This is a genomic window from Qipengyuania sp. Mu-71 (genome assembly GCF_036867055.1).
GTDB lineage: Bacteria > Pseudomonadota > Alphaproteobacteria > Sphingomonadales > Sphingomonadaceae > Qipengyuania > Qipengyuania profunda.
In genome coordinates, this window is the sequence record NZ_JBAJHR010000001.1 from 885,788 (window position 1) to 942,441 (window position 56,654).

Sequence of the window (56,654 nt, forward strand, 5' to 3'; positions counted from 1 at the left end):
GCAGGCCCAGCGCAAAGGGCCAGGCCATGAGGATATGCCAATCGCGGGCTACGGCGAGGCTGTAATAGCCGGGGATCGTCATCCAGTCGGGAAAGCGCGGGACGATCAGCCAGGCCTGCTCCGCGGAAAAGCCCCAATCGCCCCAATACAGGCGGCGGTGCGCGTTGGAGATCGTCAGCCCCGACATGAACAGCACGATCACGCACAGCAGGTTGAGCCAGTGCCACAGTCGCGTGCTGAGCGCGTGGCGCTTCATGCTGGTTGCTCCTCGCGTGCGAGGTAGATCACGTCGCGCGGCTGGGCGAGCAGGTGCTGGCCGCTGTCGACATAGAGCGTCTGCCCGCTGGCCAGATGGCCCTGCGCGAGAAACAGCGTGGCCTCGGCAACCTCGTCCGGCCCGGTCTTGCGGCCCAGCAGGTTCATGCGGTGCGACACTTCGGTCTCGGCCTCACTCTGGTCGTGGCTGGCAAGGATCGCGCCGGGTGCGAGCGCGTAGATACGATCGTCACACTTGGCTGCGCCCATCGATAGCATCGGCACGGTCGATGCGGCCGCGTGCTTGCTCATGGTGTAGCTGAAGAAATCGGGGTTCGGATTGGCCAGCTTCTGGTCGGTGAACTGGATCACGCGCCGCCCCGCTGAGGCGCGGGCACGCGCGAGATAGGCTTGCGCCATGCGCGCCGGGGTGCGGGCGTTGATCTGCATCGACCGAAGGTTCGTCGCTGGATCGAGTTCGGTTACCGCATCGGGCTCGAAGATCGCCGCGCAATTCACGAGGCAGCGCCAATCGGGCAGCTGCGCCGCGAGCGCTTCGACCATCACCACTGCGGCGTCGCCATCCGCCAGGTCGCAGTGCACCGTTTCTGCAGAGGGGAGGGTGCTCGCCAGGGCTTCCGCCTCGTCATGCGATTCGCCGTAGTGGATGACGACGTGCCAGCCATTGTCTGCAAACGCCTTCACGATTGCCGCACCGATCCGCGCCGATCCGCCGGTCACCAAAACTGTCGAACTGGTCATGAATTCTATTGAGCAGTTTTGGCGATGATTGCCTAGCTTTGCCATCGGGGCGCAGTTGCGAGGATGATGCCGTGAAACTCGATCTTGTCGACGTATTTGGTTCTGGTCCGCTGAGCGGCAATCCGCTCGCGGTCGTGCATGGGGCGGAGGGCCTCACCGCCGAACAGATGCTCAAGCTGACGCAATGGCTGGGCTTTTCCGAAACCACCTTCCTGCTGCCGCCGACCGACCCGGACGCGGACTACCGCGTGCGGATTTTCTACCCGGCTGGCGAATTGCCGTTTGCGGGCCATCCGACGCTGGGTAGCTGCCATGCCTGGCTGCGCGCGGGCGGGGTGCCGAAGAATGACGGCGCGATCGTGCAGGAATGCGGGGTTGGCCCGGTCGAAATCCGCCGCGATGGCGAGCGGCTGTCGTTCCGCGCGCCCGATCTGGTGCGCAGCGGACCGCTATCCGACGAGGAACGCGCGCGCGCGATCGAACTGACGGGAGTCGGCGAGGAAATGGTGGTGGAGGCGGTGCATGTCGCCAACGGACCGCAATGGCAGTTGTTGCGGCTGCGCTCGGACGAGGATGTGCTTGCAGCGAAGCCGGTGGCGGAGGCGCCGCAGGGCACCGACATCGGGCTGGCGGGGCCCACGAGCGGCGGCGATATCGCATGGGAATTGCGCGCCTTTTTTGCCGACCAGCAGGGCCGTATGCGCGAGGATCCGGTGACGGGTAGCTTCAATGCGGGTGTGGCGATGCACCTGTTCGCCAGCGGGCTCGAGAAAGGGCGCTATGTCGCTGCTCAAGGCCGCCAGACGGGCGCAGACGGGCGCATCCATTGCTCGCAGGAAAGCGACGGTTCGGTGTGGATCGGCGGGACTTGCATGACCGTTGCCGAAGGCGCTGCCGTGCCCGGGTGGAGCTGAGCTCACCACCGCATGTGACGGATCGCTAGCTGGCGAGTTTTGCGCGGATCTTGTCTCGCATCTCCGGAGAGAGCCGCTCGAGCTCCGCCATTTCCTCGATCTCGTCGCGGGATGCCCGGTGCGCGGGATCGTAGAATTTGGCGAACAGCCGGGCGACACTCCACTCGGAATGCCCGGTTTCGACGCGTTCGAGCACATCGCCGGCCTGCGCCTCGCCTTCCTCGATCACGCGATAGTACCAGCCGCAATTGTGCTGCTTGATGATCCGCGCAACCATGCCCTTACGGCCGAACCGGTGTTCGATCTTCCAGCACGGTTTGCGCGGCTGGCTAACTTCGAGCAGCGCGCTGCCGAGCCGGAAGCGGTCGCCGATATGCACCTGTGTTTCGGTGAGCCCGGTACTCGTCAGGTTTTCGCCGAAGGCCGCGGCGCGCGCGAGCAGATCGTGGCCGCCCAGCCATTCGTTCCATCCCGAGTAATGATCGTGCGGATAGTGGTGCACCGCCATGTCCACGCCGCCATGATGCACGGTGTCGGCGACCATATCGCCTTCGATCCCGAAGCTGCGGATGGCGACCGCGCCGGCAACCGGGCGCTTGTCGATCGCGCTCAGTTCCGCGCCGTTGAAGGGTTGGGGCAGGCCGATGCAAATTTCGGTTATCGCCACCATCACTTATCCTCCTTGCGCAGGGTCAGCGCATACCAGTCGCGCTGGATGCCGTCCGCGCCTTCGCCGCGGTAGCGTTCGGCAGCGATGATGGCCAATCCGGCATCTTGATAGACACGTTCGAGCCAGCCTTCGTCGGGGAGGTTGGTCAGCCGTCCCAGCGGGTCGCGCCCTTCGCCGTCGCCGAGCTTGTAATTGGCAAAGTGCCACCCGCCGGGACGCAAAGCGTGCCGGATCGCTGCGAGGACACCGGGGAGGTCGGCACGTGCAACATGCAGCAGGCAGGCATGTGCCCAGACCGCGTCATAGGCCGCCACTGCGTCAAGCTGATCGAATTGCAGGACGCGCGCGCCGACGTCGAAGCGTTCGTTCGCCTTGCGCACCATGGCCGGAGTGCCATCGGTCGCGTCGAGGGCGAAGCCGCGTTTCATGATGTGCGCGGAATCGCGGCCCCCACCGCAGCCCAGCTCGAGCACACGGGCGCCTGGTTCGAGCCCGTCGAGAAATGCATCGAGGTGGCGGCTTGGCCCCTGGCCGAAGCTCAGCGTGTAACGCGGCGCGTTCGCTTGGTAGTATGCGATCGTCGCCGCATCGGCGGTCATCCCGCGGCGGCCTCGGCCTCGGCTTCAGCGGCCTCGCGGTCGCGCTGGGCGCGGCTTTTCTTTTCGGCTGCGGTCTTCAGCTGGCCGCAGGCGGCATCGATGTCGCGTCCGCGCGGGGTGCGCACCGGGGCGCTGATGCCGTGTTTGAACACGATTTCGGAAAAGCGCTTCACCCGCTCGGGCGTCGAACATTCGTATGGCGCGCCGGGCCACGGGTTGAAGGGGATCAGATTGACCTTGGCGGGCAGGCGGTAATGCTTGATCAGCCGCACCAGTTCATGCGCATGCTCGTCGCTGTCGTTCTTGTCGCGCAGCATGACGTATTCGAAGGTGATCCGCCGCGCATTGCTCGCGCCAGGATAGGCGGCGCAGGCTTCGAGCAGTTCCTCGATCCCGTATTTGCGGTTGATCGGGACGATCTCGTCACGGATCTCCTTGGTCACCGCGTGCAGCGATACCGCGAGGTTTACGCCGATTTCCTGGCCGCAGCGATCCATCATCGGCACGACGCCGCTGGTCGACAGCGTAATCCGGCGCTTCGACAGCGCAAGACCGGCGCCATCCATCACCAGTTGCATCGCAGCCTTGACGTTGTCGAAATTATAGAGCGGTTCGCCCATGCCCATCAGCACGATATTGGTCAGCAGGCGCCCGTCCGAGCGGTATTCGCTGCTGTCTTCCTCGGTGTCGAGGCCGGCCATCGAGCCCTTGGGCCATTCGCCCAGCGCATCGCGGGCGAGCATGACCTGGCCGACGATTTCGCCCGGCGTCAGATTGCGCACGAGCCGCATGGTGCCGGTGTGGCAGAAAGTGCAGTTGAGCGTGCAGCCGACCTGGCTGGAAATGCACAGCGTCCCGCGGTCGGCATCGGGGATGAAGACCATCTCGAACTCGTGCCCGTCGGCGGTCCGCAGCAGCCACTTGCGCGTGCCATCGGTCGAATGCTGCGCCTCGACCACATCGGGGCGTTCGACGACGAAGCGTTCGCTCAGCCACGGGCGCATGGTCTTGGCGATATCGGTCATCGCGGCAAAATCGGTCACACCGCGATGATACAGCCAGTGGAACACCTGCTTGGCGCGCAGCTTGGCCTGTTTCTCGTCGAGTCCGGCATCGGCGAACAATTCGCGAATGCGGTCCTTGGGCAGACCGATCAGGTCGACGCGGCCATCCGCACGCGGCGTGATGTCGCGCGCGACGGGAACCGGGTCTACCTGCCCGGGAATGCTCATGAGTGTCGTATCGGCCATGGGAGCGGCGCATATAGTGCCAAATGCCCCGAAAGCAAAGCATGCGGGCAGGCGGGGCCAGGCTCGGGGCGCCGCCGCCTGTCCGGCGCGGCCACCGCGCGAAATATGCCCGCCCGATTTGAGCGTTTTCAGCGCCCGCCGCTTCCAGGTCTCGGTTCGTCGCGCAACATGTGTTCAAAAGGCAACAACTTACTGTTGTCTCAGGTTAATGAAACTGTTTGCCATTTCGCATCGTTCTCTGGGTCCACGCAGCGCAAAAGCTGCGGGTAAAACCAATGGAGTTCGCATATGAAGAAGATCTCAACCCTGCTCGTCGCCGGATCGCTGGCTGCCTTTTCGGCACCTGCAATGGCCCAGGACAGCGGCAGCAATTTCGACGGCTTCCGCCTGCAGGGCGTCGCCGGTTACGATGCGCTCAAGGCTGGCAGCAGCGTCGATGACGATGCCAATGCCGATAACGACCAGTCGATCGACGGCGTGGTCTACGGCGTCCAGGCCGGTTACGATTTCGATCTCGGCGGCGCAGTCGTCGGCCTCGAAGCGGAACTGACCGATTCCAGCGCCAAGACCGAATTCAACAACGGTGATTTCGAAGGCTTCGGCTTCGGTGAAGTCGATGCCGGCCGCGACCTCTTCCTCGGCGCGCGCGTCGGTGCGAAGATGGGCCCGGACCTGCTGGTCTACGCCAAGGGCGGTTACACCAACGCCAAGCTGAACATTCTCGCGAATGACGGCACCACCGAATATGACGAAGACTTCGATCTCGACGGCTGGCGTGCCGGTGCGGGTCTCGAATATGCGATCAACCCGCGCACCTTCATGAATGTCGAATATCGCTATTCGAACTACAGCGAAGGCGAAGTCGATTTTGACGGCGACCTGGCCGACAGCGAGCGTTTCGATGTCGATCTCGACCGTCACCAGATCATGGCAGGCCTCGGCGTTCGCTTCTAAGCGATCGCATCTGACCTGATCGAGGGCCGGGGAGCGTTATGCGCTCTCCGGCCTTTTCGTGTCAGCGCTGCGCGCAGGCGAGCGTGGCGGCATCCATCGCGGTGGCCGCGCCGGCCAGCGAATAGGTGTTGGCAAAGCGGCGTCCGCGCGTATCGGTCGCGCGGATCGTCATGCGGGTGGCGGACCGCATGGCCGCGATGATGGCGGCATCCATCGTGCGGTCTTCGGCCCAGGCATCGCCGCCGCCGCCGCTGAGGCGGAAGCTCTTGCCGCCGATTGCCAGCGTGATGGTCGAGCCTGCGGCAAGCTGGCGCGAGAGACGGAAATGCACTTGCCCGCGCAGATTGCGGCGCGGCCAGGTCCCGACGGTGGCGAATGGTTCGAAATCGCGCTGCAACCGGCTCGGCGCCGCCATGGCGATGGCATAGCACCGTGGTACCGCAGGATCGCGAAAGGCGCCCCAGTCGGAGAATACGCCGAGGCTGTCCTTGGCCGATAGCGGCGCCGCAGCGGCGAGCAGGAGGAGGGCGCCAAGCCTAAGCATAGTCGATCGCCACCACCTCCCATTCCTTCAGCCCGCCCGGCAACCTCACGCTGCGCAGGTCCCCGACTGCCGCGCCCTTGATGGCACGCGCGACCGGCGAGGACCAGCCGATGCGGCCGGCGCTGGCATCCTGTTCGTCATCGCCGACAAGCGTGACGACGCGCTCGACGTCTTCCTCGTCGGCAAGCGTGATCGTGGCGCCGAAGAAGGCGCGCGACTTGTCGGGCTGCGCGTCGGGGTCGATAACCCGCGCCGCCTTCATCCGCCGCGCGAGATGCGCCAGTTCGCGGTCGATCTCGCGCATGCGCTTGCGCCCGTAGAGGTAGTCGCCGTTCTCGCTGCGATCGCCATTGCCCGCCGCCCAGCTGACGATCTCGACGATCGCGGGCCGCTCGGTGCCGAGCAGATGGTCGTAGCGCGCCCGCATCGCGGCATAACCGGCAGGGGTGACGGGATTGGACTTGCCTTGCATGAGGCCGTGGCCCTTAGCGCAAATCAGCGGCGCAGGTAATTCGCAATATCGCGTTCGTAAGGCGCCGAGCGGTCGGGGTGCATGTTGGCATAGCTGACCGCATTCCCGATCACGCGCATCACATAGTAACGCGTCTCGAAATTCGACGGGATTTGTTCGATCCAGGTCACCCAGTCGACCGCGCCGGTGCGCGGATCGCCATTGAGCCGCAGCCATTCATTCACCCGGCCAGGGCCAGCATTATACGCCGCGATGGCCAACGGGTAGGCACCGCCATAGCGATCCATCAGCCGCGCGAAATGCGCATCGCCAAGGCGGATATTGTAGCTCGGGCTCTGGGTCAGGCTGGCGGACATGTAGGTCACGCCGATCTTGCCCGCTTCTTCGCGCGCGGTGCCCGGCATCAGCTGCATCATTCCGCGGGCGCCCGCATGGCTGACGCGGTTGCGGTCGAATTCGCTTTCCTGCCGCGCAATCGCATGGACCATCGTCCAGTTCGCGCCCGGATGCGTTTCGACGGTAGGATAGCCGAGCCGTTCGAATCCGGTGAGGCCATGCTCGCCCGCCACCAGACCGGCGACGACCGCCATTTCCTCGAGCCCCGTTTCGCGCGCCAACTGGCCGACGAGAGCCATTCTGCCCGGCGTATTGGCCTTGTCGGCGATCGCTTCGAAAAAGGCGCGTTCGGTGCGCCAGTCGCGGCGATTGCGCGCGATCGCACGCAGCGCGCCGGTCAGCGGATCGGCTTCGAAGGCCGCGCGCTCGGCGCTATCCGGTGCGGGAACGGGCGCAAATGTCGGCATCGGGCGGCCAAGCTCGCTGAGCGCCAACTGACCATAGTACCAATCGGGATATTGAGCGGCCATTTCCCAATAGCGCTGTGCCCCGGCCTGATCGCCTGCGCGCGCGGCGGCGCGTCCGGCCCAGTAAAAGCCCTTCGAACGGGTCAGCGGCGTCTTGGCCGCGGTGCCATAGCGGTAGAACAGCGGCGCAGCCTGCGTCCCGTCGCCAAGCGACCACAAGGCCTTCGTTCCGCCGAGCCACATGAGGTCGGTATATTTGTCACGCAGCGTATAGGAGCCGTCGGAAATATCGGTGCCCGGCGCGAAGACATCGTCGATCTTGCCCGCAATGCTGGCGGCCTGCGTCGCTCCGGCGCTCTTGGCCACCGCCAGTGCTTCGCTGACGAACTGCGTCCCGTCGAAAGCGGGCGACACGAAGGCCGCGCGGGTCGAAAGCAGGTTCACCGCCTCATAGGGCTGGCCCGAATTGCGGTAATGCCGCGTCAGATTGTAGACATAGCCCGCATCGGTCATCGCACCCGTGGGAACGGGTACGCCAGCCTGCGAAGGCGTGCTGCCTTGCAACAACGCCAGCCGCGCCTGCGCCATCCCGCGATAAGCGGGCGAGACGCGCACGACATGGCGCGAGGCTGCTTCGTAGCTGCCCTGCCACAGCAGCGCATCCATCCGTGCGTCATGGTCTTCGGGCGCGAAGCGGCTGCCGAACAGGCCCTGCATATAAAGTTCTGCCGGGCCGCTCATCGTGCCGCCGCGCCACGCTTCGCGCGCGACTTCGAGCGCCTCGGGGCGGTCGAGCGAGGCCAGCGCAAGCGCGTACCGCGCCCGCCCGCTATTGGTCAGCGGGGGATGCTTGTCGAAAAAGGCGACCAGCGTCTGCGGTGTGGGCGCTTCGCGATCGAGCGCGGCTTCGGCGCGGCGCTGGAGCAATTCCTGCTTCGGAAAATCCGGATAGCTGGTGAGGAAATCCGCGTAGGAGGAGAACGGCAGGTTCTCCTGCTTGGTCAGAAATTCCCATTGTCCGACTGCCTGGTCCATCCGGCCCGGCTGCTGTGCGACCAGGCTGCTGCGCGAGGCATCCTGTGCCTGCGCAAGCGAAGGGAAGGCCAGCGCAGTGCCGACCATAAGTGCGAGTGAGAAAACTGTTTTTCGGCCCATGCTGGACATATTGCCCGGCCCCTCCTTATCAGGCGCTGAATGGATCGTGGCACCTCGTCACGAAAACTGATTTTGTTTCATTCCTCTAACGCAGGACTCAGGTAAATGTTCTCAGGCTCGATTCCAGCTCTGGCGACTCCTTTTCGCGACGGATCGTTCGATGAAGCCGCGTTCCGCAAGCTCGTCGACTGGCAGATCGACAATGGCAGCAAGGGGCTGGTCCCCTGCGGCACCACGGGCGAGGCCTCGACGCTGTCGAATGCCGAACATCACCGGGTGATCGAGGTCTGTATCGAACAGGCGGCGGGCCGCGTGCCAGTGATCGCGGGCTGCGGCTCGAACGATACGCGCAATGCGCTGCTCCACATGCAGTTTTCGAAGAAGGCAGGGGCGGCTGCGGGCCTGTGCGTTGCGCCCTATTACAACCGGCCGAGCCAGACCGGCCTGATCGCGCATTTCAGCTTCCTGGCGGAAAACAGCGATCTGCCGATCGTTCTCTATAATGTCCCCGGCCGCACGGTGACCGATATCGAGGACGAGACGGTGGTCGAACTGGTGCGCAAATATCCTGATCGCATCGTCGCCATCAAGGATGCCAGCGGCGATTTGTCGCGCGTTGCCGATCACCGCATGGGGCTCGACCACGAATTCTGCCAGTTGTCGGGCAATGACGAATTGTGGCTGCCGCATTCGGCCGCGGGCGGATCGGGGTGCATCTCGGTGACCGCCAATGTCGCGCCTGCGCTGTGCGCCGAATTCCACGAGGCCATCGCGGCGAACGATCTGGTCAAGGCGCGCGCGCTCAACGACCGCCTGTTCCCGCTGCATTACGCAATGTTTTCGGACGCCAGCCCGGCACCGGTCAAATATGCGCTGAGCCGGGTGCACGACTGGTTCGAGCCCGATGTCCGCCTGCCGCTGTGCACCGCCAGCGAAGCCAGCCGCAAGGCGGTCGACGAAGCGCTGGAAATCGCCGGGCTGATCTAGATCACTTCGTCTTCGTCGAGCAGGGGCGCGGCGGGGAAGGGGGGATCGCTGACGGCAAGCGCTTCGACGATGCTGTCGGCATGCTCCCCCACATGGTCGAGCGCCTCGACCTCGGCGATGTGGAACAGCGCGTCACCCTGGTTGACGATGGGCAGCGTCGCATGGCCGATGACTACCCCGTCGGTCGGGCTGACAAGGTCTTCGGGATCCTCGCCGAACAGGCCCCCGACCCGCGCGAGCAGCGCGCCCTTGCGCACAACATCGCCCGAGCGGCACACCCGCCGGCTGACACCGCCGCGCGGCGCGCGCACCCAGCTCGAGCGGTTCGAGCGAAGCGGGACCTCGACCTCGTCGAGTCCGTCATCGGCATCGATCATCCCGATGTGGGCGAGCACGCGCAGCACGCCCGCGACCCCGATCTCGATCGAGAAGCGGTCGAAGCGTAGCGCCTCTCCCGCTTCGAGCAGCAGCATGGGCGTCTCGCGATCGGCTGCGAGCGCGCGCATAGAGCCGGGACGCAGCGGGCTTTCGATAATGATCGGCGCGCCGAAGGCCATGGCCAGCTCGGACAGATAGGGACTGCCCGCGGCGATGCGGATCTGCGGCAGGTTGTAGCGGTGGACCGCGGCCGAATGAATATCGATGCCCAGCGCGCAGCGGTCGATCACCTGCGTGAGGAAGCAGTGCGCCAGTTGCGCGGCGAGACTGCCGCGTTCGGCCCCCGGAAAGCTGCGGTTGAGATCGCGCCGGTCGGGGAGGTAACGGCTGTGTGCCACGAAGCCGTAGATGTTGACCGCGGGGGCGAAGATGATCGTGCCTGCGAGCATGCCGGGCGACAGGCGCTCGAGCAGCCGCTGGATCACCGCGGTGCCGATAATCTCATCGCCATGGATCGCGCCGCTGACGAAGATACAGGGACCATGCCGCGCACCATGCACGACCTCCAGCGCAAGCGCCGAGTTCAGCCCGGTGACCTGCTGCGCGACGGGGATCGCCACGGTCGCGCGCGTTCCCGGCGCGATGACGCTGTCGTGGATTGCAAAGGGTTCGATTGCGGGACGGGCATTCATGCGCGGCTTTCGCCATGCGCGCGGCGTGCTTGGCAAGAGAAATCGCTGCGCGCCCTTTCCAAGCGCCGCCTGCTATCCTACATGCGCCCGCCTTATGGCCCGACCCAAGCCCGCCACTTTCGACAAGCAGAAGACCGTCGCCGACAACCGGCGCGTGCGGTACGATTACCATGTCGAGGAGACTTTCGAGGCGGGGCTCGCGCTGCAGGGGACCGAGGTCAAGGCGCTGCGCGCGGGCGAGGCGAGCATCAAGGAAAGCTATGCCGAGATCCGCGACGGGCAGGTCTGGCTGGTCAATGCCAACATCCCCGAATATTCGCATGGCAACCGGCTCAATCACGAGCCACGCCGCCCGCGCAAACTGTTGCTCAATTCGCGCGAGATCGAGAAGCTGTTCGGCGCGGTCGAGCGCAAGGGCATGACGCTGGTCCCGCTGTCGATCTATTTCAACAGCACCGGACGGGCAAAGGTCGAACTCGCGCTGGCCAAGGGCAAGCAAGCGCATGACAAGCGCCAGACGATCAAGGATCGCGACTGGAAGCGCGACAAGGCGCGGCTGCTGCGCGACCGCGGATAAACCAGGTGCGCGACCCTTACATCGGGGCACCGTGCTAACCACATCGCCAGCCATGCCGTATTCGTCGCAAGCTGCTTTCCACCTCCCCTTGCACTCGCCAAGGAGGCAGCGCATGGCAGGGTCGTGGCAATGAGCGAGCGCAAATCTAAGACATTCCTGTCGGACTGGATTCGTCTGCGCATGCCCACGCGCGAGCAGATGGCGCGAAACAAGTATTTGCGCCCCATCGCGCACCGCTTCCTGACGCCCGAATTGTGGCGCTTTACCCGGCGCAGCGTCCCGCGCGGCGTGGCGCTGGGCATCTTCGCGGGCTTTATCGTACCGGTGGGCCAGATCTTCCTGGCCGCCTTCATGGCGCTGCCCGCACGCGCCAATGTGCCGCTGTCGACGCTGGTGACCTTCATCACCAACCCGTTCACTTTTCCGTTCTGGGCACTGGTGGCGAACAAGATCGGCGTCTTCATCCTCAAGGTCGATCTGGCGGCCACGGGCGGCGCAGCACAGGAAGAAATTTCCAGCGGGCGCTGGTCCTGGTTCATCGAAATGTTCGAAGGGGTCGGGGTAACCGTGCTGGTGACCGTGTTCGGCTTCATCGTGCTTGCGATTGTCGGGGCGGCGTTCGGCTATGTTTTTGCCGGCGTTGTCTGGCGCTTCGTCGTTGCGCGCAAGCGCCAGCGCCGTCTGCGCATAATGGAGCGGCGCTTCGACCACCGCGTGGATGAGGATCCCGAGACGTGATGGTGCAGGAGGACAACCCGGTCACCCGGCTGCCTCCGCTGCCGCTCATGCTCGGCGTCGCGGCTGCCGGGATCGTTTCCGTATCGCTGGTATGGCTGGTCGGCCAGCAGACCGTCGTCGCCCTGGCCTATGGCGGTGCGCTGGTAGCGGTGCTGTTGATGCTGCTGCTCGCGGCCCGCCTCAAGACTGCTCCGGTCGAGGGGGATACGCTCCAGCCAGATTGGTCGGTGACCAGCGTCGCGATCGAGAACCGCCGGCGGGCGGTGGTGATCATCGACCGGGCAAACCGGATGGTTTGCGCCAATTCGACTTATGAAAGCTGGTTCGACAGCATCTCCTCGCCTTACGACCTGGCCTTCGATACCAGCTCGCGCGAAGCGGTAATCGCGGGCGCGCGTGACGCCTGGCGCGACGGGTCGGCCAAGGTTGCCGAAGTGCGGCTCGAGGGTCTGGAGGCTCACTACCAATTGCAGATCGATCGCAGCGGACGGGGCGAGGCCTATCTGGTCTGGCGCTTCACCGAATTGCGCGAAGAACGCAGCTATGAAGGCCTGTCCGAGCGCCTTTCGGGCCGCTTTGGCGAGGTGATCTCACGGTCGGGTCTCGAACTCGCACTGGTGGGACCCGATGGCGTTGTCCTTACCACCACCCCTGGACTGGCGGAACGCGCCACCGGTAGCCGGGACAACTCGCTCGGCGGGCTGGAATTCGTGCAATTGCTGCGCTCGGATGATCGCGATCGCATCTTCTTCGCGCGCGAGGGGCAGCAGGGGTCGCCGCAAACGCTGGTGCATGTGCCGCTCGACGCGCCTTCCGCCGACAAACTCAGCGATGCCGACCAGTCGCCTTCGCTGATGCTGCTGGTCGACAGTTCGGTCGGCCTCGGCGGGGGCTGGGAAGGGAGCGGCAAGGCCGCCATTCCGCAGCTTGAAGCGCTGCTCTCGGCGCTGCCGCTGGGTCTGGCGCTGACCGATCGCGACGGGCGCTTCCTGTTCGCCAACAAGGCGTTCCTGCGCGCGGTCGAGCGGGTCGATCGCGGACTGCCGCAATTCCCGTCCGACCTCGTCGTGCGCGAAGACAAGGCCGCGCTGGCCGATACCGTCCGGCGCTTCGCCAAGGGCGCGACCGCGAGCGGCGACATGGCGGTGCGGCTGGCGAACGACAAGGAAGAGCCGGTGTCGATCGGCCTCGCCGGTGTGCGCGGGCTGGGCGATGCGGCGGTGCTGCTGTCGATCTCCGATTCCTCGGAAGAGAAACGCCTCCGCCGCCAGGTCGCGCAGGCGACCAAGATGCAGGCGGTCGGCCAGCTGGCCGGCGGTGTGGCGCATGATTTCAACAACGTGCTGACTGCGATCATCGGCTATTGCGACCTCATGCTCTTGCGGCATACGCCGGGTGACAGCGATTACGATGACATCCAGCAGATCAAGGCCAATTCGAACCGCGCGGCCAGCCTGACGCGGCAATTGCTCGCCTTCAGCCGCCAGCAGACCCTGCGCCCGGTCGTGCTGCAACTGCCCGACGTGGTCAGCGAGGTCAGCCAGCTGCTCAAGCGGTTGATGGGCGAGAAGGTCGAGTTTTCGGTGCGCCACGACCGCGAGCTGGGCTCGGTCCGCGCCGATCCGCAGCAGCTCGAACAGGTCATCATCAACCTTGCGGTCAATGCGCGCGATGCAATGCAGATGAATGCGATCAAGCGCGGCAAGCAGGACTGGAAGGGCAGTCTGACGCTGGCCACGCGCCGGGTATCGGCACGCGATGTGCGCAAGATGGGCATCGATATCATGCCCGCGGACGATTACACCGTGCTGATCGTGCAGGACACCGGCGGCGGCATTCCCGACGAGCATCTCAACAAGATATTCGAACCCTTCTTCACCACCAAGGAGCAGGGCAAGGGCACCGGGCTCGGCCTGTCGACCGTCTATGGTATCGTCAAGCAGTCGAACGGCTTCATCTTCGCCGACAATGTGCAGGGGCCCGACGGAACGCTGATTGGCGCGCGCTTCACCATGTACCTGCCGGTACACAAGGGCGAACTGCCTGCCATCATGCGCCGCGAAGAGCCTGAGGAAACGAATGCGACCGAATGGTCGGCGGGTGGGAAGCTGCTGCTGGTCGAGGACGAGGACATGGTCCGCGCCGTCGCCGAGCGCGCGCTTGCCCGCGCGGGCTATACCGTGACCACCGCCGCCGACGGCGAAGAGGGGCTGGGCGCGATCGCCAACGGCACGACCGAGTTCGACCTGATCGTGTCGGACGTCGTCATGCCGACGATGGACGGGCCCGCGATGGCCCGCGCGATCCGCAAGGTGAAACCGAAGATCCCGATCCTGTTCATGTCGGGCTATGCCGAAGAGCAGCTCCGCAACGAGATCGACATCGAGGACATGCACTTCATCCCCAAGCCGTTCAGCGTCCAGCAGATCAATGCCAAGGTCGCCGAAGTGCTGAGCGAACATCGCAAATAGGCGGGGTTCGCCGCTGGTTTTTTGCCGAGCGGAACATAGCAGGAAAACTTTTTCCTGTTCCCCACTTGTTCTTGCGGAACAAAGCCGATACATACTGCGCCAGTTGAAGAGTCGGTAGCCGACTCTGGCCAAGTGCAGGAGGTAGTGTCATGGCGGCAAGTCTGAAGCTCGTAGAGGACAAAAAAGTGAACGCAGACCGCCAGAAGGCATTGGACGCCGCGCTCGCACAGATCGACCGCGCATTCGGCAAGGGTTCGGCAATGAAGCTGGGCCAGAAGGAAGCCATGCAGGTGGAATCGATTTCCACCGGCTCGCTCGGCCTCGACATCGCGCTGGGCGTGGGCGGCTTGCCCAAGGGCCGCGTGGTCGAGGTTTACGGTCCGGAAAGCTCGGGCAAGACCACGCTGGCGCTGCATGTCATCGCCGAAGCGCAGAAGGCGGGCGGCACCGCCGCCTTCGTCGATGCCGAACACGCGCTTGACCCGGTCTATGCCAAGAAGCTGGGGGTCGACATCGAGGAACTGATCGTTTCGCAGCCCGATACGGGTGAACAGGCGCTCGAAATTACCGATACGCTGGTCCGCTCGAACGCGATCGACGTGCTGGTGGTCGACTCGGTTGCTGCGCTGGTCCCCCGCGCCGAAATCGAAGGCGAGATGGGCGACAGCCATGTCGGTCTGCAGGCCCGCCTGATGAGCCAGTCGCTGCGCAAGCTGACCGGTTCGATCAACCGCTCCAAGTGCATGGTGATCTTCATCAACCAGCTGCGCATGAAGATCGGCGTGATGTACGGTAACCCCGAAACCACCACCGGCGGCAATGCGCTCAAGTTCTACGCCTCGGTGCGGCTCGACATTCGCCGTACGGGCCAGATCAAGGACCGCGACGAGGTGATCGGCAACGCCACTCGCGTCAAAGTGGTCAAGAACAAGGTCGCTCCGCCATTCAAGCAGGTCGAATTCGATATCATGTATGGCGAGGGTATTTCGAAGATCGGCGAGATCCTCGACCTCGGCGTCAAGGCCGGCGTGGTCGAGAAATCGGGCAGCTGGTTCAGCTATGACAGCGTCCGCATCGGCCAGGGCCGCGAGAACGCCAAGACCTTCCTCAAGGAAAATTCCGAGATGTGTGCCAAGTTGGAAGCCGCAATCCGCGGCCGCACCGACGAGGTCGCCGAAGAGATGATGACCGGTCCGGACGCGGACGAGGACTGAATTCTCTTCAAGCGGGAGCGCGTCGGCCCACATCCCCGGGCCCGCGTTACAGCCGGACTGTCCCCCGGCGCTTCCGAAAAACCGGAAAGCCGGTGCGCGCCGCTTCATGGCCGCACCGGCTTTTCCGTTTGTGGCATGGCCGCAGGCCAGTGGCAGCCCTAGGGTGCGGGCGAATCGTCCATTTGGGAGCGCCGCCATGACCATCACCGTCCACCATCTCAACAACAGCCGTTCGCAGCGCATCCTCTGGCTGCTTGAGGAACTGGGCGCGGATTACGAAGTGATCGCCTACCAGCGCGATGCCGAAACCAATCTCGCGCCGCCCGAGCTCGGCGAGGCGCATCCCCTCGGCAAGTCGCCGCTGATCGAAGATGATGGCGTATCCATCGCCGAAAGCGGCGCGATCATCCAATATCTGTGCGAACGCCATGGCGGCGAAAGCTGGCTTCCCGCGCGCGATAGCGAAGCCCATATCAGGCACCTTGAATGGATGCAGTTCGGCGAGAGCAGCTTTTTCGTCCCGGTGATGCTGAAGATCTACGCCGGCCGCCTTGGCGATGCCGCTGCGCCGCTGATGCCGCGCGTCGACGAGCAACTCGCCGCTCATGTTCGCTTCGCCGAGGACAACATCTCACCCGATCTCCATTTCGTCGGCGACGGCTGGACCGCTGCCGATGTGATGATGAGTTTCCCCGCCGAGATCGCGGTGATGCAGGGCTATGGCGAGCAAGCGCCGAAGCTCGCGCGCTTCGTCGAGGCAATCCATGCGCGGCCAGCGTGGCAGCGGGCGCGCGAGCGGGGCGGGCCCTACTTCATGTGGTGAGCAGGTGCGGGGCGGGGCTTGCAATCGCTTGCGCCTCCCCACAGAAGGCACGCGTTGTCGACCCTTGCGGCAGCGGATTGATATGCGGGTAATTCGATGAAGATCGCCGTTTTCGGGCTCGGCTATGTCGGCCTTTCCAATGCCATCATGCTGTCACAGCACAATTGTGTGATCGGTTGCGATATTTCGCCCGAGCGCATCGCCATGCTCGAGGATCGCCAATCGCCGATCCAGGACGAACTGCTCGAGCAATACCTACGCCGCGACGATCTCGACCTCGCCTTCACCACCGATCCTGCCACAGCGATCGAAGGCGCCGAATTCGCGGTGGTTGCCGTGCCCACCAATTACGATGTCGAGACCAACTTCTTCGATACTTCGGCGGTCGATGCGGTGATCGAACAGGTTCTCGCCGCCAACGACCGGGCGGTCGTGGTCGTCAAATCCACGGTCCCGGTGGGCTACGTCGGCCATGCGCGCGAACGCTTCGCCACCGACCGCATCATCTTCAGCCCCGAATTCCTGCGTGAGGGCAAGGCGCTTTACGACAACCTCCATCCCTCGCGGATCATCGTCGGCGAACGGTCCGAGCGGGCGCAGAAATTTGCCGACCTGCTGCTCCAGCCCGTCCTTGAGGACGATGTCACCGTCCTGCTGACCGATGCCGACGAAGCCGAGGCGATCAAGCTGTTCGCCAACACCTATCTCGCCATGCGTGTCGCCTTCTTCAACGAGCTCGACAGTTACGCCTTGTCGCGCGGGCTCGACACGCGCCAGATCATCGAGGGCGTCGGCCTCGATCCGCGCATCGGCGCGCATTACAACAATCCATCTTTCGGCTATGGCGGCTACTGCCTGCCCAAGGACACCAAGCAGCTGCTGGCGAATTATTCCGAAGTCCCGCAGAACCTCATCCGCGCGATTGTCGACGCCAACCGCACCCGCAAGGACTACCTTGCCGACCGCATCATCGACCGCGAGCCGCGCATAGTGGGCATTTACCGCCTGGTGATGAAGGCCGGTTCGGACAATTTCCGCCAGTCCTCGATCCAGGGCATCATGAAACGCGTGAAGGCCAAGGGGATCGACGTGATCGTTTACGAGCCGGTGATGGAGGAAGACAGCTTCTTCGGCAGCCGCGTCGTGAACGATCTCGACGCGTTCAAGGCCGAGGCCGATGTGATCGTCGCCAATCGCCTTGATCCCGACATCGCCGATGTCCGCGACAAGGTCTTCACCCGCGACCTGTTCGGCGCCGACTGATGGGCGAAAGCCGCACCGCGCTGGTCACCGGCTCGGCGGGGTTTATCGGCTATTTCACCTGCCGCCGACTGCTGGCCGACGGATTCCGTGTCATCGGCGTCGATTCGCTGTCGGACTATTACGATCCCGAACTCAAACGGCGGCGACAGGCGGGGTTGCTGCAAAACGCGGGTTTCGTGGCGATCAATGAGCCGATCGAGACGCCGGGCCTGCTGGCGCGTATCTTCGCAGACGAACAGCCCGATATCGTCATCCATCTCGCAGCGCAGGCGGGGGTGCGGCATTCGATCAATCACCCGCGCAGCTATCTCGAAAGCAATCTGGTCGGCACCTTCGAACTGCTCGAAGCCGCGCGCGCGCATCCGCCGCAGCACATGCTGCTGGCCTCGACCTCATCCGCCTATGGCGCGAATACCGAGATGCCGTATCGCGAGACCATGAAGGCGGACCATCAGCTGTCCTTCTACGCCGCGACCAAGAAGGCGACCGAAGCGATTGCGCATTCCTACGCGCATCTGTTCGATCTGCCGGTGACCATGTTCCGCTTTTTCACCGTGTACGGGCCGTGGGGGCGCCCCGACATGGCATTGTTCAAATTCACCAGGACGATGCTCGAGGGCGAGCCGATCGACGTTTACAATCACGGCGAGATGATGCGCGATTTCACCTATGTGGAAGACCTCGTCGAGGCGGTCCGCCGCCTGGTCGACGCGCCCCCGGTCAGGCCCCAAGACCCCGGGGATATAGCCGAGGGGGACAGTCTGTCACCAGTCGCCCCCTGGAGAGTGGTCAACATCGGCAATTCGCAGCCCGTCCAGCTTAGCGACATGATCGGCGCAATCGAGGATGCACTGGGCATCAAGGCCAAGCGCAATCTCATGCCGATGCAGCCGGGGGACGTTCCGGCGACCTGGGCCGATGCCGAACTGCTGCGCACCCTTACCGGCTACGTCCCGCAAACCGATATCCGCGAGGGCGTGCAGCGGTTCGTTGCGTGGTATCGCGACTATTACGGAGTATGACGCGATGACCGATCAATCCGAATGGACCGGCAGGGTCGGCAATGCCTGGGCGGACGAATGGCAGCGGACCGACCGCAGTTTCGGCCCGGTGACCGACCGGCTGCTCGAAGTCGCGCAGGCGAAGGGTTTCGCACAGGCACTGGATGTCGGCTGCGGCGCAGGCGAAGTGTCGCTGGCGCTCGCGACGGGCGATCCGACGGCAAGGGTGATCGGGGTTGATATCAGCGCGGACCTGCTCGAGGCGGCCCGCCAACGCGGAGCGGGACGGCCGAACCTGCGCTTCGAGCTTGGCGATGCGGCTCGGTGGACGGCGGGCGCTGGCGAGCAGGCCGACCTCGTAATCTCGCGTCACGGGGTGATGTTTTTTGGCGACCCCATCGCCGCCTTCGCGCATATCGCGGAGCAGGCTGCGCCGAGTGCGCGGCTCGTCTTTTCCTGCTTCCGCGAGCGTACCCAAAACCCCTGGGTGCGCGAAATCGCCGCGGTCCTCCCGCCAAGCGATGAGCCCGCGCCCGATCCCGATGCCCCCGGGCCCTTTGCTTTCGGGCGTCGGGCCCGCGTCGAGGCTATTCTTATGAAGGCCGGTTGGCAGGGCATCGCCTTTGAACCGATCGATTACCGCATGATCGGCGGCGAAGGCGAGCAGGCGGTCAAGGATGCGTTGTCCTATTTCCTGCGGATCGGGCCAGCGGCGCGTACCATCGGGGCGCTGGGGGAGGCCGAACGCGACGCCGCCATGGCCCGCCTTCGCGCCATGCTAGAACGGCACTGTGTCGATGCCCAGGTCGCACTCCCGGCCGCTGCCTGGATCGTGACGGCCCGCGCACCCGGTTGATCGTCTCTCCTGCACAGTCTGGCCGGCCTTTCGCGCTTGTCGCCCGCGCGCCGATTGCCTAACTGCCCGGTCATGACTTCGACCAACGACATCCGCCGCAGTTTCCTCGACTATTTCGCACGCCATGAGCATGCCGAAGTCGCCAGTGCGCCGCTCGTCCCCTTCAGCGATCCCACGCTGATGTTCGTCAACGCCGGCATGGTGCCGTTCAAGAACTCGTTCACCGGACTCGAAACCCCGCCCGCGCCGCGCGCCACCAGCGCGCAGAAATGCGTGCGCGCCGGGGGCAAGCATAACGATCTCGACAATGTCGGCTACACCGCGCGGCACCACACTTTCTTCGAGATGCTCGGCAATTTCAGCTTCGGCGACTATTTCAAGGAGCAGGCGATCCTGCATGCCTGGACGCTGCTGACCGAGGAATGGGGTCTCGACAAGGACCGGCTGCTGGTCACCGTCTACCATACCGATGACGAGGCCTTCGACCTGTGGAAGAAGCTGACCGGCTTCGCCGACGAGCGCATCATCCGCATCCCCACCAAGGACAATTTCTGGGCCATGGGCTCAGATGGTCCCTGCGGGCCGTGTTCGGAGATCTTCTACGATCACGGCGATCATATCTGGGGCGGCCCTCCGGGATCACCCGAGGAGGACGGCGACCGCTTCGTCGAGATCTGGAATCTCGTGTTCATGCAGTTCACGCAGGAAAACGACCAGATCGTGGGCGACCTGCCCAAGCCGAGCATCGACACGGGCATGGGGATCGAACGTGTCGCCGCGGTGATGCAGGGGGTGCACGACAATTACGACACCGACACTTTCAGGAATCTGATCGCGGCGAGCGAGGGGCTGACCGGAGTGAAGGCCGAAGGCGACAGCACTGCCAGCCACCGGGTCATCGCCGACCATTTGCGCTCGACCAGCTTCCTGATGGCCGATGGCGTCCTGCCTTCGAACGAAGGCCGCGGCTATGTCCTGCGGCGGATCATGCGCCGCGCCATGCGTCATGCACACCTGCTCGGCGCGAGCGAGCCGCTGATGCACCGTCTCGTGCCCGCTCTGGTCACCGAAATGGGCCAGGCCTATCCCGAACTGCAACGCGGGCAGGCGCTGATCCAAGAAGTGCTCGAACGCGAGGAAACGCAGTTCCGCCGCACGCTCGACAAGGGTCTCAAGCTGCTCGACGAGGCAACCGGCACGATGGGCGAGGGCGGGACGCTGGACGGGCAGACCGCATTCAAGCTCTACGACACGTATGGCTTCCCCTACGATCTGACCGAGGATGCGCTGCGCAGCCGCGGCATCACCGTCGACAAGGGCGGATTCGATGCGGCGATGGAGCAGCAGAAGGCGGCTGCCCGTGCGGCGTGGAAGGGTTCGGGCCAGTCGGCCAGCGAAGAGGTCTGGTTCGATATCGCCGATGCGCAGGGATCGACCGAGTTCACTGGCTACAATTCGACCACCGGCGAGGCTGAGGTGGTTGCGATCGTCAAGGACGGCGCGCAGGTCCAGTCGGCCGGGGCCGGTGACGAGGTGGTCGTTCTGACCAACCAGACGCCGTTCTATGGCGAAAGCGGCGGCCAGACCGGGGATGCCGGGCGGATATGGACACCCGAAGGCTTCGAATTCGCAGTCGAGACCACCAACAAGCCGCTGGGCCGGCTGCACACGCATGTCGGCACGATTACCGGCGGTTCGGTCAAGGTGGGCGACGCGGTCCACCTGGAAGTCGATGCCGAACGGCGCGACCGGATCCGGGCGAACCATTCCGCGACGCACCTTGTCCATGCCGCGCTGCGCAATCGCCTCGGCGATCATGTCACGCAGAAGGGTTCGCTGGTGTCCGAAGACCGCTTCCGCTTCGACTTCTCGCATCCCAAGCCGCTCGGCGATGACGATATCGCGGCGATCGAGGTCGAGGTGAACGAGGAAATCCGCGCCAACGAACAGGTCGGCACGCGGCTCATGACACCCGACGATGCGGTGGCTGCGGGCGCCTTGGCGCTGTTCGGCGAGAAGTACGGCGACGAAGTGCGCGTGCTCTCGATGGGCCGCACGGTCGGCGAAGGCCGCAATTATTCGGTCGAGCTATGCGGCGGCACGCATGTGAAGGCGACCGGCGATATCGGCCTGTTCAAGATCGTTTCCGAAAGCGCGGTCAGTTCGGGTGTCCGGCGGATCGAGGCGCTGACAGGCGAAGCAGCGCGCAAATGGCTTGTCGCGCGCGACGAGGCGGTGCGGCTTATCGCGGGCGCGCTCAAGACTTCGCCCGACGAGGCGCCGGCGCGCGTCACCGCACTGGTCGAGGAACGCAAGCGGCTCGAGAAGGAACTTGCCGAAGCCAAACGCGCACTTGCGCTCGGTGGTGGCGGCGCGAGCGAATCCGGTCCCGCCGACGAAGATGTCGGGGGCGTCACATTCTCGGGCCAGGTGGTTGAGGGACTCAATCCGAAGGACCTGCGTCCGCTGCTCGATGAAGCCAAGGGCCGGATCGGGTCGGGCATTGCCGCGATCTGTGCGGTCAATGACGGCAAGGCCGCCTTCGCGGTGGCCGTCACCGACGATCTGACCGAACGTTTCAGCGCAGTCGATCTGGTGCGTGCCGGGGTCGAAGCGCTGGGCGGGAAGGGTGGCGGCGGCCGCCCGGACATGGCCCAGGGGGGCGGTCCGGACGGTGCCAAGGCCGACGAAGCGATCGCCGCGGTGCGCGGCAAACTTTCCGCCGGATAGGTTGCTTAGCTACGGTTGCGCGATTTGCGACCGACTTCGGACTGGCTGCCGCGCGGCAGGTCCTGGCCGCCGGTATCGGCTGGCTTGTTGGCATTCGCGCTAGGCGGTTCGACGGTGCTGACCGGGTCCTGCACGTTCTGCGGTTTGAACTTTTCGCTGTTCGGCGTCGGTTTGGTCGGGTCGGGGTTGCTCATGTCTTTCTCCTTCCCCCGACCAACGGTCGGAGCGCGAAGAAGTTCACGTTTCCCGTAGTTTGTCCGGATCGATCGAGCCGTAGACACGCCTGATGGCGGCTTGCACCTTCGCAATACGGTTCGAATCGCGCAGCGTTTCGCTCGAGGAAGCCACTGCTCTCAACTCGCTATCCAGCTCTTCGAGCCGGGCGGTGGTTTCCGCTTCGGGCTCAGTGGCAAGAGCGCGTGCAACGAGGAAGGCAAGATCGCTGACCGGTCGCATGGCCAGAAAGCTCTCGACCATCGGACCCAGCAATTCGGGCCGTTCGCGCCAGTCGCGGCCTTCGAACAGCGTCTGGACGACATGCTGGCCCGCGCCGAAACATTCGAAGCGGATGCAACCGGCAAAGCCTTGTTCGGCGCGGTCCGCATAGATCGTGCAACGCGCGTCGCCGCCGAGCTTGGGGCAGGGCTGGCCTGCCTCCTTTGCCGCGGCGAAACCCGGCATGTCCTGCGAAGGATAGGCGATGCAGCACAGCGCCGCGCACCGCGCGCAATCCGAACGCGTTTCGAGCGGGGTCGCCATCTAGGCTTCCGCGGTGCTGGTCCGCAGTTTCGGCTTGTAGGTCAGCGCGCCTTCCTGCTCGATCTGGCCGCGGAATTCGTCGCGTTTCTCGTGAATGGAGGCGATCACCGGCCCCATTGCCACGCCGATATCCACCAGCACCGCCTCGGACAATTGCAACGAGCTTTCGAGCGTTTCGGGGACCGCGTGGCTTGCGCCCGCACGGTAAAGCTCGGCGGCGTGCCGGACATCGCGTGCGCGGCACACGATCAGCAGGTCGGGGTGCTCCTTGCGCAGCTTGGATACCAGCCGCTGGACCAGCACCGGTTCGTCCATCGTCAACACCACGGCAAGCGCGTTCTCGATCCCCAGCCGGTCCATCGAATCGCCGCGCGCCGCATCACCGAATGTGGCGCGGAAACCATCGCGCTTTGCGCTTTCGATCAGGTCGGGATCCGCATCGAGCGCAATATAGGGCTTGTCATGCGCGGTGAGCATCTGCGCCACCAGTCGCCCGACGCGGCCGGCGCCAACAATGATCACGCGTGGTTCGTCGGCGGTATCCTCGGGCAGTTCGGGGACCGGTTCGACCCGCCGCGCGATGACGCGGCCCAGACGCGCGAGCAGCGGGGTGACCGTCAGGCCGATCGCAGTGACGATCTGCCAGAACTGCGCGGTGCCCGGCTGGATCAGCAGCGCCGCACTGGCCGCCGCAAGGATGATCAGCGTCGTTTCCGACGGGCTGGCCATCAGGATGCCGGTTTCCGCCGCCGTGCTGCGCCGTGCCCCCATCAGTCGCAGCAGGACTCCGGTAACCAGCGCCTTGAACGGCAGGATCAGCAGGACCGCGGTAAAGATCAGCGCGAAGTTTTCCCAGATCGTCTGCAGGTCGATGCTCATGCCCACGGTGATCAGGAAGATCCCCAGCGCAAGGCCCTTGAACGGCTCCATGATGGCTTCGACTTCGCCGTGATATTCGGTCTCCGCGATCAGCAGCCCGGCGATCAGCGCGCCGACGATTGGCGAGAGGCCGACCGCTGCGGTGGCGAGGCTGGCGCCGATGACCACCAGCAGCGATGCGGCGAGGAACAGTTCGGGGCTCTTGGTGCGCGCGGCCTGGCCGAACAGCCGGGGCAGGGCGAAGCGGCCGAGAATCATCATCGCCGCGATTACCAGCCCGCCCTGCCACAGCGTGGTCAGCATACCTTCCCAGCCTTCGCCGGCGGCATTGGGGGCCATCGCGCCGAGGACGAAGATGATCGGCACGATCATGATGTCTTCGAACAACAGCATCGACAGCGCCGCGCGCCCGACGGGCGAATGCGTACCGGCGATCGGCAGGACGATGGCGGTGGAGGAGAACGCCAACGCGAAGCCGAGCGCGAGCGCGCCGGTCCAGTACTGCCCCATCATCGACAATGCCATGGCCAGCGAGCTGCCGATCACCAGCAGCTCCATCGCGCCCAGCCCGAAGACCAGTTTGCGCATTTGCCACAAGCGGTTGAAGCTGAGTTCCAGACCGATCGTGAAGAGTAGCAGGATAATCCCGAATTCGGCGAAGGGCTCAAGCGCCTCGGGATCGGAGATGGTAATGTGGTTGAGCCAGGGGTGCTCGAACACGAGCCGCCCGAGCCCGAAGGGGCCGACCGCAACCCCGATCAGGATGAACCCGATAATCGGGGTCACGCGAAACCGCGTGAACACGGGGATGACCAGCCCGGCCGCGCCGAGGATCACCAGCGCGTCGGATACTGCCGGACTTGCGAATTCAGCCGATGCCATGCGACCTTCCGTAACCGCGCCGGGTCAGGCTGTCACGACGCGATCCGCGCTAACCCCCACCCGGATGCGCGGGGCCGAGTGGTTCACGGCGCGGACGCGGCTTGCCCGGATGCTTTCCGTCTTCGTCCCACTCGATGCGGTAGAGGTCGAAACGCCGATCGGCGAGGTTGCGCACCGTCCCTTCGGCGCGCGCCCAGCTGAGATCGGCAAGGTTGATATCGCTGATCGTCAGCGTCTCGACATTCTCGCTGGCCTCGGCGGCAATCCCGTCGCGGGCGAAGGGGAAATCGCAAGGCGTCAGGATACAGCTCTGCGCATACTGGATATCCATGTTCGCGACATTGGGCAGATTGCCGACATTGCCGCTGAGCACGACGAAGCACTGGTTCTCGATCGCGCGGGCCTGACCGCAATAGCGTACGCGCAGATAGCCCTGGCGGCTGTCGGTGCAGAACGGCACGAAGATGATCCGCGCGCCTTCGTCGGCGAGGCGCCGCGACAGCTCGGGGAACTCGCTGTCGTAGCAGATCTGCACCCCGATCGGACCGCAGTCGGTCTGGATCACCTCGACCTTGTCGCCGCCCTTGATGTTCCACCAATAACGCTCGTTCGGCGTGGGGTGGATCTTCTCCTGCGCATGCACCGCGCCGTCGCGCAGGCAGACATAGGCGACATTGTGGATGTCGCCGTCCTCCATCCGCGTCGGATGCGAACCGGCGATGATGTTGATGTTGTAGCGCATCGCCATCTCCGAAATGTCGCGGCGCAGACGCGGGGTGTATTCGGACAGGCGCTCGATCGCCTCGACGGGGGAGAGTTCCTTCTCCTCGAAGCTCAACAGCATAAGCGTGAACAGTTCGGGAAAGACGATGAAGTCCGCCTCGTAATCGCTTGCGACATCGACGAAATATTTGATGGCGCGCATGAATTCGTCGTAATCCGCCACCGCGCGCGCCTGGAGCTGGCAGGTCGCGACGCGCACCGCCTCGACCCCGCGCGGCAGCCGCTTCTTCACCGGCTGGTCGCGCTCGACATAAGGGTTGCGCCAGACCATCATCACCGCATTGGCCATCGAGGCTTTATCCTCGGGCAGATAGCCCTGCATGATCCGTTCGGGTTCGAAGCCGTTGGCCAGCTGGAAGCGCAGCACCGGATCGTGCAGCTTCCCCTCGACCACCTTGGCGAGATAGTCCTGCGGATTTTCGACCTTGCGGCGGAAGCGGCGGTAGTTGGGCATCCGCCCGGCAAAGACGATGCCCGTCAGGTCCATCTCCTCGGCCAGCGCGCGTCGTTCTTCATACAGGCGCCGCCCGATGCGCACGCCGCGCACCTTGGGATCGACGCACATCTCGTAGCCATATAGCCAGTCGCCGGTCGGATCGTGACGGCTGCCATAGCCATTGCCGGTGATCTCGTCCCAGTCGTGCGGCTGGAAGGCGAGCGCTTCGGCCAACTGCATGGTCGCGCAATAGCCGACGACCTCGTCATCGAGCAGTGCGACGAAGCAGCCTTCGCGGAAATTGTTGATCTGCCCGCGGATTTCGCCGTGCGTGTAGGCGGGCATATCCTCGTAAACCCGCCGCACCAGGTGCGCGATGCCCGGAATGTCCTTGATCATCGCATTGCGCACTTCGAGCCGGCGCTGGCCGAACTTCTCGGGGCCCTTGCGTTTCACGGTGCGCTTCTTGTTTGCCGGTGCGGCCATGTCATCCCTGTCTTTTCTGGTGACCCCTTACGACAAGACCGGAACCGGCGCGTGCCGGTCCCGGTCTCGTGCGTCACTGCCTAGGCAATGACGAAGTCGGCGGTTGGTTTCAGGCCCAGGCCTGCATTTCCGTTTCGAGGTTGTCGACGATCGCCTCGAAGAACTGCTCGGTGGTCATCCAGCTCTGGTCGGGACCGATGAGCAGCGCGAGGTCCTTGGTCATCTTGCCGCTTTCGACGGTCTGGATGCAAACCCGCTCGAGCGTCTCGGCGAACTTCACCACATCGGGCGTGTTGTCGAAGCGCCCGCGATAGATCAGGCCGCGCGTCCAGGCGAAGATGCTGGCGATCGGATTGGTGCTTGTCGCCTTGCCTTCCTGGTGCTGGCGATAGTGGCGGGTAACCGTGCCATGCGCGGCTTCGGCTTCGACAGTCTTGCCGTCGGGCGTCATCAGCACGCTGGTCATCAGGCCGAGCGAGCCGAAGCCCTGCGCCACCACGTCCGACTGGACGTCGCCGTCGTAGTTCTTGCAGGCCCAGACGAACTTGCCGCTCCACTTGAGCGCGGAGGCGACCATGTCGTCGATCAGGCGATGTTCGTAGGTGATGTTCGCTTCGGCGAACTTGTCCTTGAATTCGCTTTCGAACACTTCCTCGAACAGATCCTTGAAGCGGCCGTCATACTTCTTGAGGATGGTGTTCTTGGTCGACAGATATACCGGCCAGCCGCGGTCGAGGCCGTAGTTCATGCAGGCACGCGCGAAGTCGCGGATGCTGTCGTCGAGATTGTACATCGCCATGGCGACGCCCGAGCTCTGGAATTCGTAGACATCGAGATCGATGTTCTCGCCATTCTCGCCTTCGAAGACGAGGCGCAGCTTGCCAGGGCCGGGGATCAGCGTGTCCTTGGCGCGGTACTGGTCGCCGAAAGCGTGACGGCCGACGACGATGGGATCGGTCCAGCCGGGGACGAGGCGCGGAACGTTGTCGATCACGATCGGCTCGCGGAAGACGACGCCGCCAAGGATGTTGCGGATCGTGCCATTGGGGCTGACCCACATCTTCTTGAGGCCGAATTCCTCGACGCGGGCTTCGTCGGGGGTGATGGTGGCGCATTTCACGCCCACGCCATACTGCTTGATCGCATTGGCCGCGTCGATCGTGATCTGGTCTTCCGTCTCGTCGCGCTTTTCGATCGAAAGATCGTAATATTTCAGATCGACGTCGAGATAGGGCAGGATCAGCCGTTCGCGGATCCATTCCCAGATGATCTTCGTCATTTCGTCGCCGTCGAGCTCGACGATCGGGTTCGCAACCTTGATCTTCGCCATGGGGTTCCTGTTCGTTCGAATGAGAGTTGCGCGCGCCATAGCAGAGCGCGGGCCGAGGGCAAGGGAGCGGTCACGTTGGAAGCGGAGCGCCACGTTGCGCACGGGCTGTCAGCTAGATTACCGTAGCGGTCCCACAATGGCGCAAATAGACAATACGGATTGCCACGGAGAGTTAACGGAGACTATGATCCGGTTAACCCGCGCATCTTGCATGAAGCACAAGAACAACGTCGCATGGTCATCCATACCCCCCGGGAAGAGAAGGGCGGAGCGAAGAACGTGTATCTTGAGAATGTCTCCCACGCGGTTCGCCGCCCGGCGATGGAAGGTCGCCGTATTCAGCTGTATCTGCTGATGCTGCTGGTCGATGCCCTGATCCTGCTTGGCAGTTTCGTGGCCGCCGGGGGCTTTTATCGCAATCAGTGGCCGCATGAACTCGCCATTGCGATGGGCTGGGCTTTCCTGCCGATCTTCCTGGTCATTGCAGTGCATCAACGGTGTTATTCGATCCGCGCGCTCGACGAAGTGCGCTACGCGATCGGACAGGTCGGCCTCGCACTGGTGGTGTCAGCCATGTTGTGTACGGTGATGATCTTCTACGCCAAGGCTGCGACCGAATTCTCGCGCGTCATGCTCTCGCTCGCGCTGGTTCTCGCCTTTGCCGGCATGGCCTTGTTCCGGATCGGCATGCATTTCAGCCTGCGCCAGGTTTACGGCCCGAGCGTGAGTTCGGTACTGGTGGTCATGGATGGCGGGCCAAAGGTGACCATTCGTGGTGCACAGGTCGTTCATGCCGAGGATTTCGACATTTCCGGCGCGCATGCTTCACCCGACAGTCTCGATCGCATTGGCCGGTTGATGCGCGGCATGGATCGTGTCGTCGTCAGTTGCGCGGCCGACCAGCGCCCGAAATGGGCGAGCGTCATGCGCGGTGCGGGCGTGCGCGGTGAGGTTATCTCCACCGCCTTGCAGGAACTTGGCGCAATCGCGCTGGAGCGCGAGGGCGGCCAGTCCTTCCTGGTTGTCTCGACTGGTCCCCTGGCGCTTCATGCCCGCATCTTCAAGCGGGTCATGGATCTGGCGATCACCGTGCCGGCGTTGATCCTGCTCAGTCCGCTGATGGCGCTGGTAGCTGTGCTGATCAAGCTTGAGGACGGGGGTCCGATCTTCTTCGTCCAGCAGCGCATGGGCGCGCATAATTGCCTGTTCGATATGCTCAAGTTTCGCTCGATGCGCGTAGAAAAGGGCGACTGCAAGGGCGCGCGCTCGACCTCGCGCGAAGACGATCGTGTGACGCGGATCGGGGCCATCATTCGCAAGACGTCGATCGACGAACTGCCGCAGCTCATCAACGTCCTGCGTTCGGAGATGAGCGTGATCGGGCCGCGCCCGCATGCATTGGGGTCGCAGGCGGGCAAAAAGCTCTTCTGGGAAGTCGATACCGATTATTGGCAGCGGCACGCGCTCAAGCCGGGTCTCACCGGCCTGGCCCAGGTTCGCGGGCACCGCGGTGCGACCGAAACCGAAGGTCATCTAAAGGACCGGCTCCAGGCGGATCTGGAGTACATTCGCAACTGGTCGGTCTTGCGTGACATCAAAATCATATTCGCGACGGCCCGGGTCCTGGTGCACCCGAATGCATATTGACCTGTCCTTGAGCCGACGTAAGGTGCTTTGAGAATAGAATGGGTCGGAGCTGACTGCGTTGTAAAAATGCGACGTAACAATGAATTATCCGGTTGCGCGGTATTCGAATCGCTGCTAGCGAAAAATCGAATTCTCGCGTAAGAATAAAACTTAAGGAGACTAAATATGAAGACCAGCCGCCTTCTCGCCGGCCTCGCAGCCGCAACCATGGCCGTCGGTTCGGTATCCGCTGCTGCAGCTGACGCTGCCGTTGCAACCGACCTGTCGCGCTCGACCGCCGAAGCTGGTGAAACCAGTGAACTCGGTGGCGCAGGCCTCATCATCGCGATCCTTGCTGGTATCGCTGTGGTTGCCGGCGTGATCGTCGCTGCCAGCGACGACGATGACGAAGCTGTTAGCCCGTAAGCTTCTAGCGAATTTCAAAGATGAGGCCGCTACCGTTTTCCGGTGGCGGCCTTTTCTGCATCTGGGGCTGAGGGCTTGGCTAAAAGATCAGTTTGGTCGGGCACAATCCGTGCGGAATTGACTGCCGGCCTGAAGTCGAACCAGTCTGCGGGGGTTCCTCTGGTTTCTCTAGCTGGAGCCGGTTTGTGATACCGCCCCGCTGCCGGACATGGCGAAATTCGCAAGCGATCAATGCAGGATTGGTCGGCCTGAATGACAATTGTTAAGCTTGGTAGCTAACCCAACGGAGTGTCCGCGTGGACCCCCGACTAGCGGGCGCATACTTCTCATACGAAGCTGTGACGTCTTGTTAGAGGGTGGTTGGGTACGGCCTTTCCTAAAAGGGCGGGCCACAGTTCGCTGTTGCCGCTTGTCCCGCGTCCTGACCTTAGACTGGGTCTAACCGTCAGATATGGTCTTGGAACATTCATTCCAACGCGCTAGCAGCCTTGGTTAACCGCACACTCGGGCGGGCCAAGGCGGTGGGCCCAACCTGGCCCAGATCACTCTTCGAGACCAAGGTAGGCTTGAACTTGCCCATGCGAGAATCTCCACAAGTGCAAGATGGGCAGTTCCCCAGCGAACCCTTGGTTTCCGTGGTCGTGCCGATGCACAACTCGGCGGCGCATATCGTCGAAACCATCCGGTCGGTGCTGGATCAGACCCATGCCAATCTGGAGGTCATCGCTGTCGACGATGCTTCGTCCGACGCGACTGTCGCGATCGTCGAGGGGATGGCGGATCGCCGCATCAAGATAGTGCGGATGGAAACGAATGGCGGAGCGGGGCGTGCGCGGAATGCGGGGATCGATGCCGCGTCCGGCGATTATCTCGCGCTGCTCGATTCAGATGACCGCTGGTATCCGGACAAGCTTGAGCAGCAGCTGCGCTTCATGGACCGGACCGGCTCGACTGTGTGCTATACGCGTTACGATCTGATCGATGCAGAAAGCGAACAGATCGGTCAGAGTGGGCGGCTTGCCGCAAGCGTTACCTACGAACAGCTATTGCGGCACTGCATAATCCGCACTTCGAGCCTGCTGGTCGATCGGCGGGCGCTAGCTCAACCGGTTCACTTTCCCGAAATCCGTAAGCGGCAGGATTTCGTTTTCTTCCTGCGTTTGCTTAAGCAGGTGCCCAAAGCCGATTTGCTCGACGAAGTCACATGCAGCTATCGCCTCCATAGCGGCACCGTCTCTTCGAATAAGTTTCGCGTTATACCGTTCCAGTGGAACGTCTATCGTACGCAAGAGCAGCTTCCGCTGGGCAAGTCGATCAGCCTTATGATCGGTTGGTTTTTCAACGCTGGATTCGTCAACGCGCGGCGTTTTGCGCAATGGGTGGAAAGCAAGTAGCCCTCCAATGAGCGAGACGCCTCGACATATTGCGGTCGTTGCCTTGCGCCGATCCGGTACTACCGCATTGTGGAACCTGTTCCGGCAAGATCCGCGCTACACGTGCTATGACGAACCGTTCAGCCATTTGCTGCATGACCTTCCGGCCGACAACGTCAAACGCACCCGTGCGGAATTCATTGCATTGTACAATCGGGATCCCGATCGCTTTCGGTCTCTTTACGCACCGATACCGAGAGGCGAGGAGACCGTTCGCGGCCTATCGGAAAAGCAGATCGAGTATCTCGAGTACTTTCTCGAAGGTGGGCCCACGGCGTTCGATGTGACGCGCTGCATGGGCAAAATCCCTGCGATTCACGCGATCATTCCCGACGCCGTACTGGTTCATCTCTACCGTCATCCTGTCGCATTTGCGAGTTCCCATCTGCTCCCCTCCGACCGGTTCGATCCACTGGGTCTGCGCAAGCGCCGCAACCGCTCTACAGCGCTGACCCGGCCCGGCCGGTTCAACGGCTGGGGGATGGAAGAGCTCCTTCGCACCAAATGGATCGATACGACGAACACGCTCTTTGCTGAGGTGGGGGTGCAACTTCCTCCCAAGAGCGCAAGGGTTCCTGCGGCGCAGCGCCTTCTCGGGGGTTGGCTGGGGGCATATCGACTGGCGGAGCGCGAGGGGCGCGCCCTTTATGGAAGCCGCTTTGTCTCGCTGTCTTTCGAGGATGTCTGCCGGGATGCCGCTCGCAACGTCGCAACGATACGAAGCTTGGCGGGCGCCCCGGGCGAGGCGCTTGATGTCAGTAAGATCCGTCCCGCTTCCGCTGGAATATCACCGACCGACCCCCGGTGGATCGCAATGGCCCGCGCCGCAGGGTTCACCGCCGAAGAGCGCGACCAGTTTTTCGGTGCCGGCGTCGACAACTGATGGCGGCTACTAGCAACCGACGATTGGCGGGCCGCGGAGCCATTTCGATCGCTATCCGGTTTCTCTCCGCAGGACTCGGCTTTGCGCTGGTCTTCGCCATGGCCCGCTGGATGCCGACCGATGAGTTCGGCCATTTCGGCTATGCTTTCTCGCTTGCCACGGCATTGTCCGTCATGCTCGATTTCGGACAATGCAGGCTCATCCTGAGGTCCTTGTCGACATATAGCGAACGCGGCCGGACGGACTTGATGAGCGCAGTGCTGCGTTTCTCGCTGACGGTTTCGGTTGTCGGGATCCTGGCGAGCGTTCTCGTTATTCTTCTGTGGTCCTCACTTTCCCATGCCCACCCGTCGATCATACCCGCTGCGGCGCTAACCGCCGGCATGATACTGGCTGACTTCCAGGCAAATCTGCTGCGGGGTCTCGGCAATCTGGTTAGGTCGCTGGTACCGAAAGAGATTGTCTGGAGACCGCTCGCGATGAGCCTGATGGCGTTGGCGGGCGGCGGCTTGACCATCGTTACCGATGCGACCACCGCGTTATGGTTTCTCGCGATAACCCTATTGGTGCTCAACGCATTGCAGTTGCTGTTCATCGTCCGACCTCGCTGGCGACGCGCTCTTGCGCAAATCGCCGCAGCGGAGCGGGCCGACACCACACCCGACGAAACGCTGGATGCTGCAAAGTCCATGTGGCGCAAAAGCTCGGTCCGCCTTTGGCTCGCCACTGGCATGAACGCGGCCATCACGCCGCTCAGCGTGGTAGTGGTTGGGCAGTTCATTTCTCCGGCGGAAACAGGTGCGTTCTTCGCAGCGGTCCGCGTTGCAACCATCATTGCTTTCCCATTGCAGGGGCTCAACCTGCTGACCGCACCGATGCTTGCGCGTAACTACGCCGCGAACAATCTTGCGCAACTTCAGCGCGTTGCCAGTTTTACTGCAATCGCTTCGACAGCGATGGCATTGCTGGGTGCCGTCATCCTGGGCTTCTTCGGCGCGCAACTGCTTGATTTGCTCAACCCCAGCTTCTCGACCTCGGCAACTGCGCTATTGGTGATTATGGCCGGGTTCGTCATTGCAGCGATTTGTGGATCGAGTGGGCAATTGATGAATATGACCGGCCATGACCGCGAGTTTCTCAAGATCTTGGCAACCTTCAATATCGTCGGCTTCGCGGTCCTGTTGCTCCTCACCAGGGAATTTGGTGCCATCGGCGCGGCATGGGGACTGCTCGTCGTCAAGGCCGGATGGAATATTGCCGTCGTCATCTGGGCTCGCCGCAATCTTGGTATCGACCCCTCGATCCTGGGCCCGATTTTCGTTCCAAAGGCAGTCGTGAAATGATGTCTCCGACGTTCTTTATTGTTGGTGCCCAGAAGGCCGGGACCACAAGTTTGCATGCGATGCTTGCGCGGCACGAGCAGGTCTTCATGTCGGATCCGAAGGAACCCGGATATTTCATTCGGGGATTCGACGATCCGGAGCGATGGCAAACGCTTTATCGGCCCGACAAGCACGGTCGCATTCAGCCGCTGTCCGAAGTCGATCTGGGTGTCTTCAACGCGGATGACTATGCCGCGCTGTTTTCCAGTGCGGAAGCGCAACGGGCGCAGCAACGCGGAGAAGCCTCGACACCCTATCTGCCGTCGCCGCACGCAGCAGATCGCATCAAGGCCACGGTACCCGGCGCGAAAATCATCATTGCTTTGCGTGATCCTGTCCCGCGTGCTTACTCGGCCTGGGGTTACAATTCATCGCGCGGGCGGGAATCGGCGGCCAGTTTCGAGCAGGCCATCGCTGAGGAACTGGCAGGTAAGCGCGACCATTTCATCTATGGATGGCGTTATCTCTATTCGGGTCTTTTCTCTCGGCATGTCGAGCGATACCTCGACCGCTTCGGGCGGGAGAACGTCCTGCTCCTGAGCTTCGACAAGCTGAAGGACGATGGGCAGGGCGTTTTTGATACGATGTGCGATTTTCTCGAGGTTTCCCGGCAGACCATGAATGCCGGACGGCAGGAGAACGTAACGGTGCGCCATGTCAATCCCGTGATCGAGGGAATTCGCAATTCCTTCAATCGTCCGGGAGCCATCAAATCGTTGATCAAGCCTTTCCTGCCGCGCGGACTTCGCACCAAAGTGCGGAGAGGGGTAACGACTTCCCTTGACCGTTATGGTGAACGTCCGGAGCCGATGACACAGTCCGTCCGGCAGGAGCTGTCCCAATATTATGCCGGGGATCTCGCGAAGCTTGCCGAGATGGTGGACTTCGATATCTCGCACTGGGGCAAGGCGCAAAGCGGGCCGGGGGGTGAAACGCATGGCTGATGGTGTCACGCCGATCTACATCGCCGGACGCGCCCATTCCGGTTCGACGATCCTGACCGTAATTCTCAATGGCCACCCCCAGATACAGGGGTGCGGCGAGGTCCTTGATGCGCTTGCGCGTGGCCCCCACGAGGAATGCTCGTGTGGCGCGAAAATTCGCGAGTGCCCGCAATGGTCGCAGGTCTTTACCGCATACCGCGTTCGCTCTGGTCGCGACCTGGAAGAAGACATTCCCAAGCTTTATGAATTGACGGATATCCGCCAGTTCGGCTCTGCATTGCGTAGCAAGCCGGAGGTGCCGGACGACAAATGGTCATTCTATGCGCAGGCAACGCGCGACCTGAACGACACGATTGCCGACGTTTTCGATGTGTCGGCCTTCGTCGACAGCCACAAGGAATATACCCGCGGCCTGATGATGTTGCGCTCGGATCCTTCGGCGAAAGTCATTCATATCTACCGCGAGCCGGACATCACCATCACGTCGCATTACTATCGTCTGGGTGCTGGCAGCCCCGTTAAATTCATGAAGCGGCTCTATCGACCCGGCCTGATGACGTTTCCGTTTCTGATGGTCATCGCATTGGGTTGGTCGGTCGGAATGATAGCCGCGATCCTGACCGCCCGGGCCTATCCGGACCGGGTGCTCCATCTGTCGCATGACGATTTCTCTGCAAATCCCGTGCGCGAGCTCGAGCGCATCGGCGCCTTTCTGAACATCGACCTTTCCGTCCTCGTCGACACGATCAGGAACGGCCGGTACTTTGCGATCGAGCACGTGATAGGCGGCAACGAATTCAAACACGAAGGCCGTATCACCTTCGATCCGCGTACCAAGGGGCGTCGCAAGGCCCCGTGGTATTACCGCGCGGCAGCGTGGCTGTTCGCCTGGCCCGGCGCATTGGCGCGGCGGTTCTTCATTCCCGCACCTGACTATGCCCGTTCCGATAAACGGGCTGATCCCTCCTAAGCCGGCCGGGTAACGCTCCTCCGCTGTAGGCTGGAGCCATGATCTGTCTCGGCGATTCTGTCTGTTGGAGCAGCAGGGTTACAAACCCGGAGCATCGACCATCCGCCCGATGGTGTGGCTCGCCTTGATTGCCGCTGTATCGATTTTACGGGCTCTTCTCTCGACATAGCTAAGGGTTTCGAGACTGGCGCCGTTAAGTGTGATGTTGTTGAAATCGGCGCCAACCAGACTGCCGAAACGCATCAGATACGGCGCTGTCCGGGTATCCTCGTTCCACGTCCAATCGATATTGTGCATCACAATGTCGCTGACGTTGAAGGGCGTGTTCCACAAGGTCGCGCCGGCAGGCATGTCTCGTGCCACCAGTCCATCGAGCTGGATTGCGCTAGCGCTCTTTTGCGTTCCGAACACTGTAAAGGAGGCGGTGGGAGAACCGGTATGCGTTATCTTGAGTCCGCGTATAGTGGCGGCTCGCTTGCCGGCCAGTTTGAATACCTTAGCTTGGACATCCTCATTACCCAGCTTCTCCAATGCGCCGGAAATGACAAGATTGGTAACCTCCGTAGGTTCGGGCAAGTCGGCGCGTAGCCAGACGATGCTGTCCGTGACGCGACCGGGGATCGGATTTGCCGACAGGTCTCGAACAACACAATTGCGCAACGAACCACCGCTGATCACGACCATTGCCCCGTGGGCATAGCCCGAAAGAGTAACGTTTTCGACGAGTAGGTCGGGGTTGCGATCTGCGTAGATGAGATGGTCGACATCGCTGTTGGCCAAACGACAGTCCCGAATGGTGACCCCGGGCGCGCGGTTGGCGACGATCGCGCTTCGAACCGTGTCGTGAATGTACACGCGCTCGATCATGGTCGCACGCGGTGCCTGGTAGGCGCCGTCATTGTCTCCTTGTCCGATGTTTATGCCGCCCTGACGCATCAGCTGGCGGCGAAAAGACTTTGCGCCTTCCGCAACCGAGGATTCGTCGGCAAAATAGTTGCGATACCGGGTCTTGTGGTCGAAATGCTCCTGAGCGGATCCGTCATACTCGAAATCAGCGAAAGCAGCGGTTTCGATGCCCGATTTGGTCGAGAGGCCGCGGAACGAGTCTTCGGCGGGTGAGCTGGGATTCGGCCTGTTGAGCAGCTCGATGAAACTCTGGTCGTAGGGCACGGTCTTCAGTCCCGACCGTGTGCCTTCACCAAAGGGGGCAAGGCCGCGGAGACGCTGGTTGTCTCCGACCCAATTGGCCGTGTGCAAGTAAAATCCGTCGAGCACAGCATCGCGCGCACCGCTATCCAGCATCGACTGCAAAGCCAGCGTGTTGTCATGTCCGGGGCCGGTCTGGGCACCGAACCAGCTGGCATGGGCTATGCCAGGCAGGCGGAAATTACCTCCGGTTTCCCAGAGAGTTTGTTGCCGTTTTGCGCTATCCATCTGTTGGACGCCGCGAACCCATCGGACATTCGTCAAATCGAAGATATGCTGCCCCGGCGGCGCATCGATATCCTGATCGAAGTCGATTATCACCCCGTCATCGGGGCGCAGGATCCCGCCCGCGAACCGCACCTTGGCCGCTACGCGGATCGATCGCGATACGGCCCACAGACCGCTGGTGATGGTCACGATCGTATCGGCTGGAGCCGTCGCAAGCTCATCGGTCAGATCACCGGCAGTCTGCCCGCCGATGCCCAGCTTACCCAGGAAGAGTGTTCCGGAGGTCACCGCCAGTGCGGCCAGCGAACCGGTTAGAACTTCGCGACGACCAAATCCGGTTCTGATGGCTGCTTCACCAAGCATGCAGTTGGTTTCCTTAGTTGCGGGATGGGTCGTGGGTCTCCTGAATTAGGCACTCGGCCACCTGTACGGAAGCTTTACCGGCACGGCAGCTGAATTATCCGCCTTGCCTCGCTGCCATGACGTCCATATTCACCGCCTTCACGCAGGCTGGCCCTGTAACTCGCACCGAATTTCCGGAGTGTTCCCTGACCGTGTCGAAGCATTTTGTACAAAGCTCTAGCCTGCGCAAAACCCTGATTGCTGCCTATCGCGCATATGCTCGTGCCCAAGTCTGGCGTCGGGGGCCGCGGATTTTGGTGAACAGTATCCCCAAGGCGGGGACCCACCTGCTCACTGCCGAGCTCGAGCGACTGGCCGATCTCCAGAATTCCCGCCTTCATCTCGATATCGATCGGCTCGGTATGCCGGGGACGAGCAACGAGCTCGGATTTCCGATGGTGAACCTTCCCAAGACCGAGCGCGCTATTTCCACGGTCAGGCCCGGACAAATGTTCTCCGCGCACCTCTACTGGTCGAAGGAACTGGAGGACATTCTGTCGGGGGCGGAGATATGCAGTATCTTCATCGCCCGAGACCCGCGTGACATCGTTCTGTCGCGCCTGCACTACGCGATGGGGCTGCGCAGGCATCGGTTGCATCCCTACCTTGCCGAGGTGCTTGAAAACGACAAGGACCGGCTTCGCTCCCTGATCGTCGGCCGTAACGCCGATCCGTTTATTCGTCCCCTGCGGGCGACCCTGCAAGGCTATCTTCCGTGGCTTGACCGTCCGGGTACGCTCGCGGTCCGTTTCGAGGATCTGGTGGGGCAACGAGGCGGAGGCACCGCCGAAAGGAAGCGTGACGCCTTGCGCAGCATTGTCGATCTCTGCGGCATCGATGGCAGCAAGGTGGACGAAATGGCGGGGATGGGAACCGGCCCCACACCTACAATGCGAAAAGGCAAGGCGGGTGGCTGGCGCGACGAGATGCCGGCGGAACTCGTCGAGCTATGCGATGCCGAAATGGGCGATCTCATCGAGGCCTACGGCTACGCTCGAACTTGAGGCCGCTGAAGTCGTGAGCGGGGCCCACAAACGGGCTGTTGCAGTGGGCGGAATATTTGCCGCGTTGCCGCCTCGGGATGACACGACAGGTGCAGATCTGAGCGGGATGATCAAAACGATTTGCGTCGGCCTCGGAGATTATCATGCCCAAAACCCCGCAGGCATGAACGCTAAGGGAACGGCGCAAGGCGCCGGGCCGTCGTGGCGGGATATTTAAGTTAACGTCGACTGATCGGCGTTTCGCCGCAGCGGGTGAGCGGTTCTGATAGTGTAAAAGCAAACGTTTGGTGGTGTAATCGAGTTGCGATTTCAGCCCGATGTGTCCTACAGGCGCATCATCGTCGCGCACGGGATGGGCTGACGTAGAACGGAACGGGAAGCAAAGATCATGTCATCGACCGTCAGCGTGGATCGATCCGGATCGCGTCCGGCAGGTAGGCGATCAAGAACGACCTCCAAGAAAAAAGCGGCGTCAACAAAGGGACTCCGCGGTTTTTTCCAGGACCGACGCTTGCACCTCGCGATCTACTTCGCCTTCATCCTGCTCGTTGGTCTGACCGGCGGCGGTTCGCGGCCCGACATATTGTCGCTTTTGCTGCTGCGACCGCTGGCTGCCCTGTTCTTGATCTATATCGTCTGGCGGATTTCGGCCGACGAATTGAAAGCGGTCCGTTTCCCGTTGCTGTTCATCGGCTCGCTGATGGTCATTGCGCTGTTGCAACTCGTCCCCTTACCGCCGGTGATCTGGAGTTCGCTGCCCGGTCGGGAAGGTGTTGCGCAACTCGACGAGCTTTTTGGAATGCAGGACGTGTGGCGTCCGCTCAGTCTCGAGCCCAGCCGAACTTGGAATGCGTTCTTTTCGATGTTCGTGCCGCTGGTAGCGGTGGGGTTCGTCGGCTTGCTATGGAACCGAGAGCGACGCTGGATACTGCCTCCGATTTTGGCGATGGGCGTGCTCAGCATGGTGGTTGGCTATTTGCAGGCGCTCGGCGCCGACAGTTTGTACTTCTACCGCGTAACACACGGCCATCACCCGGTCGGCTTGTTCGCGAACAAGAATCATCAGGCGGTGCTGCTGAACTGGCTCCTGCTGACAGTTTGCTACATGATCACGCGGATCGACCTGCGCGACCGGCGGGCCAGCCTCCGTCTCGCATCGGGTCTCGCGCTCGTGTTCCTCATCTATCCGCTGCTGTTCGTCACCGGGTCACGGGCAGGCCTCTTGCTGTGTGCACCGGTAAGCGTGGTCTGTGCGGTAATGCTTTGGCAGGCGCCAGCGCTCAATCGGGCGTGGCAGGGATCAAGTCGGCGCGTGAGGCTGGCCATTACCGGATTGGGTGGCAGCGTACTGGCGGCCTTGGCCATGGTCTTCGGCTATCTGGCCATCACCGAACGGCAGACCGCGCTTACCCGCCTGTTCGAATCCGATCCGGCGAATGAGCTGCGCTGGATCTACCTGCCCAAGATTTTCGAGATGATGCGGGACCATTGGCTCGAGGGTATCGGGTTTGGCGCGTTCGAAAGCGTTTTCTACGGATACGAGAACGTCGAAAATTTGAGCACAAGTTATCTAAACCAGGCGCATTTCGAGCCGCTGCAATATGTTATTGAAACCGGGCTGGCGGGATTGCTTCTCCTCGTTGCGGCTCTGGTGTGGGTTGTCCGGCGGCTACTGCGCCTTTGGCGCGCTGGCGACGGCAAGGCACGGATCCTTGCCGTCTACCTTTGCGGGGCGCTCGGGGTGTGGCTAATCGCCGGGCTGGTTGACTATCCCACGAGAACCCCCTTGGGGCAGTTGGTATTCGCAATCTTGACCGGCTTTTTGGCGGTCTCTAGCATTGATCTCGAAAGGCATCGGAAAATTGGGTAGGGCGCGATCGACCTCTTTTGCCTGGGGCAATTTCTCGATGAACTTGAGGACCTTTATGAATCCGAAATTTGTTTTGGCTGCGGCGGTTTTCGCCGTGACAGGGTGCTCGAGCGGCCCTCCGGAGTTGGGGCTCGCCCCTACGGTGGAGTACGTCCAGGCGGGCGCGATGCCTCAGCCCGAGAAGGTCGGCGCCGACGGCAGCTTTCTCTATGCTTTGGGACCGCTCGATAAGGTCGAAGTAGAGGTCGTCGGGATGCCCGATTTGACTCGCCAGTTGTCCGTGGATGCACAGGGTTTCCTCTCGGTTCCGCTGGCAGGCGCCGTGAAGGCAACCGGCCTTACTCCCGTCGAACTGGCGGACATCCTCGAAGAGAGGATGCGACAGAACTATCTCAGGGATCCCGACGTGGTCGTGAACCTGGTTGAATCGACGAGCAACGCGATAACGCTCGACGGGCAGGTCAGGCGCCCCGGAATATATCCGGTTTATCGCGACCAGACACTGACCCAGGCGATCGCTGTTGCTGGCGGTGAGAACGACTTTGCGAGGGTCACGACCGTGATCGTTTTTCGCGAGGTAAGTGGTCAGAAGTATGTCGGGCTATATGATGTGAGGGCGATCAGGCGCGGAAACTACGCCGATCCAAGCGTCTATCCCGGCGATAGGGTGGTGGTTGACGAATCCCAGACCCGGCGATTCCTGGATACGATCCAGGGCGTTACCAACTTGCTGACCACTCCGCTCGTCTTGCTTTCCCGCACCGCTTGATCGCGGCAAGCCAACATTTCGAAAGTAGGTTCAGGTGACAACCCAGGATAATATGGCGACTGCAGCATCATCGGGACCGTATGAGGCGGCCGAGTTTGAAGGCCCCGGCAATGGGCCGGAGAAACCATCGATCTTCCACTACATCTGGCGGGTTTTCTGGACAAACCGACTGATAGTCGGTGCGATCATAATTGCCGCGGTCGCCATAGCGCTGGTGCTGACTCTGCTCGCAACGCCGCAATATACCTCGACCGCGCGTATCCAGATCAACAGGATCGAAGCGAACGTATCGGACGTCGAGGGAGTCGAGCCTGCGGGGGATGGACTCAATTACGACGAGTTCTATCGCACACAGTACGCGCTTCTCGAAAGCGAGGCCCTGGCCGAACGCGTCGCGCGTAAGCTGAACCTGCCGGCCGACGAGGCCTTCATCGACGCGTTCAATATCCCGGATGATGGGGAAATCCGGTCCGGCAACCAGCGGCTCGCAATGGAGCGGACTTCGCTGCTCCTCCTTGAACTTATTTCCATCGAACCGGTTGTCGGGTCGAGCCTTGCCGATGTGTCCTTCACGAGCCCGTCTCCGGAACTGTCGCGGAGAATCGCTTCGACCTGGATCAGCGAATTCGTTGCGGCTTCGATGGAGCGGAGGTTTGCCGCCACCGACGATGCACGCAGATTTCTCGAGCAGCAGCTCGCAGAATTGCGCTCGCGCCTGGAAGATTCCGAGCGATCCTTCGTTACCTATTCTTCGCAGAGCGGAATCGTATCGCTCTCGAACAGTGAAGCGACCACCGGGAATGATCGTACGCTCAAGGCGTCCGACCTGGCGAGCATGAACGACGCGTTGAACAGCGCGCGAGCCGATCGTATTGCTGCGGAAAGTGCCTTGCAGGCTGGTGTTCAACAGCAAGGTAATACTGTGGCGAATACGCTGCGTGCCAAGCGTGCGGAGCTTGCAGCGCAGAAGGCCAACCTTCTGACGCAATTCGAGCCTGGTTACCCCCGGGTCGAGGCGCTGACCAACGAGATTGCTGAGCTCGATCGTTCGATCGCCGATGCGCTCGGTACCGGGCAGGCCGACTTGCGGCGCAACCTGATGCAGGCGCAACAGCGCGAGCAAGCCTTGCAGGCGCAAGTCGAAGGACTACGCTCCATCTATAATGATGAGCAGCGCGCCACTGTTCAGTACAACATATTGAAGCGCGACGTCGACACCAACCGCGAACTCTACAACAGCCTGCTTCAGCGCTATAAGGAGATCGGTGTTGCAGGGGCTGCAGCGAGCAATGTGCAACTTGTCGATCCGCCGCGTATCCCTCGCGAACCTTCCAGTCCGAATCTGCCGCTCAACCTTGCTCTAGGCTTTCTGCTGGGTATCGGCGTTTCGGGTGCAGTCCTGTTCGCTCGCGAAGAGATGGATCGCAGCGTCCGGGATCCTCAGGATGTGAGGCAGAAGCTGAACATCGCCCTGCTGGGTGTCATTCCGAAAACCGATGCGGAAGACCCCTTGGACGAGCTTGCCGACGCCAAGAGTGCCATTTCGGAAGCCTATCTGTCGGCCGGCGTGCTGCTTGATATGTCGACTTCCGAAGGTTTCCCGAAGACCCTGATGCTTACGAGCACGGTGCCCAGTGAAGGTAAGACCAGTTCGTCTTATGCGCTGGCCCACCGGCTTGCGCGCAGTGGCCGCAAGACCATTTTGGTCGACTTGGACCTTCGCAATCCGTCGGTGGCCAAGAGGCTGGGCGTGCCGAACGAGCGTGGGGTGGTCGAGTTCCTGACCGGCCAGGATGCTCTTGGCACTTTGATCCAGCGGGACATTGGCCCCAATTTCGACATCCTGAGCGTTGGAGCGATCCCGCCCAATCCCGGTCAGCTCATCGCGGGTCCCAGGATCGGCGAGTTGCTGACGCAACTGCGCAGTGCCTACGATTTCGTAGTGATCGATGCCCCGCCGGTCCTCGGGATCGCGGACGCTCCGGTCCTGGGAAGCCAGGTCGAAGGCATCGTATATATCATCGAGGCAAACCGTGCCGGTGTTCGCCAGCTGTCGAGCGCGATCGAGCGTATGCGGTCCATGGGTGGTCGGATCCTGGGCGGCATCCTTACCAAGGTCGATGAACGCAATTCCGAATACGGCTACGGTTCGGAATATGGCTACGGCTATGGCTATGGCTATGGCCAGAGCTCGGACAACGAAAAGCTATGAGCCAACGGGGATTTGCGGCCCCGGCCATGATCGGGAAGATCGTCGTAAGCATAGCCGCATTGGTGTGTGCAGGGGCTGGGTTCGTCAACGCGGCCTCCGAAACCGGCAATCTGTCGCTGTCGATGTCCCGTACTCTGGACGCGACGATAAATTCCGAGGTCCGAAGTCGGGCGCTCGACCAGAATTTTCGTCTGGCTGCATCGGCGGAAGCAGAGAACGGCAACACGGGTTTCCCCGCAAGCTCCGATATGGTCCTCGCAGAAGCGCAATCGCTTCGCGCGCTTCGCCCCCTCGATCCTGTCCCTGTGAGGGTTTGGGCGGTCGGCGGGATCGCCCAAACCGATCCCGAGCGGGCATCGAATATTCTCGTGTCCGCCAGTACCATGAACAAGCGCGACGCGGTCGCGAACATGTGGTTGGTTCACAACTTCGCACGCGGCGAAAGAGTGGACGCGATGATCACCTTCTTCGACCAAGGGCTTCGCACGAGCAGGCAATTGCGTTCGACGGCAATTGCGCCATTTGTCGGCTTGCTCGCTTTGCGCGAGGGACGCGATCGCATTGGGCAGCTAATCCGCGCCCATCCCGATTGGGAAGAGGATTTCTGGACCGAGTTCGCACGCAACCAGATTGCGCTGCAGAATGCGGGCTCGTTCTTCGAGGAAACGGGAATCGATTTCTCAGAGCAACCAAGCGAGCGCAAGGCCGAGATCTATCGCAATCTCAGACGGTTGGGTTATTTCGAAAGCATGTTCGCCTTAGCCGCCAAGGATCGGCCCCTGGGGGAACAAAGCGAACGGATTCCGCCCGAATCGCTCGCATCGGTAACCAGTCCGGTTGGATGGAGATTGCAATCATCGGGCCTGGTTTCGAGCTTCTACGATGACACGCGCGAGGCATTGATCGTCGATGCTCAACCGGGCGCGCTTGGCGCGTTTGCGGAGCTCGTAACGCCCAAGAAATCCGGCAGCCAACTGGAGGTCGCCTTGGAGCGACCGGCACCCGAAGGTGGGCGTTTGCGGATCTCGGCTACATGCGCAGGCGATCGGAGCAATATGCTGGCTCAGGTTGAGCTTCGGCCGGGGGAGACCCTTGCCAGCACACCGCTCGCCGAGGATAGCGATTGTGCCTTTCTGCTCCTGAGCGCTTCGATCGCTGTTGAGCGGGGAAGCCAGGGAGGGGTAGAGCTCGCAATCTCCCGCATCGGCCTGCGGTGATCGAGAGTCCGACCGCTTACCCATGGAGTATGATGGGCTTCGCGATGTGTCGGAGCCCTGCGTGAGGGCAGGGTGCTGATTGCGCTACGTAATCGAAAATTGGCAAGCTGCCGTATCATGCATATCGATTTGGTCAGATGATGAGCTCAACCACCGAAAAATCCGTTCTGATCTGTGCCAAGGCATTCCCCCCGGTCGTGGGCGGGGTGGAAAGTTACAGCGAACACACAGCCCAAGCTTACCTTCGATGCGGTGTAACCCCCACGGTGCTGACCAGCTTTCCCGGCGAAAGCGGTTGGACCACTCGCAAATACCCGGAAGGTAAAATCGACGTTCTCAACGTCGGTACGGGAAGCCAGCCGAAGGTCCTTGCCAGACTGGCGCGCGCTGCACGGTCGCAAACCCGTGCGAACCGTTTCACGTTCTGTCATGCGACAACGTGGAGGGCAGGCGTGGCATTACTGCCATGGGGCCGAACTCCGCGGACCGCAGTGACTGTCCACGGCAGGGAAATCCTGATCAATCCGATTTACCTCCGGCCGGTGCTGCGCCGGGCTTTGCCCCGGTTCGACCTAGTCGCATCGGTTTCGGATTATACTGGCGCCAGGCTGCAGCAGGAATTTCCCGAACTACAAAATTCCAAGGGCAGGATCGTCTCGTTCAACGGACTTTCGTACAGGCGCGAGGCATGCCTGCACACCCCGTCTTTCGATCGCTCGAAGGTCCGAATATATAGCTTCTGCCGCCTGGTGGAGCGTAAGAACCTGCTCAATGCGGTTCGCGCGATCGCATTGCTCAAGGACAAGCGCCTCCCGGTTCCTTTCGAATACGTGATATCCGGGACGGGCCCTCTTGCCGACGAGATCCGGGCGGCGATCGATCGCCTGGGACTGCATGACCATGTGCGCATGACCGGCTATTTGCCGGATTCCCAGGTTATAGAAAACTTCAAGAACACCGACATCTTCCTTCATCCGCAGGTCGCTGCGGTGTCGGATTTGGACATCGAAGGATTCGGCTTGGTGATCGCCGACGCTATGTCATTCGGCGCTGCTGCGGTTGTTGGGAAAGATGGCGGTCCCTCGGACTTCATCGAAGACGATCAAACGGGCCTGATCGTGGATGGCGGTAGTGTCGAGCAAATTGCTGGCGCGCTCGAGCGACTTGTCAGCGATGAAAAGTACCGGCAGCGCATCGCGACGCAGGGGCGGGCATGGTGTCTCGATAATCTATCCTGGGACAACCATGTGCTCGATATCATGAAGGCATTGGAAGTTTGAGCGAGGCAGGACCGTGGTCCCGATACCCGTAGTGGCGCCCCGGTTCTCGTACAGGAGCTGAAAGCCGCCAAGATCACTATGATTGCAAAAAAAGCCCGCCGTTTCCGGCGGGCTTTTTCATGCCTCGAAGGCTTCGATGGTGGGCGTAGCAAGGATTGAACTTGCGACCCCTACGATGTCAACATAGTGCTCTACCACTGAGCTATACGCCCGCACCATCGGGTGCCCCTTTCGTGGGGCAGGCGCGCCCTTTAGCGGGGCGCTGAAAGCCATGCAAGACCCTATTTGGGAGCTATTGCAAACGCGCGCTGATACGGTCTTCGAGTACCCGTTCGACTTCCAGCACGAGGTCGCGCAGGTGGAAAGGTTTCGACAGGACCTTGGCGTGCGGCTGTTCGCGGCTGGCTTTCAGAGTAACCGCGGCAAAGCCGGTGATAAACATGACCTTCGTATGCGGGCTCACCTCGTTGCAGCGCTGAGCCAGTTCGATCCCGTCCATCTCGGGCATTACGATATCCGAGAGCAGCAGATCGTATTCGCATTCCTCGAGCAGCGGGATGGCCGCAGTGCCCCGATCGACCGAGTCGACTGTATAGCCTGCATTGACGAGCGCGCGTTCGAGATAGACGCGCATGGCATCGTCGTCCTCGGCGAGCAGGATTCGCTGGGTCGTTGTTTCGGTCATGCCAACTGCTTAGCGCGCGTGCTTTAAAAAAGCATGTATCCAAAACAAGCATTGTTAATGGGCGGGTAGGGCTGATGGGTCGGGATGAGCGAGAATGACGTCCCACATGCTGGCTACCGGGGCGGGACGATCGAAAACTCCCCGCAGCGGAAGGAAATCTGCGCTTGCTTAATCGAGGCGCGCGCCCGACGATGCGGCATGAGCGAACGGCAGGCAGCAGCAACGACGGGTGTCGAGCACCTGTCGGGCGGCAAGATCCCGGGGCGGCAGGGGCCGTCCTACAACCTGTTCCGGTGTGGCGAGCCCAGCATTCCGATTCTGATTGCCGCACCGCATTGCGGGCGTGCCTACCCCGACGATGTGCTGGCTGCGCTACGCGATCCCGACCAGGCGCGTCTGCGACTCGAGGATCGCCATATCGATGCCGTCGCACAGCCGGTCGCCTCCGCCACCGGAGCGAGCCTGCTGCTTGCCGAGGCACCGCGGGCGATGATCGATCTCAACCGTTCGGTCGAGGATGTCGATTGGGGCATGGTGCGCGGCGCGAAGCCCCGGCCGGTGCGGCATTCGCTGGCCAATCGCCGGTCGCGCAACGGTCTCGGCATCGTGCCGCGGCGCATCCCCGGCATGGGCGAAATCTGGCGCCGACCGCTCGCCAAGGCCGAACTCGATGCTTGGATCGAGGGTATCTATACTCCCTATCACACCGCTCTTGCTCACGAGCTTGAGCGGTTGCGCGATCGCTGGGGTGTCGCGCTGCTGGTCGATCTGCATTCGATGCCCCCGCTCAAGCGCAGCCATCCGCAGGATCACCCGGCAGAATTCGTCATCGGCGACCGGTTCGGTGCCTCCTGCGATCCCGGGCTGGTCGACCTGGCGATCCGCTATCTGGCGACCCATGGCCGCCGGGTGGCGCATAACCGCCCCTATTCGGGCGGCTATGTGCTCGATCGCTACGGCCAGACGGCACGGGGTATCCACGCGGTGCAGATCGAGGTCTGCCGCAGCACCTATCTCGATGCCCGGCTCGACCAGCCCAGCGCAAGGGTCGGGGCGATTGCGAAGCTGATTGCCGGCCTCGTGCGCACCCTGGGGGCCGAGGTTGCGACCATGGGACGGCCGGGCCACATCGCGCAGGCCGCGGAATAGCCCGTCCACAAAAAACCACCCCACGCAATATGCGCGGGGTGGCCAAGGTTCAGGGAGGAGATGCACTCTCGTGCATCTACCGGGGGGCCATGAGGGGCGGCCCAGCCGGCACAATAAAAATGGAGCGGGGTCGTGCGAATTTCAAGGGTCGGTTGGGGCTACGGTGCACACCGTTCGGCGCGCAGCGAGAGCATCCCGTCAGTTTCTCGTCAGGAGGACGCGGTCGGCTGGGCGATCAGGAGCAGGCTATCCCCCACGCGCGATGTCGAGCCGAAGTCCTCGACCAGCGCGCATTCTCCAGCGCCGAGCCGCTGCCCATCGAGCATGATTTCGCCCGACAACGGTATCACGATGGACGGTGCCTGCGCGGTTGCGGGCAGGGGGGCCAATGTGTCGCTCTGCCAATAGAAGAGCCGGAAATGGGGGCCATCGACCAACAGCCCCGCGTCGTCATCCATCCGCGTGCTGAGATCGAGCGGGTAGGGTCCGGTGGTCGCGACCTCGACACCCTGATCCAGGTGGAGTTCGCGCGGTCGCCCATAATCGAACAGGCGGAAGGTGATGTCGCTGTTTTGCTGCACTTCGACGAGGCTGATCCCGCCGCCAATGGCGTGGACCGTGCCTGCGGGGATGTAGAAGGCGTCGCCCCGCTGAACCTCGTGCCAGACGAGCTTGTCGACGATCGTCCCGTCAAGGGCGGACTTGCGCATGTCTTCGGCAGTGATGTCCTCGCGGAACCCCACAGCAATGGAGGCGCCCGGTTCGGCATCGAGAATGACCCAGCACTCGCTCTTACCGCCGTCTGCGAGGCCCATCGCTTCGGCTTGTTCGTCGCTGGGATGGGCCTGAACGGACAACCGTTCGCTGGTGAAGATATATTTGACCAGCAGCTGGTCGAGCTCGGGCGGAGGTTCGAACCAGACTTCGCCAATAGGCTGGTCAGAAGGGTGCGGGAAGGGGGCGGGCAGCCGCTTTACCCCCCAGACCTTGTCTACGAAACGCGTAGGAAGCTTGCGGATCATTGGTTCTTGCACCGGCTCGCCTCTCCTACACGCTGGACCGCATTGCGGTTGGTCACGAGGATGTCCTCGCCGTCGACGACCACGACGATATTGTCAGCACCGATCAGCGTTACATGCGGTCCATCGCTGTCGATCATTGCGCCCTGCGCACCGATGATCTCCCCCGGCCCGACGATGACGTTATCATCGCCGGGAGTTTTGCGCTGCTGCAGCAGCGCGTCCCAGTTCCCGATGTCCGACCACCCCATCGAAACATCGACCATGGCTGCACGATCGGTGTTTTCCATGATCGCGTAGTCGACCGATTCCGGAGTGATTGTGGCGAAATGGTCCGGGTCGGGACGAAAGTCTTCGCTTCTGGCGGCGCGGCTTTCGAAGGCCGCGGTTGCGGCCTTGGCCATAGCCGGACGATGCTTGGCGAGTTCGGACAGGAAATGGCCCGCACGAAAGGCGAAGATCCCGCCGTTCCAGGCGTAACCACCCTGGGCGAGAAAGCCGAGCGCGGTTTCCAAGTCGGGCTTTTCGACGAAGCTGTGCACATGGTGGCCTCCGCCAAGCGGTTCGCCGCGACGGATATAGCCATAGCCGGTCTCGGGCGCGGTCGCCTCGATGCCGAAGGCCACCAGCCAATCCCGGCTCGCCAACTCGGCGGCAGCCTCGGCGGCGGCTTCGAACGCCTGGCGATCGATAATATGGTGGTCGCTGGGGCAGACGAGCATGATGTCGTCCTTGTCGAGCGCTAGTGCAGCCAGCGCAATCGCAGGCGCCGTGTTCCGTCCCATGGGTTCGACGACGAACTCCGCATCGGGCGCGATATCCGCCGCTTGCGGTTTGGCAAACTCCAAATGTTTCTCACCGATCACCACCAGCGGACGCGCAAACCGGCGTCGATCCGAACAGCGCTGGAGCGTCGCCTGGTAAAGTGTCTGCTCGCCGAGAAGCGGAATAAAAGGCTTCGGTTTCGCCGAGCGGCTACGCGGCCAGAGCCGGGTGCCGCTCCCCCCGCACAGTACGACTGGTACGATAGTGGGCAAGGAGTTCTCCATTAGTCCGTTCGGGGCGGTTCTGGCAGAAGTCGACAAGGCTTGGAAGGGGAAGCGCCCGGCGGTGTTACTTCGTAATCACCAAATGTGTCACTTTTCCGGAAGTTCTCTTGGTAGCTCTTGCTTGAAGAACGTCGACCAATCGGCGCGCCCGTCCGTTCTCGACTGCTTGGCCGCCTCGATCGTCGCCAGTTCCGCTTCGATGAATTCAACGCGTTCATCCCACCCGTCGTGCGAGCGCTTGCGGAAGATCCATCCGCCATGCTTGGGACCCCAGCGCCGCATGAAAGCGATCGCCGCTTGCGGATCGTAGCCTGCGTTTTGCAGCAACCAGGGCATCAGGCGGTCGGCATCGCGTTCGGACAAGCGGACAAGCTTCCGCTTCCAGCCGATCTCGCGGAAGGTTTGCGGATGACGAAGAATATTGTGCGCCATTTCATGCGCAATCGCTGCCGCGAAAGCGGCTTCCTCATAAGCAAGGCCGGGAAACCGTTCGCCGACAAGCACGCGCTCGCCATCCGCGGCAGCGCTGCTTTTCGAATCTATGAGTTCGAAGCGCGTCGGGCAAGCGTCCACGCCTTCGATCGTCGCGGTACGGATCGTCCCTCCGGGTGTCTGCCAGGTGATGTCCAGCGCCCCCAGGGCGAGTGCGCCATCGATTGCATCACGCAGGCCGAACACGCGCTGCCAGCGAGGATCGGTTTTCGGCCAGTCCTGCGCTATTGTCTGGCCATTGATGGTCAGGATCGTGTTGTTGCGTTCTATTCCAGCTGCGGCTGCCGGAGACGCGGGAGCGACCGCCTGTACACCGATGTCGCCATGCAAGCCGAACAGGCGGCGCACGGCGACCGGGTCACCATAGCTTTCCGCGTCGTGGATCAGCATGCCCGAGACCCGCACGGTTTGAGGGCAGAAATCGGCGTTGGCCGTCGCCAGGCGATAGCCGACGCGAAACAGCAGGTCTTCGCTCCGTTGGAAAACTTCGAGTGGCTGCAGTTCGCGTGTCTCGGCGGAGTCCTGCTGCGCGGACGCCTGTATCCCCGGAAGCGCCAGTGCCAGCGCCGCACAGGTAGCGGCCGCGCGCAAGGGGCTGGGCGAGGGCGCGCGTCTCACTGCAAGACGCGCACCCTTGCTCGGATTTTTAGGCAGTCGGGACACCGGAAGTCGCGGCGTCGGGCAGCGGCACCTTGCCCTGCTGGAGCTGGCGGCCGAAGATCGTACGCATCATGTCCATCGAGAAGATCTGCGCCCAGATCAGCGGGAGCAGGCCGTTTTCAGTCCATTTGCGCAGCTGGTCGCCGCGCAGTTCGCGCAGCTTTTCCTGATTGATCATCTGGAACCCGCGATAGACGAACGGCTTGTCGCTGCCCTGCTGGGTGATCGAGATTTCGCCTTCCATGAGAAGGTCGTGATCTTTCAGTTCCTTCATGAAGTTCTGCGTGCGCTGGCCGGCATGTTCGAACTGCTCGCAGAACTCGAGGATCTGCTTGGTGCCTTCGCTGGCTTCGCCATTTTCGAACAAGGCCTGGCCTTCTTCGAACTCGCCAATGTTCTCCGCGGTCGGATCGAAGCACAGCGACAGGTCCTCGCTGTCGGGCTTGAGCCGTGCGAGCATGAAGGGATAGCGGCGGACATAGGCGGGGATGTAGACCTGCTCGGTCACAGTGCCTTCTTCGTCCACGAAGGTGTTGACGCCGTCATTGAGGCCCATCAGCGCCAGCGGCACAGCTTCGGGGCCGGTCGAGAAGACGATCGGCATATCGCGCTGCGCCTGGACGAACTCGTCCACCGTCAGCGGCACGGCATGCTGCTTGGCGAGCCACGGTGCCTTGGTCATCGGACGCGAGCGGTAATTCGCATGGTCCTTGCTGTTGAGCGGCATCAGGTCTTTGAAGAACAGGGGCAGATTGGGCTGCGGCGCGCTGGCCATGGAACTCTCCGAAATTCGATTGAATTGAGCGGCAAACCCGATGGGCAAGCACACGAAGCGGGCGCTTTACGGCGTTGCGGCGTGCGGTGCAAGCGGCACCAGTTTGCCCGGGTTGAGTATCCCCTGCGGATCGAGCGCCTGCTTGACCTTGCGCATCAGCGAGAGCGCCACCGGATCGCCCAATCGCCCGAGTTCATCGCGTTTCATTTGGCCAATGCCGTGTTCCGCGCTGAGCGATCCGCCGAAGTCGGTCACGCGGTCATGGACGAACTCGCTGATCGCTTTCCCGTCGCCCATTTCCCATTCGCCGCGCACGGCACCGGCGGGGGCGAGAACATGGAAGTGGATATTGCCATCGCCCAGATGGCCGAACCCGACCGCGCGGGTGCCGGGAAACCGCTTTTCCACCTGCGGAGCCGCCGTTTCTACAAATTCGGCCATCCGTGCCACCGGAACCGAGATATCGTGCTGCATCGCCGGACCGATCGCGCGCTCCGCCGCAGAGATGCTGTCGCGTATCTGCCAGAAGGTTTCGGCCTGTCCCTCGCTGGTTGAGATTACGGCATCCTCGAGCAGGCCGTGCTCCATCGCACTCTCGAACACCTCGGCGACCAGCTTGTCGAGCTGTCCTGCGTCACCCGGGTCTGCGACCAGTTCCACCAGCGCATGCCATTCATGCGTGCCCGCCAGGGGGCTTCGCGCGGTAGGAACGTGGGCCAGGACCGATTCGAGGCAATGGCGGGGCAGCACCTCGAACCCCTCTAGCGCGTCGCCCGCGACCTTCTCGCAGTGGAGCAGCAATTCGCGTGCTGCCGAGATGCTGGGCAGGCCGACCCAGGCAACGCGACGTTCGCCGATCTGCGGCACCAGCCGCAGGGTCGCGGCGGTTATGATCCCCAAGGTCCCTTCGGACCCGATCAGCATCTGCTTGAGATCGAAGCCGCGATTGTCCTTCTTGAGCGGGATCAGGCCGGAGAAAATTTCGCCATCGGCCAGCACCGCTTCGATCCCGAGCACCTGCGCGCGCATCGTGCCGTGGCGCAGGACCTGCGTTCCCCCGGCATTGGTCGAGATGAGGCCGCCCACGGTGGCCGAACCCTTGCCGCCAAGCGTCAGGGGAAAGCGCAAGCCTCGCTCTTCGGCGGTGTCGTGCAGCGTCTGGAGCACCACGCCTGCGTCACAGGTAATTTGCTGTGCAGCGACATCAAAATCCCGGATCGCATCCATTCGGCGCAGCGAAAGCAATACGCTCGTGCCGCTCTCGTCGGGCGTGGCGCCGCCCGACATGCCGCTGTTCCCGCCCTGCGGGACGATCGGAATTCGGTGCGCTGCGCATAGTGTGACGAACCGGGCGAGTTCGTCGGTCGAGGCGGGCGAGGCCAGCCCGACCGCCTTGCCGGTGTACCGTCCCCGCCAGTCGGTTAGCCAAGGTTCGACTAGTTCGGGATCGCAGGTGAACCCGCGTGGTCCCAGGATGTCGGAGGCGGCGGCGCGAAAGGTGTCGGTAGCGTTCATTTGCGGCATCCTTGCCATAGATGGGCGGGCGAATGCCACCACTTGCCAATCGGGCCAGAACAATTAAGCCCGCATTCAAGCGTGGGGGCGCATCAGGCAACGCCATAACTTCCCGCACGTTAATCGACCTGCGGCCGAGGAGCGTTCGAACGAAGCATGCCCCTGCTGTCTCCCCTTTTTGCCATGCTCGTCGCATTGGGCACGCCGTCAGGCGCGGGGGAGGGTGCGGTCGCGCACCAGGCGCACGTGTCACAGGGCGCCCGTTTGGATAGCGAGGCGCTATCGGCACGCGGTACCATCTGGACCGGATTTACCGACAGCCGCGGCATACCGGTCGCCAACCAGGTGCGGATCGAGCGCCGCGTTATCCTGCGAATCAGCCCGCAGCCCAGCAGCATGCGGCGCAGCTTTCTGACCGAACTGCCGCGCCAGGCCCCGCCGCCGCGGCTCGTCGAACGCCCTTACGGCAGTTGCGTCGATGCGAGCGATATCATCGGCGTATCCGACCGTGACAGCCGGCTGGTGATGTATATGCGCAACCGCCAGATCATCACTGCCGAGCTCGAGAAAAGCTGCAGCCCGCGCGATTTCTACCTCGGTTTCTATGTCGAGCAAAATGACGACGGTAAGCTGTGTGTCGATCGCGATCGCCTGCTGTCGCGCGCCGGGGCGAAGTGTCGCATTTCCAACCTCAATCGCCTCGTGGCGGTAACCGACGACCGCTGAGCGGCACTTCGCACCGTGATTTCTTGACTTTCGGCGTATTTCCGGCAAAGGGCGCGGCCAGCCGATGTTGCGGACGCGCAGCTTGTTGTCGGCCTATGTTCCAGGGACAATTTCGAACCGCATGACTTTTGCCGATCTCGGCCTTTCCGAAGACTTGCTCAGGGCAGTAAGCGAAGCTGGCTATACCGAGCCGACCGACATCCAGCGCGAGGCGATCCCGCCGGTGCTGATGATGAAGGATATCATCGGCATCGCCCAAACGGGCACCGGCAAGACCGCGAGCTTCGTGCTGCCGATGATCGACATCATGGCGAGCGGCCGTCGCCGCGCGCTGATGCCGCGCAGCCTAATCCTTGCCCCGACGCGCGAACTCGCTGCGCAGGTGGCGGAGAATTTCGAGAAATACGGCAAGAACCACGATCTCAAGCTCGCGCTGCTGATTGGCGGCGTGCAGATGGGCGACCAGGTCAAGGCGCTGAACGATGGCGTCGACGTGCTGATCGCAACGCCGGGTCGCCTGATGGACCTGTTCGAGCGCGGCAAGATCCTTCTCAATGGCTGCGAACTGCTGGTCATCGACGAAGCCGATCGCATGCTCGACATGGGCTTCATCCCCGATATCGAGTTCATCTGTTCGAAGCTGCCCGACGCACGTCAGACCATGCTGTTCTCGGCAACGATGCCGCCGCCGATCGAAAAGCTGGCCAAGAAGTTCCTCAACAATCCCAAGCGGATCGAAGTCAGCCGTGCAGCGACCACGAACAAGGACATCACCGCGTTCAAGGTGCCCGTAAAGGCGCGCCAGAAGCGCGACACGCTGCGTTGGCTGCTTGAAAACGACCATGTCGAAACCGCGATCATCTTCGCCAATCGCAAGACCACTGTGCGCGAGCTCAACAAGAGCCTGCAGAGCTATGGTTTCGCCTCGAGCGAGATCCACGGCGACATGGATCAGTCGAACCGGCTCAAGGAACTCGACCGGTTCAAGGCCGGCGAGGTGAACATTCTCGTCGCATCGGACGTTGCTGCGCGCGGGCTCGACATCAAGGGTGTCAGCCACGTCTTCAACTTCGATACGCCGTGGCACCCGGACGATTACGTGCACCGCATCGGACGCACGGGCCGGGCCGGGGCCAAGGGCCGCGCCTTCACCCTCGTTGCCGAGGAAGATGCCGAAGCGATCTCCAATGTCGAGAAGCTGACCGGTGCGCAGGTTCCGGTATTCGGCAAGAGCGACGTCCGGGTCGATCTGGTCGAGAAAGGTGCCAAGCCCGCCGAGAAGGCGGTCGCACCCGAGAAGGCCTCGTCACCCGAGAAGGCCTCGTCACCCGAGAAGACCTCGGCACCCGAGAAAGCTTCGGCACCCGAGGACGAGGCAAAGCCGAAGCCCAAGCGCAGCCGCAAGCCGCGCGACGAGGACGATGCTCCGCGCGAAAAGCCCGCGCGCAAGGCGAAGCCCAAGGGCGAACCGCGCAAACGCCGTGACGAGGACAGCGAGCCTGCCGCGTCGGGTGAGTGGAACGGGCCGCGGCCCGGCTTTCTCGACGTTTCCGCTATCTGACCAGCGGTTCCACCGCAGTCTGATCCCGCGATCCTGCCTGTCAGGCAGTCCTAGTCGTCAGCCAGTGTGACGAAGCTGTCGAGCACGCGCTTCTCGCCTGCCTTCTCGAACTCGATCGTCAGTTTGTTGCCTTCCTGGTCGGTTACGCAGCCATAGCCGAACTTGTCGTGGAACACGCGCGCTCCGATCGAAATGTCGCTGCGCGGTTGCGCGGCAAAGCTCGCCGCGCTGCGGCCGGGTTCGGCCAGGCGCTTTGGCGTCGCGTCATAGCCCGACGATAGCGCTCGCTGCCACCCGGGGCCGCGGGCTCCCGAACGATCGGGCCGGTTGGTCGAGACATGCGCGAAGGGATCGTCGGTCTCGCTCCAGTTCGCCCGCCATAGCGACGCGCCGCCGGTCATGGTGGTCTCGCTGGTCAGATATTCCTCGGGCAGATCCTCGATGAAGCGGCTGGGGATCGAGCTGGTCCATTGGCCGTAGATGCGCCGGTTGGCGGCATGCAGGATGGTGCAGCGGCGCTTGGCGCGGGTGATCGCGACGTATGCGAGGCGGCGCTCTTCCTCGAGACTGGCGAGCCCGCCTTCGTCGATCGCACGCTGGCTGGGAAAGACGCCTTCTTCCCAACCAGGCAGGAAGACATGGTCGAATTCGAGCCCCTTGGCGGCGTGCATGGTCATGATGGTGACCTTCTCGCCATCACCGGCGCGGTCGTTGTCCATCACCAGCCCGACATGCTCGAGGAAATCGCCGAGCGTATCGTAATCCTCCATCGCGCGGGCGAGTTCGGTTAGGTTTTCCAGCCGCCCGGCGCTTTCGGCGCTGCGATCCTTTTGCAGCATGTCTTCATAGCCGCTTTCGGCGAGCACGCGGCGGAGCAGTTCGGACGGGGTGACCTTGTCCACCTGCTCGCGCCAGTGGACGAACTGGCCGAGCAGGGCGACGAGGTTGTTCTTCGCGCGCGCGGGCAATTCGTCGGTGTCGCACAGGTCGAGGCTGGCGGCGGTCAGCGGCATTTGTGTACGCCGTGCGTGGCGGCGCATGGCTTCCAGTGTCTTCGCGCCAAGCCCGCGCTTGGGCTGATTGTAGATCCGCTCGAAAGCCAAATCGTCGGCGGGCTGGGTGATGGTGCGCAGATAGGCCAGCGCATCGCGGATTTCGGCGCGTTCGTAGAATCGGAAGCCGCCGACGATGCGGTAGTTGAGGCCGATCTGGATGAACCGGTCTTCGAATTCGCGGGTCTGGTACTGCGCGCGCACGAGGATCGCGATCTGGTCGAGCGGGGCACCTTCGCGTTCCAGCCGCTCGATCTCCTCGCCAACGCGGCGAGCTTCCTCGGGACCGTCCCATACGCCGATAACGCGGATATTCTCGCCCGCGGGAAGCTCGGTCCACAGCGTCTTGCCCAGCCGTTCGCTATTGGCGTTGATCAATCCCGATGCCGCCCCGAGGATCTGCGGGGTGGAACGATAATTCTGCTCCAGCTTGACCACCGCAGCGCCGGGAAAATC

The 56,654-nt window shown here is 62.6% G+C and carries 50 protein-coding genes and 1 tRNA gene (2 of these 51 running past the window's edge); 28 read left to right on the top strand and 23 right to left on the bottom strand.

Annotated elements, in window-relative coordinates; genetic code table 11:
* Positions 1-256 carry the 5' end (the start) of a cytochrome b/b6 domain-containing protein gene (locus V6B15_RS04450; RefSeq protein WP_334200174.1) on the bottom strand. 410 nt of this gene lie to the left of the window's left edge, so the window shows 256 of its 666 coding nt (coding positions 1-256); the start codon lies at positions 254-256; its stop codon lies beyond the left edge, outside the window.
* Complete coding sequence (locus V6B15_RS04455; RefSeq protein WP_334200175.1) at positions 253-1,017, bottom strand: SDR family oxidoreductase; 765 nt, start codon at positions 1,015-1,017, stop codon at positions 253-255. Before V6B15_RS04455 ends, V6B15_RS04450 begins: the two co-directional genes overlap by 4 nt.
* A gap of 71 nt (positions 1,018-1,088) precedes the next feature.
* On the opposite strand from V6B15_RS04455, the gene V6B15_RS04460 reads away from it, so the two are divergent.
* Positions 1,089-1,931, top strand: coding sequence for a PhzF family phenazine biosynthesis protein (locus tag V6B15_RS04460; protein ID WP_334200176.1), 843 nt, complete (start codon positions 1,089-1,091; stop codon positions 1,929-1,931).
* Positions 1,932-1,956: 25 nt separating this feature from the next.
* On the opposite strand, the gene V6B15_RS04465 is transcribed toward V6B15_RS04460, so the two are convergent.
* From V6B15_RS04465 to rlmN, 3 genes are read right to left on the bottom strand one after another with little or no spacing between them, the layout of a single operon-like run.
* Positions 1,957-2,601, bottom strand: coding sequence for an MOSC domain-containing protein (locus tag V6B15_RS04465; protein WP_334200177.1), 645 nt, complete (start codon positions 2,599-2,601; stop codon positions 1,957-1,959).
* Positions 2,601-3,200, bottom strand: a complete 600-nt coding sequence (locus V6B15_RS04470; protein ID WP_334200178.1) for a class I SAM-dependent methyltransferase — start codon at positions 3,198-3,200, stop codon at positions 2,601-2,603. Before V6B15_RS04470 ends, V6B15_RS04465 begins: the two co-directional genes overlap by 1 nt.
* A complete protein-coding gene (rlmN, locus tag V6B15_RS04475) occupies positions 3,197-4,450 on the bottom strand; it encodes a 23S rRNA (adenine(2503)-C(2))-methyltransferase RlmN (RefSeq protein WP_334200179.1) in 1,254 nt (417 codons plus the stop codon). Before rlmN ends, V6B15_RS04470 begins: the two co-directional genes overlap by 4 nt.
* Positions 4,451-4,738: 288 nt before the next feature.
* Here rlmN and V6B15_RS04480 point away from each other — a divergent pair, with 288 nt between their 5' ends.
* Positions 4,739-5,404 carry an outer membrane protein gene (locus V6B15_RS04480; RefSeq protein ID WP_320179971.1) on the top strand — a complete coding sequence of 222 codons (666 nt, stop codon included), beginning with the start codon at positions 4,739-4,741 and terminating at the stop codon, positions 5,402-5,404.
* 61 nt (positions 5,405-5,465) lie between these two features.
* Here the strand turns inward: V6B15_RS04480 and V6B15_RS04485 are convergent, their stop codons facing one another.
* The 3 genes from V6B15_RS04485 to V6B15_RS04495 are packed head-to-tail and all read right to left on the bottom strand — an operon-like array spanning position 5,466 to position 8,345.
* A complete protein-coding gene (locus V6B15_RS04485) occupies positions 5,466-5,948 on the bottom strand; it encodes an invasion associated locus B family protein (RefSeq protein ID WP_334200180.1) in 483 nt (160 codons plus the stop codon).
* Entirely contained in the window at positions 5,941-6,420 is a 480-nt protein-coding gene (locus V6B15_RS04490; RefSeq protein ID WP_334200181.1) for a GreA/GreB family elongation factor, read from the bottom strand. The genes V6B15_RS04485 and V6B15_RS04490 overlap by 8 nt, the downstream gene beginning before the upstream one ends.
* A 23-nt stretch (positions 6,421-6,443) precedes the next feature.
* Positions 6,444-8,345 (bottom strand): lytic transglycosylase domain-containing protein, encoded by a 1,902-nt coding sequence (locus V6B15_RS04495; RefSeq protein ID WP_334200182.1) that lies wholly within the window; start codon positions 8,343-8,345, stop codon positions 6,444-6,446.
* A gap of 138 nt (positions 8,346-8,483) precedes the next feature.
* Here V6B15_RS04495 and dapA point away from each other — a divergent pair, with 138 nt between their 5' ends.
* Positions 8,484-9,365: a 4-hydroxy-tetrahydrodipicolinate synthase gene (gene dapA / locus V6B15_RS04500; protein ID WP_334200183.1), complete on the top strand. Its 882-nt coding sequence runs from the start codon at positions 8,484-8,486 to the stop codon at positions 9,363-9,365.
* Here the strand turns inward: dapA and V6B15_RS04505 are convergent.
* Positions 9,362-10,435, bottom strand: a complete 1,074-nt coding sequence (locus V6B15_RS04505; RefSeq protein ID WP_334200184.1) for a succinylglutamate desuccinylase/aspartoacylase family protein — start codon at positions 10,433-10,435, stop codon at positions 9,362-9,364. The genes dapA and V6B15_RS04505 overlap by 4 nt on opposite strands.
* A gap of 94 nt (positions 10,436-10,529) precedes the next feature.
* On the opposite strand from V6B15_RS04505, the gene smpB reads away from it, so the two are divergent.
* The 9 genes from smpB (at position 10,530) to alaS (ending at position 22,108) form a co-directional block, all read left to right on the top strand.
* Entirely contained in the window at positions 10,530-11,012 is a 483-nt protein-coding gene (gene smpB, locus V6B15_RS04510) for an SsrA-binding protein SmpB (RefSeq protein WP_253515226.1), read from the top strand.
* 129 nt (positions 11,013-11,141) lie between these two features.
* Entirely contained in the window at positions 11,142-11,750 is a 609-nt protein-coding gene (locus tag V6B15_RS04515; protein ID WP_253515228.1) for a DUF2062 domain-containing protein, read from the top strand.
* Complete coding sequence (locus V6B15_RS04520) at positions 11,750-14,221, top strand: response regulator (RefSeq protein WP_320182105.1); 2,472 nt, start codon at positions 11,750-11,752, stop codon at positions 14,219-14,221. Before V6B15_RS04515 ends, V6B15_RS04520 begins: the two co-directional genes overlap by 1 nt.
* Positions 14,222-14,370: 149 nt before the next feature.
* Entirely contained in the window at positions 14,371-15,435 is a 1,065-nt protein-coding gene (gene recA / locus V6B15_RS04525; protein WP_334200185.1) for a recombinase RecA, read from the top strand.
* 196 nt (positions 15,436-15,631) lie between these two features.
* The gene (locus V6B15_RS04530; RefSeq protein WP_334200186.1) at positions 15,632-16,258 is read left to right on the top strand and encodes a glutathione S-transferase family protein; all 627 of its coding nucleotides are present in this window, start codon (positions 15,632-15,634) and stop codon (positions 16,256-16,258) included.
* 96 nt (positions 16,259-16,354) lie between these two features.
* Positions 16,355-17,521 carry a nucleotide sugar dehydrogenase gene (locus V6B15_RS04535; RefSeq protein WP_334200187.1) on the top strand — a complete coding sequence of 389 codons (1,167 nt, stop codon included), beginning with the start codon at positions 16,355-16,357 and terminating at the stop codon, positions 17,519-17,521.
* Positions 17,521-18,543 (top strand): NAD-dependent epimerase/dehydratase family protein, encoded by a 1,023-nt coding sequence (locus V6B15_RS04540; RefSeq protein ID WP_334200188.1) that lies wholly within the window; start codon positions 17,521-17,523, stop codon positions 18,541-18,543. Before V6B15_RS04535 ends, V6B15_RS04540 begins: the two co-directional genes overlap by 1 nt.
* Positions 18,544-18,547: 4 nt before the next feature.
* A complete protein-coding gene (locus V6B15_RS04545) occupies positions 18,548-19,378 on the top strand; it encodes a class I SAM-dependent methyltransferase (protein WP_334200189.1) in 831 nt (276 codons plus the stop codon).
* A 72-nt stretch (positions 19,379-19,450) separates the two neighbouring features.
* Positions 19,451-22,108, top strand: coding sequence for an alanine--tRNA ligase (gene alaS, locus V6B15_RS04550; protein WP_334200190.1), 2,658 nt, complete (start codon positions 19,451-19,453; stop codon positions 22,106-22,108).
* Between the two features lie 5 nt (positions 22,109-22,113).
* On the opposite strand, the gene V6B15_RS04555 is transcribed toward alaS, so the two are convergent.
* The 5 genes from V6B15_RS04555 to V6B15_RS04575 all read right to left on the bottom strand — a co-directional run bounded on the left by V6B15_RS04555 (position 22,114) and on the right by V6B15_RS04575 (position 27,663).
* On the bottom strand, positions 22,114-22,302 hold the full coding sequence (locus V6B15_RS04555) for a hypothetical protein (RefSeq protein ID WP_334200191.1): 189 nt from the start codon (positions 22,300-22,302) through the stop codon (positions 22,114-22,116).
* 43 nt (positions 22,303-22,345) lie between these two features.
* Positions 22,346-22,867: a hypothetical protein gene (locus V6B15_RS04560; protein WP_334200192.1), complete on the bottom strand. Its 522-nt coding sequence runs from the start codon at positions 22,865-22,867 to the stop codon at positions 22,346-22,348.
* A complete protein-coding gene (locus V6B15_RS04565) occupies positions 22,868-24,628 on the bottom strand; it encodes a cation:proton antiporter domain-containing protein (RefSeq protein WP_330768563.1) in 1,761 nt (586 codons plus the stop codon).
* Between the two features lie 49 nt (positions 24,629-24,677).
* Positions 24,678-26,333 (bottom strand): bifunctional GNAT family N-acetyltransferase/carbon-nitrogen hydrolase family protein, encoded by a 1,656-nt coding sequence (locus V6B15_RS04570; RefSeq protein WP_253515237.1) that lies wholly within the window; start codon positions 26,331-26,333, stop codon positions 24,678-24,680.
* 109 nt (positions 26,334-26,442) lie between these two features.
* Entirely contained in the window at positions 26,443-27,663 is a 1,221-nt protein-coding gene (locus V6B15_RS04575) for an NADP-dependent isocitrate dehydrogenase (RefSeq protein ID WP_320179985.1), read from the bottom strand.
* A gap of 321 nt (positions 27,664-27,984) precedes the next feature.
* Here V6B15_RS04575 and V6B15_RS04580 point away from each other — a divergent pair, with 321 nt between their 5' ends.
* The 7 genes from V6B15_RS04580 to V6B15_RS04610 all read left to right on the top strand — a co-directional run bounded on the left by V6B15_RS04580 (position 27,985) and on the right by V6B15_RS04610 (position 35,327).
* Positions 27,985-29,310, top strand: coding sequence for an exopolysaccharide biosynthesis polyprenyl glycosylphosphotransferase (locus V6B15_RS04580; protein ID WP_334200193.1), 1,326 nt, complete (start codon positions 27,985-27,987; stop codon positions 29,308-29,310).
* A gap of 165 nt (positions 29,311-29,475) precedes the next feature.
* Positions 29,476-29,715: a hypothetical protein gene (locus tag V6B15_RS04585; RefSeq protein ID WP_253515243.1), complete on the top strand. Its 240-nt coding sequence runs from the start codon at positions 29,476-29,478 to the stop codon at positions 29,713-29,715.
* 488 nt (positions 29,716-30,203) lie between these two features.
* The gene (locus tag V6B15_RS04590; RefSeq protein WP_334200194.1) at positions 30,204-31,109 is read left to right on the top strand and encodes a glycosyltransferase family 2 protein; all 906 of its coding nucleotides are present in this window, start codon (positions 30,204-30,206) and stop codon (positions 31,107-31,109) included.
* A 7-nt stretch (positions 31,110-31,116) separates the two neighbouring features.
* Positions 31,117-32,031, top strand: coding sequence for a sulfotransferase (locus V6B15_RS04595; RefSeq protein WP_334200195.1), 915 nt, complete (start codon positions 31,117-31,119; stop codon positions 32,029-32,031).
* Complete coding sequence (locus V6B15_RS04600; protein WP_334200196.1) at positions 32,031-33,374, top strand: lipopolysaccharide biosynthesis protein; 1,344 nt, start codon at positions 32,031-32,033, stop codon at positions 33,372-33,374. Before V6B15_RS04595 ends, V6B15_RS04600 begins: the two co-directional genes overlap by 1 nt.
* Complete coding sequence (locus tag V6B15_RS04605) at positions 33,371-34,357, top strand: sulfotransferase family protein (RefSeq protein WP_334200197.1); 987 nt, start codon at positions 33,371-33,373, stop codon at positions 34,355-34,357. Before V6B15_RS04600 ends, V6B15_RS04605 begins: the two co-directional genes overlap by 4 nt.
* Complete coding sequence (locus tag V6B15_RS04610) at positions 34,350-35,327, top strand: sulfotransferase (protein ID WP_334200198.1); 978 nt, start codon at positions 34,350-34,352, stop codon at positions 35,325-35,327. The genes V6B15_RS04605 and V6B15_RS04610 overlap by 8 nt, the downstream gene beginning before the upstream one ends.
* Before the next feature lie 78 nt (positions 35,328-35,405).
* Here V6B15_RS04610 and V6B15_RS04615 read toward each other — a convergent pair whose 3' ends face one another.
* Positions 35,406-37,124, bottom strand: coding sequence for a hypothetical protein (locus V6B15_RS04615; protein WP_334200199.1), 1,719 nt, complete (start codon positions 37,122-37,124; stop codon positions 35,406-35,408).
* Between the two features lie 116 nt (positions 37,125-37,240).
* On the opposite strand from V6B15_RS04615, the gene V6B15_RS04620 reads away from it, so the two are divergent.
* From V6B15_RS04620 to V6B15_RS04645, 6 genes are all read left to right on the top strand, one after another.
* Entirely contained in the window at positions 37,241-38,167 is a 927-nt protein-coding gene (locus tag V6B15_RS04620) for a sulfotransferase domain-containing protein (RefSeq protein WP_334200200.1), read from the top strand.
* A 511-nt stretch (positions 38,168-38,678) separates the two neighbouring features.
* Entirely contained in the window at positions 38,679-40,037 is a 1,359-nt protein-coding gene (locus V6B15_RS04625) for an O-antigen ligase family protein (protein ID WP_334200201.1), read from the top strand.
* Between the two features lie 55 nt (positions 40,038-40,092).
* Positions 40,093-40,806, top strand: a complete 714-nt coding sequence (locus V6B15_RS04630) for a polysaccharide biosynthesis/export family protein (RefSeq protein ID WP_334200202.1) — start codon at positions 40,093-40,095, stop codon at positions 40,804-40,806.
* 52 nt (positions 40,807-40,858) lie between these two features.
* Positions 40,859-43,018 carry a GumC family protein gene (locus V6B15_RS04635; protein WP_334200203.1) on the top strand — a complete coding sequence of 720 codons (2,160 nt, stop codon included), beginning with the start codon at positions 40,859-40,861 and terminating at the stop codon, positions 43,016-43,018.
* Positions 43,019-43,044: 26 nt separating this feature from the next.
* On the top strand, positions 43,045-44,235 hold the full coding sequence (locus V6B15_RS04640; protein ID WP_334200204.1) for a hypothetical protein: 1,191 nt from the start codon (positions 43,045-43,047) through the stop codon (positions 44,233-44,235).
* A 137-nt stretch (positions 44,236-44,372) separates the two neighbouring features.
* Positions 44,373-45,515 (top strand): glycosyltransferase family 4 protein, encoded by a 1,143-nt coding sequence (locus tag V6B15_RS04645; RefSeq protein ID WP_334200205.1) that lies wholly within the window; start codon positions 44,373-44,375, stop codon positions 45,513-45,515.
* A gap of 137 nt (positions 45,516-45,652) precedes the next feature.
* Here V6B15_RS04645 and V6B15_RS04650 read toward each other — a convergent pair.
* Positions 45,653-45,727, bottom strand: a tRNA-Val gene (locus V6B15_RS04650).
* 80 nt (positions 45,728-45,807) lie between these two features.
* A complete protein-coding gene (gene cpdR, locus V6B15_RS04655) occupies positions 45,808-46,200 on the bottom strand; it encodes a cell cycle two-component system response regulator CpdR (protein WP_253515264.1) in 393 nt (130 codons plus the stop codon).
* A 198-nt stretch (positions 46,201-46,398) separates the two neighbouring features.
* Between cpdR and V6B15_RS04660 the strand changes: the two genes are divergently transcribed.
* Positions 46,399-47,349 (top strand): N-formylglutamate amidohydrolase, encoded by a 951-nt coding sequence (locus V6B15_RS04660; RefSeq protein ID WP_334200206.1) that lies wholly within the window; start codon positions 46,399-46,401, stop codon positions 47,347-47,349.
* Between the two features lie 209 nt (positions 47,350-47,558).
* On the opposite strand, the gene V6B15_RS04665 is transcribed toward V6B15_RS04660, so the two are convergent.
* From V6B15_RS04665 to V6B15_RS04685, 5 genes are all read right to left on the bottom strand, one after another.
* On the bottom strand, positions 47,559-48,371 hold the full coding sequence (locus V6B15_RS04665) for a class I mannose-6-phosphate isomerase (protein ID WP_334200207.1): 813 nt from the start codon (positions 48,369-48,371) through the stop codon (positions 47,559-47,561).
* Positions 48,368-49,405 (bottom strand): mannose-1-phosphate guanylyltransferase, encoded by a 1,038-nt coding sequence (locus V6B15_RS04670; RefSeq protein ID WP_334200208.1) that lies wholly within the window; start codon positions 49,403-49,405, stop codon positions 48,368-48,370. Before V6B15_RS04670 ends, V6B15_RS04665 begins: the two co-directional genes overlap by 4 nt.
* Before the next feature lie 99 nt (positions 49,406-49,504).
* Entirely contained in the window at positions 49,505-50,527 is a 1,023-nt protein-coding gene (locus V6B15_RS04675) for a hypothetical protein (protein WP_334200209.1), read from the bottom strand.
* Between the two features lie 28 nt (positions 50,528-50,555).
* Positions 50,556-51,344, bottom strand: coding sequence for a SapC family protein (locus tag V6B15_RS04680; RefSeq protein ID WP_334200210.1), 789 nt, complete (start codon positions 51,342-51,344; stop codon positions 50,556-50,558).
* A 66-nt stretch (positions 51,345-51,410) separates the two neighbouring features.
* Positions 51,411-52,859 (bottom strand): FAD-binding oxidoreductase, encoded by a 1,449-nt coding sequence (locus V6B15_RS04685; protein ID WP_334200211.1) that lies wholly within the window; start codon positions 52,857-52,859, stop codon positions 51,411-51,413.
* Between the two features lie 156 nt (positions 52,860-53,015).
* Here V6B15_RS04685 and V6B15_RS04690 point away from each other — a divergent pair, with 156 nt between their 5' ends.
* Together V6B15_RS04690 and V6B15_RS04695 are read left to right on the top strand one after the other, a co-directional pair.
* Positions 53,016-53,585, top strand: a complete 570-nt coding sequence (locus V6B15_RS04690) for a hypothetical protein (protein WP_334200212.1) — start codon at positions 53,016-53,018, stop codon at positions 53,583-53,585.
* 121 nt (positions 53,586-53,706) lie between these two features.
* A complete protein-coding gene (locus V6B15_RS04695) occupies positions 53,707-55,146 on the top strand; it encodes a DEAD/DEAH box helicase (RefSeq protein WP_334200213.1) in 1,440 nt (479 codons plus the stop codon).
* Between the two features lie 50 nt (positions 55,147-55,196).
* On the opposite strand, the gene V6B15_RS04700 is transcribed toward V6B15_RS04695, so the two are convergent.
* Positions 55,197-56,654 carry the 3' portion of an ATP-dependent helicase gene (locus V6B15_RS04700; RefSeq protein ID WP_334200214.1) on the bottom strand. The gene runs 855 nt beyond the window's last position, so the window shows 1,458 of its 2,313 coding nt (coding positions 856-2,313); the start codon falls outside the window, past its right edge; its stop codon occupies positions 55,197-55,199.

What these genes read in the sequence shown, in the direction of transcription:
- V6B15_RS04585 (WP_253515243.1), top strand. Translation starts at nt 29,476, where the DNA reads ATGAAGACCAGCCGCCTTCTCGCCGGCCTCGCAGCCGCAACCATGGCC.
- V6B15_RS04660 (WP_334200206.1), top strand. Translation starts at nt 46,399, where the DNA reads ATGAGCGAACGGCAGGCAGCAGCAACGACGGGTGTCGAGCACCTGTCG.
- V6B15_RS04490 (WP_334200181.1), bottom strand. Translation starts at nt 6,420, where the DNA reads ATGCAAGGCAAGTCCAATCCCGTCACCCCTGCCGGTTATGCCGCGATG.
- V6B15_RS04685 (WP_334200211.1), bottom strand. Translation starts at nt 52,859, where the DNA reads ATGAACGCTACCGACACCTTTCGCGCCGCCGCCTCCGACATCCTGGGA.
- V6B15_RS04690 (WP_334200212.1), top strand. Translation starts at nt 53,016, where the DNA reads ATGCCCCTGCTGTCTCCCCTTTTTGCCATGCTCGTCGCATTGGGCACG.
- V6B15_RS04530 (WP_334200186.1), top strand. Translation starts at nt 15,632, where the DNA reads ATGACCATCACCGTCCACCATCTCAACAACAGCCGTTCGCAGCGCATC.
- V6B15_RS04630 (WP_334200202.1), top strand. Translation starts at nt 40,093, where the DNA reads ATGAATCCGAAATTTGTTTTGGCTGCGGCGGTTTTCGCCGTGACAGGG.
- cpdR (WP_253515264.1), bottom strand. Translation starts at nt 46,200, where the DNA reads ATGACCGAAACAACGACCCAGCGAATCCTGCTCGCCGAGGACGACGAT.
- V6B15_RS04560 (WP_334200192.1), bottom strand. Translation starts at nt 22,867, where the DNA reads ATGGCGACCCCGCTCGAAACGCGTTCGGATTGCGCGCGGTGCGCGGCG.
- dapA (WP_334200183.1), top strand. Translation starts at nt 8,484, where the DNA reads ATGTTCTCAGGCTCGATTCCAGCTCTGGCGACTCCTTTTCGCGACGGA.
- V6B15_RS04455 (WP_334200175.1), bottom strand. Translation starts at nt 1,017, where the DNA reads ATGACCAGTTCGACAGTTTTGGTGACCGGCGGATCGGCGCGGATCGGT.
- V6B15_RS04620 (WP_334200200.1), top strand. Translation starts at nt 37,241, where the DNA reads ATGACGTCCATATTCACCGCCTTCACGCAGGCTGGCCCTGTAACTCGC.
- alaS (WP_334200190.1), top strand. Translation starts at nt 19,451, where the DNA reads ATGACTTCGACCAACGACATCCGCCGCAGTTTCCTCGACTATTTCGCA.
- V6B15_RS04600 (WP_334200196.1), top strand. Translation starts at nt 32,031, where the DNA reads ATGGCGGCTACTAGCAACCGACGATTGGCGGGCCGCGGAGCCATTTCG.
- V6B15_RS04565 (WP_330768563.1), bottom strand. Translation starts at nt 24,628, where the DNA reads ATGGCATCGGCTGAATTCGCAAGTCCGGCAGTATCCGACGCGCTGGTG.
- V6B15_RS04665 (WP_334200207.1), bottom strand. Translation starts at nt 48,371, where the DNA reads ATGATCCGCAAGCTTCCTACGCGTTTCGTAGACAAGGTCTGGGGGGTA.
- V6B15_RS04540 (WP_334200188.1), top strand. Translation starts at nt 17,521, where the DNA reads ATGGGCGAAAGCCGCACCGCGCTGGTCACCGGCTCGGCGGGGTTTATC.
- V6B15_RS04480 (WP_320179971.1), top strand. Translation starts at nt 4,739, where the DNA reads ATGAAGAAGATCTCAACCCTGCTCGTCGCCGGATCGCTGGCTGCCTTT.
- V6B15_RS04570 (WP_253515237.1), bottom strand. Translation starts at nt 26,333, where the DNA reads ATGGCCGCACCGGCAAACAAGAAGCGCACCGTGAAACGCAAGGGCCCC.
- smpB (WP_253515226.1), top strand. Translation starts at nt 10,530, where the DNA reads ATGGCCCGACCCAAGCCCGCCACTTTCGACAAGCAGAAGACCGTCGCC.
- V6B15_RS04495 (WP_334200182.1), bottom strand. Translation starts at nt 8,345, where the DNA reads ATGGTCGGCACTGCGCTGGCCTTCCCTTCGCTTGCGCAGGCACAGGAT.
- V6B15_RS04680 (WP_334200210.1), bottom strand. Translation starts at nt 51,344, where the DNA reads ATGGCCAGCGCGCCGCAGCCCAATCTGCCCCTGTTCTTCAAAGACCTG.
- V6B15_RS04520 (WP_320182105.1), top strand. Translation starts at nt 11,750, where the DNA reads ATGGTGCAGGAGGACAACCCGGTCACCCGGCTGCCTCCGCTGCCGCTC.
- V6B15_RS04615 (WP_334200199.1), bottom strand. Translation starts at nt 37,124, where the DNA reads ATGCTTGGTGAAGCAGCCATCAGAACCGGATTTGGTCGTCGCGAAGTT.
- V6B15_RS04515 (WP_253515228.1), top strand. Translation starts at nt 11,142, where the DNA reads ATGAGCGAGCGCAAATCTAAGACATTCCTGTCGGACTGGATTCGTCTG.
- V6B15_RS04695 (WP_334200213.1), top strand. Translation starts at nt 53,707, where the DNA reads ATGACTTTTGCCGATCTCGGCCTTTCCGAAGACTTGCTCAGGGCAGTA.
- V6B15_RS04605 (WP_334200197.1), top strand. Translation starts at nt 33,371, where the DNA reads ATGATGTCTCCGACGTTCTTTATTGTTGGTGCCCAGAAGGCCGGGACC.
- V6B15_RS04575 (WP_320179985.1), bottom strand. Translation starts at nt 27,663, where the DNA reads ATGGCGAAGATCAAGGTTGCGAACCCGATCGTCGAGCTCGACGGCGAC.
- V6B15_RS04465 (WP_334200177.1), bottom strand. Translation starts at nt 2,601, where the DNA reads ATGGTGGCGATAACCGAAATTTGCATCGGCCTGCCCCAACCCTTCAAC.
- V6B15_RS04470 (WP_334200178.1), bottom strand. Translation starts at nt 3,200, where the DNA reads ATGACCGCCGATGCGGCGACGATCGCATACTACCAAGCGAACGCGCCG.
- V6B15_RS04505 (WP_334200184.1), bottom strand. Translation starts at nt 10,435, where the DNA reads ATGAATGCCCGTCCCGCAATCGAACCCTTTGCAATCCACGACAGCGTC.
- V6B15_RS04535 (WP_334200187.1), top strand. Translation starts at nt 16,355, where the DNA reads ATGAAGATCGCCGTTTTCGGGCTCGGCTATGTCGGCCTTTCCAATGCC.
- V6B15_RS04580 (WP_334200193.1), top strand. Translation starts at nt 27,985, where the DNA reads ATGGAAGGTCGCCGTATTCAGCTGTATCTGCTGATGCTGCTGGTCGAT.
- V6B15_RS04635 (WP_334200203.1), top strand. Translation starts at nt 40,859, where the DNA reads ATGGCGACTGCAGCATCATCGGGACCGTATGAGGCGGCCGAGTTTGAA.
- V6B15_RS04595 (WP_334200195.1), top strand. Translation starts at nt 31,117, where the DNA reads ATGAGCGAGACGCCTCGACATATTGCGGTCGTTGCCTTGCGCCGATCC.
- V6B15_RS04610 (WP_334200198.1), top strand. Translation starts at nt 34,350, where the DNA reads ATGGCTGATGGTGTCACGCCGATCTACATCGCCGGACGCGCCCATTCC.
- V6B15_RS04555 (WP_334200191.1), bottom strand. Translation starts at nt 22,302, where the DNA reads ATGAGCAACCCCGACCCGACCAAACCGACGCCGAACAGCGAAAAGTTC.
- V6B15_RS04485 (WP_334200180.1), bottom strand. Translation starts at nt 5,948, where the DNA reads ATGCTTAGGCTTGGCGCCCTCCTCCTGCTCGCCGCTGCGGCGCCGCTA.
- V6B15_RS04545 (WP_334200189.1), top strand. Translation starts at nt 18,548, where the DNA reads ATGACCGATCAATCCGAATGGACCGGCAGGGTCGGCAATGCCTGGGCG.
- rlmN (WP_334200179.1), bottom strand. Translation starts at nt 4,450, where the DNA reads ATGGCCGATACGACACTCATGAGCATTCCCGGGCAGGTAGACCCGGTT.
- recA (WP_334200185.1), top strand. Translation starts at nt 14,371, where the DNA reads ATGGCGGCAAGTCTGAAGCTCGTAGAGGACAAAAAAGTGAACGCAGAC.
- V6B15_RS04640 (WP_334200204.1), top strand. Translation starts at nt 43,045, where the DNA reads ATGATCGGGAAGATCGTCGTAAGCATAGCCGCATTGGTGTGTGCAGGG.
- V6B15_RS04645 (WP_334200205.1), top strand. Translation starts at nt 44,373, where the DNA reads ATGATGAGCTCAACCACCGAAAAATCCGTTCTGATCTGTGCCAAGGCA.